The organism is Enterobacter cancerogenus (assembly GCF_019047785.1).
In the GTDB taxonomy this organism is placed as follows: domain Bacteria; phylum Pseudomonadota; class Gammaproteobacteria; order Enterobacterales; family Enterobacteriaceae; genus Enterobacter; species Enterobacter cancerogenus.
The window spans coordinates 1,944,915-2,001,700 of the sequence record NZ_CP077290.1 but is presented as its reverse complement, the minus strand read 5'-3'; the positions used below and the strand labels follow the sequence as shown (position 1 = coordinate 2,001,700).

The 56,786-nt window shown below is 56.4% G+C and carries 55 protein-coding genes, 3 tRNA genes and 1 other annotated feature (2 of these 59 cut by a window edge); of the genes, 34 read left to right on the top strand and 24 right to left on the bottom strand.

Features of this window, described 5'->3' with window-relative positions; all coding sequences use genetic code 11:
- Both fhuF and I6L58_RS09375 read right to left on the bottom strand, forming a co-directional pair.
- A protein-coding gene (gene fhuF / locus I6L58_RS09380; protein WP_006174076.1) for a siderophore-iron reductase FhuF crosses the window boundary here: on the bottom strand, positions 1-585 show its 5' portion. Its footprint begins 204 nt before the window's first position; 585 of the gene's 789 nt are visible here — the first part of the coding sequence; it begins with the start codon at positions 583-585; the stop codon falls past the left edge of the window.
- Between the two features lie 93 nt (positions 586-678).
- Positions 679-1,743, bottom strand: a complete 1,065-nt coding sequence (locus I6L58_RS09375; RefSeq protein ID WP_042319329.1) for a GGDEF domain-containing protein — start codon at positions 1,741-1,743, stop codon at positions 679-681.
- Between the two features lie 214 nt (positions 1,744-1,957).
- Between I6L58_RS09375 and I6L58_RS09370 the strand changes: the two genes are divergently transcribed.
- On the top strand, positions 1,958-2,227 hold the full coding sequence (locus I6L58_RS09370; protein WP_088208911.1) for a DUF1435 domain-containing protein: 270 nt from the start codon (positions 1,958-1,960) through the stop codon (positions 2,225-2,227).
- Between the two features lie 43 nt (positions 2,228-2,270).
- Here I6L58_RS09370 and I6L58_RS09365 read toward each other — a convergent pair.
- The 4 genes from I6L58_RS09365 to rsmC form a co-directional block, all read right to left on the bottom strand.
- Positions 2,271-2,357, bottom strand: a tRNA-Leu gene (locus tag I6L58_RS09365).
- A gap of 32 nt (positions 2,358-2,389) precedes the next feature.
- A tRNA-Leu gene (locus I6L58_RS09360) sits at positions 2,390-2,475 on the bottom strand.
- Positions 2,476-2,503: 28 nt separating this feature from the next.
- Positions 2,504-2,590: transfer RNA gene (locus I6L58_RS09355), tRNA-Leu, on the bottom strand.
- 183 nt (positions 2,591-2,773) lie between these two features.
- Entirely contained in the window at positions 2,774-3,802 is a 1,029-nt protein-coding gene (gene rsmC, locus I6L58_RS09350) for a 16S rRNA (guanine(1207)-N(2))-methyltransferase RsmC (RefSeq protein ID WP_006174071.1), read from the bottom strand.
- A gap of 102 nt (positions 3,803-3,904) precedes the next feature.
- Between rsmC and I6L58_RS09345 the strand changes: the two genes are divergently transcribed.
- From I6L58_RS09345 to I6L58_RS09310, 8 genes are all read left to right on the top strand, one after another.
- Entirely contained in the window at positions 3,905-4,342 is a 438-nt protein-coding gene (locus tag I6L58_RS09345) for a DNA polymerase III subunit psi (RefSeq protein WP_006174069.1), read from the top strand.
- Complete coding sequence (rimI, locus tag I6L58_RS09340) at positions 4,287-4,730, top strand: ribosomal protein S18-alanine N-acetyltransferase (protein WP_006174067.1); 444 nt, start codon at positions 4,287-4,289, stop codon at positions 4,728-4,730. Before I6L58_RS09345 ends, rimI begins: the two co-directional genes overlap by 56 nt.
- Positions 4,731-4,749: 19 nt before the next feature.
- A complete protein-coding gene (yjjG, locus tag I6L58_RS09335) occupies positions 4,750-5,427 on the top strand; it encodes a pyrimidine 5'-nucleotidase (protein WP_006174066.1) in 678 nt (225 codons plus the stop codon).
- Between the two features lie 92 nt (positions 5,428-5,519).
- On the top strand, positions 5,520-7,109 hold the full coding sequence (prfC, locus tag I6L58_RS09330; protein ID WP_006174064.1) for a peptide chain release factor 3: 1,590 nt from the start codon (positions 5,520-5,522) through the stop codon (positions 7,107-7,109).
- A 304-nt stretch (positions 7,110-7,413) separates the two neighbouring features.
- Positions 7,414-8,031 carry a molecular chaperone OsmY gene (osmY, locus tag I6L58_RS09325; RefSeq protein ID WP_006174062.1) on the top strand — a complete coding sequence of 206 codons (618 nt, stop codon included), beginning with the start codon at positions 7,414-7,416 and terminating at the stop codon, positions 8,029-8,031.
- A gap of 126 nt (positions 8,032-8,157) precedes the next feature.
- Positions 8,158-8,319 (top strand): DUF1328 domain-containing protein, encoded by a 162-nt coding sequence (locus tag I6L58_RS09320; protein ID WP_003856556.1) that lies wholly within the window; start codon positions 8,158-8,160, stop codon positions 8,317-8,319.
- A 123-nt stretch (positions 8,320-8,442) separates the two neighbouring features.
- Positions 8,443-9,495, top strand: coding sequence for a patatin-like phospholipase family protein (locus tag I6L58_RS09315; RefSeq protein ID WP_088208816.1), 1,053 nt, complete (start codon positions 8,443-8,445; stop codon positions 9,493-9,495).
- Complete coding sequence (locus tag I6L58_RS09310) at positions 9,492-10,274, top strand: metal-dependent hydrolase (protein WP_006174058.1); 783 nt, start codon at positions 9,492-9,494, stop codon at positions 10,272-10,274. Before I6L58_RS09315 ends, I6L58_RS09310 begins: the two co-directional genes overlap by 4 nt.
- Here I6L58_RS09310 and I6L58_RS09305 read toward each other — a convergent pair.
- Both I6L58_RS09305 and I6L58_RS09300 read right to left on the bottom strand, forming a co-directional pair.
- Positions 10,269-11,129, bottom strand: a complete 861-nt coding sequence (locus I6L58_RS09305) for a YjjW family glycine radical enzyme activase (protein WP_042319321.1) — start codon at positions 11,127-11,129, stop codon at positions 10,269-10,271. The two genes, I6L58_RS09310 and I6L58_RS09305, sit on opposite strands and share 6 nt — an antisense overlap.
- Entirely contained in the window at positions 11,104-12,651 is a 1,548-nt protein-coding gene (locus I6L58_RS09300) for a YjjI family glycine radical enzyme (protein ID WP_088208817.1), read from the bottom strand. The genes I6L58_RS09305 and I6L58_RS09300 overlap by 26 nt, the downstream gene beginning before the upstream one ends.
- 262 nt (positions 12,652-12,913) lie before the next feature.
- Between I6L58_RS09300 and deoC the strand changes: the two genes are divergently transcribed.
- The 4 genes from deoC (at position 12,914) to deoD (ending at position 17,251) form a co-directional block, all read left to right on the top strand.
- Entirely contained in the window at positions 12,914-13,693 is a 780-nt protein-coding gene (gene deoC, locus I6L58_RS09295) for a deoxyribose-phosphate aldolase (protein ID WP_199559827.1), read from the top strand.
- A 109-nt stretch (positions 13,694-13,802) separates the two neighbouring features.
- A complete protein-coding gene (gene deoA / locus I6L58_RS09290; RefSeq protein ID WP_042319315.1) occupies positions 13,803-15,125 on the top strand; it encodes a thymidine phosphorylase in 1,323 nt (440 codons plus the stop codon).
- Between the two features lie 52 nt (positions 15,126-15,177).
- A complete protein-coding gene (deoB, locus tag I6L58_RS09285; protein ID WP_088208819.1) occupies positions 15,178-16,401 on the top strand; it encodes a phosphopentomutase in 1,224 nt (407 codons plus the stop codon).
- A gap of 130 nt (positions 16,402-16,531) precedes the next feature.
- Entirely contained in the window at positions 16,532-17,251 is a 720-nt protein-coding gene (deoD, locus tag I6L58_RS09280) for a purine-nucleoside phosphorylase (protein WP_006174049.1), read from the top strand.
- 41 nt (positions 17,252-17,292) lie between these two features.
- Here the strand turns inward: deoD and I6L58_RS09275 are convergent, their stop codons facing one another.
- The 9 genes from I6L58_RS09275 to I6L58_RS09235 all read right to left on the bottom strand — a co-directional run bounded on the left by I6L58_RS09275 (position 17,293) and on the right by I6L58_RS09235 (position 27,087).
- Positions 17,293-17,997 carry a DUF1120 domain-containing protein gene (locus I6L58_RS09275; protein ID WP_088208820.1) on the bottom strand — a complete coding sequence of 235 codons (705 nt, stop codon included), beginning with the start codon at positions 17,995-17,997 and terminating at the stop codon, positions 17,293-17,295.
- A 130-nt stretch (positions 17,998-18,127) separates the two neighbouring features.
- On the bottom strand, positions 18,128-20,551 hold the full coding sequence (locus I6L58_RS09270) for a fimbrial biogenesis usher protein (protein ID WP_088208821.1): 2,424 nt from the start codon (positions 20,549-20,551) through the stop codon (positions 18,128-18,130).
- A 17-nt stretch (positions 20,552-20,568) separates the two neighbouring features.
- Complete coding sequence (locus tag I6L58_RS09265) at positions 20,569-21,258, bottom strand: fimbria/pilus chaperone family protein (protein WP_088208822.1); 690 nt, start codon at positions 21,256-21,258, stop codon at positions 20,569-20,571.
- A gap of 71 nt (positions 21,259-21,329) precedes the next feature.
- On the bottom strand, positions 21,330-22,046 hold the full coding sequence (locus I6L58_RS09260) for a DUF1120 domain-containing protein (protein ID WP_006174041.1): 717 nt from the start codon (positions 22,044-22,046) through the stop codon (positions 21,330-21,332).
- A 238-nt stretch (positions 22,047-22,284) separates the two neighbouring features.
- The gene (locus I6L58_RS09255; RefSeq protein ID WP_058609633.1) at positions 22,285-22,995 is read right to left on the bottom strand and encodes a DUF1120 domain-containing protein; all 711 of its coding nucleotides are present in this window, start codon (positions 22,993-22,995) and stop codon (positions 22,285-22,287) included.
- A gap of 262 nt (positions 22,996-23,257) precedes the next feature.
- The gene (locus I6L58_RS09250) at positions 23,258-23,944 is read right to left on the bottom strand and encodes a DUF1120 domain-containing protein (protein WP_176399437.1); all 687 of its coding nucleotides are present in this window, start codon (positions 23,942-23,944) and stop codon (positions 23,258-23,260) included.
- A gap of 398 nt (positions 23,945-24,342) precedes the next feature.
- A complete protein-coding gene (locus tag I6L58_RS09245; RefSeq protein ID WP_088208823.1) occupies positions 24,343-25,029 on the bottom strand; it encodes a DUF1120 domain-containing protein in 687 nt (228 codons plus the stop codon).
- Positions 25,030-25,386: 357 nt separating this feature from the next.
- Entirely contained in the window at positions 25,387-26,403 is a 1,017-nt protein-coding gene (lplA, locus tag I6L58_RS09240; RefSeq protein ID WP_088208824.1) for a lipoate--protein ligase LplA, read from the bottom strand.
- Between the two features lie 39 nt (positions 26,404-26,442).
- On the bottom strand, positions 26,443-27,087 hold the full coding sequence (locus tag I6L58_RS09235; RefSeq protein WP_006174028.1) for a YtjB family periplasmic protein: 645 nt from the start codon (positions 27,085-27,087) through the stop codon (positions 26,443-26,445).
- A 117-nt stretch (positions 27,088-27,204) separates the two neighbouring features.
- Between I6L58_RS09235 and serB the strand changes: the two genes are divergently transcribed.
- The 4 genes from serB to I6L58_RS09215 all read left to right on the top strand — a co-directional run bounded on the left by serB (position 27,205) and on the right by I6L58_RS09215 (position 32,055).
- On the top strand, positions 27,205-28,173 hold the full coding sequence (serB, locus tag I6L58_RS09230) for a phosphoserine phosphatase (protein WP_088208825.1): 969 nt from the start codon (positions 27,205-27,207) through the stop codon (positions 28,171-28,173).
- Positions 28,174-28,248: 75 nt separating this feature from the next.
- The gene (gene radA / locus I6L58_RS09225; protein ID WP_088208826.1) at positions 28,249-29,634 is read left to right on the top strand and encodes a DNA repair protein RadA; all 1,386 of its coding nucleotides are present in this window, start codon (positions 28,249-28,251) and stop codon (positions 29,632-29,634) included.
- A 35-nt stretch (positions 29,635-29,669) separates the two neighbouring features.
- The gene (gene nadR / locus I6L58_RS09220; RefSeq protein WP_006174022.1) at positions 29,670-30,902 is read left to right on the top strand and encodes a multifunctional transcriptional regulator/nicotinamide-nucleotide adenylyltransferase/ribosylnicotinamide kinase NadR; all 1,233 of its coding nucleotides are present in this window, start codon (positions 29,670-29,672) and stop codon (positions 30,900-30,902) included.
- A gap of 253 nt (positions 30,903-31,155) precedes the next feature.
- On the top strand, positions 31,156-32,055 hold the full coding sequence (locus I6L58_RS09215; protein ID WP_088208827.1) for a LysR family transcriptional regulator: 900 nt from the start codon (positions 31,156-31,158) through the stop codon (positions 32,053-32,055).
- A 90-nt stretch (positions 32,056-32,145) separates the two neighbouring features.
- On the opposite strand, the gene ettA is transcribed toward I6L58_RS09215, so the two are convergent.
- Positions 32,146-33,813, bottom strand: a complete 1,668-nt coding sequence (gene ettA / locus I6L58_RS09210) for an energy-dependent translational throttle protein EttA (RefSeq protein WP_042319299.1) — start codon at positions 33,811-33,813, stop codon at positions 32,146-32,148.
- 227 nt (positions 33,814-34,040) lie between these two features.
- Between ettA and sltY the strand changes: the two genes are divergently transcribed.
- Positions 34,041-35,978: a murein transglycosylase gene (sltY, locus tag I6L58_RS09205; protein ID WP_042319297.1), complete on the top strand. Its 1,938-nt coding sequence runs from the start codon at positions 34,041-34,043 to the stop codon at positions 35,976-35,978.
- Positions 35,979-36,033: 55 nt separating this feature from the next.
- On the top strand, positions 36,034-36,360 hold the full coding sequence (gene trpR, locus I6L58_RS09200; RefSeq protein WP_088208828.1) for a trp operon repressor: 327 nt from the start codon (positions 36,034-36,036) through the stop codon (positions 36,358-36,360).
- Positions 36,361-36,438: 78 nt separating this feature from the next.
- On the opposite strand, the gene yjjX is transcribed toward trpR, so the two are convergent.
- Positions 36,439-36,963 carry an inosine/xanthosine triphosphatase gene (yjjX, locus tag I6L58_RS09195; protein WP_088208913.1) on the bottom strand — a complete coding sequence of 175 codons (525 nt, stop codon included), beginning with the start codon at positions 36,961-36,963 and terminating at the stop codon, positions 36,439-36,441.
- A 49-nt stretch (positions 36,964-37,012) separates the two neighbouring features.
- Here yjjX and gpmB point away from each other — a divergent pair, with 49 nt between their 5' ends.
- On the top strand, positions 37,013-37,660 hold the full coding sequence (gene gpmB, locus I6L58_RS09190; RefSeq protein ID WP_006174012.1) for a 2,3-diphosphoglycerate-dependent phosphoglycerate mutase GpmB: 648 nt from the start codon (positions 37,013-37,015) through the stop codon (positions 37,658-37,660).
- Here gpmB and robA read toward each other — a convergent pair.
- Positions 37,657-38,526, bottom strand: a complete 870-nt coding sequence (gene robA / locus I6L58_RS09185) for an MDR efflux pump AcrAB transcriptional activator RobA (protein ID WP_006174011.1) — start codon at positions 38,524-38,526, stop codon at positions 37,657-37,659. The two genes, gpmB and robA, sit on opposite strands and share 4 nt — an antisense overlap.
- A gap of 211 nt (positions 38,527-38,737) precedes the next feature.
- Between robA and creA the strand changes: the two genes are divergently transcribed.
- Genes creA through creD form a run of 4 tightly spaced genes read left to right on the top strand, consistent with a single transcriptional unit; the run spans position 38,738 to position 42,745 of the window.
- A complete protein-coding gene (gene creA / locus I6L58_RS09180; protein ID WP_006174009.1) occupies positions 38,738-39,208 on the top strand; it encodes a protein CreA in 471 nt (156 codons plus the stop codon).
- Between the two features lie 14 nt (positions 39,209-39,222).
- Complete coding sequence (gene creB / locus I6L58_RS09175) at positions 39,223-39,912, top strand: two-component system response regulator CreB (protein WP_006174007.1); 690 nt, start codon at positions 39,223-39,225, stop codon at positions 39,910-39,912.
- Positions 39,912-41,336 (top strand): two-component system sensor histidine kinase CreC, encoded by a 1,425-nt coding sequence (gene creC / locus I6L58_RS09170; RefSeq protein WP_088208829.1) that lies wholly within the window; start codon positions 39,912-39,914, stop codon positions 41,334-41,336. The genes creB and creC overlap by 1 nt, the downstream gene beginning before the upstream one ends.
- A 56-nt stretch (positions 41,337-41,392) precedes the next feature.
- A complete protein-coding gene (gene creD, locus I6L58_RS09165) occupies positions 41,393-42,745 on the top strand; it encodes a cell envelope integrity protein CreD (RefSeq protein ID WP_088208830.1) in 1,353 nt (450 codons plus the stop codon).
- Positions 42,746-42,792: 47 nt separating this feature from the next.
- Here creD and arcA read toward each other — a convergent pair whose 3' ends face one another.
- The gene (gene arcA, locus I6L58_RS09160) at positions 42,793-43,509 is read right to left on the bottom strand and encodes a two-component system response regulator ArcA (protein ID WP_006174002.1); all 717 of its coding nucleotides are present in this window, start codon (positions 43,507-43,509) and stop codon (positions 42,793-42,795) included.
- A 95-nt stretch (positions 43,510-43,604) separates the two neighbouring features.
- Here arcA and yjjY point away from each other — a divergent pair, with 95 nt between their 5' ends.
- The 7 genes from yjjY (at position 43,605) to I6L58_RS09125 (ending at position 50,413) form a co-directional block, all read left to right on the top strand.
- The gene (gene yjjY, locus I6L58_RS09155; protein WP_001541509.1) at positions 43,605-43,745 is read left to right on the top strand and encodes a YjjY family protein; all 141 of its coding nucleotides are present in this window, start codon (positions 43,605-43,607) and stop codon (positions 43,743-43,745) included.
- A gap of 399 nt (positions 43,746-44,144) precedes the next feature.
- On the top strand, positions 44,145-44,831 hold the full coding sequence (locus I6L58_RS09150) for a tRNA/rRNA methyltransferase (RefSeq protein ID WP_058609641.1): 687 nt from the start codon (positions 44,145-44,147) through the stop codon (positions 44,829-44,831).
- Positions 44,832-45,042: 211 nt separating this feature from the next.
- A complete protein-coding gene (gene thrL / locus I6L58_RS09145) occupies positions 45,043-45,111 on the top strand; it encodes a thr operon leader peptide (RefSeq protein WP_015572623.1) in 69 nt (22 codons plus the stop codon).
- Positions 45,050-45,167, top strand: a sequence feature (Thr leader region). (Overlaps the previous gene by 62 nt.)
- A 24-nt stretch (positions 45,168-45,191) precedes the next feature.
- Positions 45,192-47,654 carry a bifunctional aspartate kinase/homoserine dehydrogenase I gene (gene thrA, locus I6L58_RS09140; protein ID WP_006173999.1) on the top strand — a complete coding sequence of 821 codons (2,463 nt, stop codon included), beginning with the start codon at positions 45,192-45,194 and terminating at the stop codon, positions 47,652-47,654.
- A 1-nt stretch (position 47,655) separates the two neighbouring features.
- Positions 47,656-48,585, top strand: coding sequence for a homoserine kinase (gene thrB, locus I6L58_RS09135; protein ID WP_006173997.1), 930 nt, complete (start codon positions 47,656-47,658; stop codon positions 48,583-48,585).
- A gap of 3 nt (positions 48,586-48,588) precedes the next feature.
- Positions 48,589-49,875, top strand: a complete 1,287-nt coding sequence (gene thrC, locus I6L58_RS09130) for a threonine synthase (RefSeq protein WP_088208832.1) — start codon at positions 48,589-48,591, stop codon at positions 49,873-49,875.
- 244 nt (positions 49,876-50,119) lie between these two features.
- Entirely contained in the window at positions 50,120-50,413 is a 294-nt protein-coding gene (locus I6L58_RS09125; protein ID WP_058609644.1) for a DUF2502 domain-containing protein, read from the top strand.
- A 33-nt stretch (positions 50,414-50,446) separates the two neighbouring features.
- Here I6L58_RS09125 and yaaA read toward each other — a convergent pair whose 3' ends face one another.
- On the bottom strand, positions 50,447-51,220 hold the full coding sequence (yaaA, locus tag I6L58_RS09120; protein ID WP_006173987.1) for a peroxide stress protein YaaA: 774 nt from the start codon (positions 51,218-51,220) through the stop codon (positions 50,447-50,449).
- A gap of 66 nt (positions 51,221-51,286) precedes the next feature.
- On the bottom strand, positions 51,287-52,717 hold the full coding sequence (locus I6L58_RS09115) for an alanine/glycine:cation symporter family protein (protein WP_088208833.1): 1,431 nt from the start codon (positions 52,715-52,717) through the stop codon (positions 51,287-51,289).
- 262 nt (positions 52,718-52,979) lie between these two features.
- On the opposite strand from I6L58_RS09115, the gene tal reads away from it, so the two are divergent.
- From tal to I6L58_RS09100, 3 genes are all read left to right on the top strand, one after another.
- A complete protein-coding gene (gene tal, locus I6L58_RS09110; protein WP_006173984.1) occupies positions 52,980-53,933 on the top strand; it encodes a transaldolase in 954 nt (317 codons plus the stop codon).
- A 111-nt stretch (positions 53,934-54,044) separates the two neighbouring features.
- Positions 54,045-54,632: a molybdopterin adenylyltransferase gene (mog, locus tag I6L58_RS09105; protein ID WP_088208834.1), complete on the top strand. Its 588-nt coding sequence runs from the start codon at positions 54,045-54,047 to the stop codon at positions 54,630-54,632.
- Positions 54,633-54,754: 122 nt separating this feature from the next.
- Positions 54,755-56,044 carry an MFS transporter gene (locus tag I6L58_RS09100; RefSeq protein ID WP_088208835.1) on the top strand — a complete coding sequence of 430 codons (1,290 nt, stop codon included), beginning with the start codon at positions 54,755-54,757 and terminating at the stop codon, positions 56,042-56,044.
- 44 nt (positions 56,045-56,088) lie between these two features.
- Here I6L58_RS09100 and I6L58_RS09095 read toward each other — a convergent pair whose 3' ends face one another.
- On the bottom strand, positions 56,089-56,786 hold the 3' portion of the coding sequence (locus I6L58_RS09095; RefSeq protein ID WP_088208836.1) for an ABC transporter substrate-binding protein. It continues 439 nt past the right edge of the window; 698 of the gene's 1,137 nt are visible here — the last part of the coding sequence; its start codon lies beyond the right edge, outside the window; the stop codon is at positions 56,089-56,091.

Below are 56,786 nucleotides of genomic sequence, written 5' to 3'. Positions count from 1 at the left end.
CAGATACCAGTGGATAAGATACCCGGTATTACTCCAGATCAGTTTCCCGTTGATCTCGCCCGTCTCTTCCAGCGCATCGATAACCGGGATCAGCGCCTGAGTGACCAACTTTTCCATGCGTTCCTGTGCGGACAGATGTGCTGAGTGACGGTCCTCGTGAAGATCGATCCAGAAGCAGGCCGCACGTCCCGTCTCATGAAACTCGACGTGGAAATACTCCGGGGAGAGATCCAGCATCGAATCCTGAGTCAACAGCGCCAGCATGAGTGGGGGCACCATCAGCCCGATATACCACTGCGCCCACAGGGAGAGCAGCGGCTTATTTTCCCGCGCAAGCGTAGGCTGGTTACGATAGATATGATCGGAATAGGCCGCCAGCAAAGACTGGCGTTCGGCAGGGCGTCGCCACTGCGCCAGCGTCATCGCATGATGGGGCGGAACCTCATCCAGCTTGATGAAATCCAGCAGATGCGCGCGTGTTTCAGCAATCTTATCCCGAATGGCATCCGCAAGCGTAGCGCTACCCGAGGAGAGGGGGGCTCGCCAGATGAGAGGCTCTACGGTATGTGCGGTACGAGTGGCCATAGGATTGACGTGAATCTAAATGATAATGATTGCCAATCCTAACTATTGATCATACCGATCGCAAGCCTTTTGTCCTGGATGTGCGAAGCCGCGTCAGGCCGACGGCAGCTCGTCGCTCAACAGGATGTTATTCCGGCCCATATGTTTGGCTTCATAAAGCGCTTTATCCGCCTTTTCCAGCGCGCGCTCAGCGTCTTCATTCTGATAGATAGAAATACCGATGCTGATGGTCACGTTGGTGGCGACGCTTTCATTGAACATATGTGGAATTTTAAGATCGTACACCTTCTGGCGAATATGTTCCGCCGTCTGCCGGGCATGCTCCAGCGAGATATTGCTCAGCAGAACCATAAACTCTTCGCCACCAAAGCGGGCAACGATATCGCGGGAGCGCACCGCGTCGCGGATGGCCGCAGAGACGCGCATCAGTGCTTTGTCACCCATCATATGGCCGTAATGGTCGTTGTAGGCCTTAAAGTGATCGATATCCAGCAGCAACACAAAGTGTTCACCGTTGTCTGGCGTGGGCAGGTTATCCAGACGGCTTTGCAGACCCCGGCGGTTATACAGTCCGGTGAGAGGGTCCATCATGCTGAGATCGGTCAGGGTTTCTCGTTCCTCAAGCAAACGCGAAAGCAGCGCCTGGGCGAATTTGTCGTTACGTCTTTGCAGCACATGATGAATGCCGATCGCTACCACGGGCAGCGCGAAAAAGAACATCATTCTTATCCAGCTGTCGTGATCGCTTAACCACAGGCAGACAATAAAGGCGGGCAAAGAGTGCAGCGTGAACGCTTTGATATTGCTGGCGAAGGCCAGCGATCCGATAAAAAGCACCGTTAATAACGCCATTATTAAATAGGTCGAATGATCGTGCGTAATTAACGAAAATTTAGAGGCGATCTGCCAGGCCCATAAGACGCCAAAAAGCGCAGACACCGCCGGAATATTTACCTTTAAGGTTTTGTTTACCCCGTGCCAGACGAGTAAGCCCGTGCTGATCGTTAACACGGCAAGCAGAGGGAACGATAACGCGCGTATGGAATAGAGCGGGTTTGTCACCGAGAAAAGCGCTGATGTTGCATTCAATAATAAAAACAAACGTAACGATAACTGATATTTACTATTGACTAAAGACCGCCAGGATTGTGATGTCATATTCGTGCGTTTTATTAAAATTTAATTAAAACAGATATATAGGTGTTGGTTTTAAAGAATGGATGCAAAAAACGTTATTTATAATTATCAGAAAAACTTTATAGGTAGTTAACAGGTGTGCAATTTATCACCTTACACATTTGCTGTCATTACAGGAAAGGTAAAGGGTGATCAATTATCCTGCTGCATGCTGACAAGTGATAATTACTATCATATGATATTGGTTATCATTATCGATATGAGAGGGCGTACCATGTTGAGCAGAGCGCTGGGAAGTGGTTGGGGGGTCTTGCTGCCTGGGACGATCATCAGCGGACTGATGTTTGCCGACCTTTCCATCGACGTCTGGAAAATAATCATTGTGTCGGGACTGCTGGTGACATCCGCGATGATCTGGCATAAGCAGCTACGGCATTTCGTGCTGTTGCCATCCTGCGTTGCGTTAATCGGCGCAATGCTGGTGATAATGATGAGTTTGAGATAACACGGGAAAACAGAGAGAGACTACAGAAGGGTTGTAAGATAATTGGTGCGAGGGGGGGGACTCGAACCCCCACATCCGTAAGGACACTAACACCTGAAGCTAGCGCGTCTACCAATTCCGCCACCTTCGCACAGTCATCTTACTTTTTTGATATCGCCTCGTTGGTGCGAGGGGGGGGACTCGAACCCCCACATCCTAAGGACACTAACACCTGAAGCTAGCGCGTCTACCAATTCCGCCACCTTCGCCCAGTGCGAGCAATATCAACGTGATTTATGGTGCGAGGGGGGGGACTCGAACCCCCACATCCGTAAGGACACTAACACCTGAAGCTAGCGCGTCTACCAATTCCGCCACCTTCGCATACCATCGATACTGTAAAAGTATCGTAACCACGGAGGCGCATTCTAGATGTTTTCAGCTTTACGTCAACAGAAAAGTGCGGGGGATGCCTCGATTGATGCAAAAATGGTCGACGGATGGGCCAGGTAGAGAGGGCGTAAGGCCGGAGAGCGCTTGCGCGTATCCGGCCTGGAGGATTAACGATTACTTTTTAGCCTGACGCGTCATCACGGTGCGATACACCTTGAAGCGGCCGGTCTGGGCAATCACTTCGTGGAAACCAAAGGTTTCGTCCAGCACTTTCGGGTAGGCCAGGAAGGCGTTCGCCACGATACGAAGCTCGCCACCGCTGTTAAGATGACGGACGGCACCGCGGATAAGCGCTTGCGCGGCCTCCAGGCTGGTTTCCATCCCGTCGTGGAACGGCGGATTCGAGATAATCATGTCAAAACGGCCGGTCACGTCAGAGAAGACGTTGCTGGCGATGACCTCACCTTCAAACCCGTTTGCCGCAAGCGTTGCGCGGCTGGCTTCTACCGCCGGGGCGCTCACGTCACACAGCGTTAAACGCACTTTCGGCGAGTGGCTGGCGAGCACGGTTGCCAGCACGCCTGCGCCACAGCCGACATCCAGCACTTTGCCCTTGGTGTGCGGCGTCAGGGTGGATAACAGCAGCTTACTGCCGACATCCAGATAATCGCGGCTGAACACGCCCGGCAGGGTTTTGATGGTCAGATCGTCTAACTGATATTCGTCCCAGAATTGCTCTGCATCGAAGGCAGGCTGTTTTTCAAGACGCCCGTGATACAGGCCACAGCGACGTGCGCTGTCGACTTTGTTCAATGGCGCGAACTCTTCAAGCATCTGCTCCGCGCTGCGCACGCCGCTGCGGTTCTCGCCGACCACGAAAATATCGCAGCCGACCGGCAGCAGGGAGAGCAGGTTCATCAGCTGGAACTGGGCTTCCGGCTTGTTCTTCGGCCAGTAGTAAATCAGCGTGTCGCAGTCGGCAACATCGCCTGGCTCCGCCACCAGGCTAAAACGCGCGCGCTCGCCCATCTGGCGGCTCAGCACCTGCCAGTGGTGGTAATACTGGGTGTGGGCACGGCTTTCAGCACAGTCGAAACGCGCAGGCAGGTCATCCTGCATATCTCCGGCAAACAGAATACGGCTTTGTTCGAAATCATCACTGTGACGCAGCAAGACTTCACTTGCCGGGGTAAATGCAGACATGAATTGTTCCTCAATAAACTCAGGCGGGGATTATAGTCGGTAGATGGCGTAGTTTCGACACATTTGCTATATTTGCGCGCCTGAGAGACAGGAGTTTTCGCTATGACATCCCGACGAGACTGGCAGTTGCAGCAGCTGGGTATTACCCAGTGGGCTTTGCGTCGCCCGACGGCGTTGCAGGGTGAAATCGCTATCTCCATCCCCGCGCACGTTCGCCTGGTGATGGTGGGGGAGGAGTTGCCTGCCCTGAATGAAATCCTGATTGGCGATGTCCTTCGTAGCCTGAAGCTGACGCCGGATCAGGTATTACAGCTGACACCAGAACGGGTCGCGATGCTTCCACCGGACAGCCGCTGCAATAGCTGGCGGATGGGCGACGTCGACGAAATATCCCTTGAGGGAGGCCAGATTTGCTCACCTGCGCTGGAAGAACTCAAAGCCAACCCAAAAGCGCGCAGCGCGCTATGGCAACAAATCTGTGAATATGAACACAATTTCTTCCCTCACGACGGCCGATCTGACGACGGCGTTCGCGATTGAAACCCGCGCCCATGCTTTTCCGTGGAGCGAAAAAACGTTCGCCAGCAATCAGGGCGAACGGTACCTGAATCTGCGCCTGGACGTTGATGGCACCCTCGCCGCGTTTGCCATCACGCAGGTGGTTCTCGATGAGGCCACGCTGTTTAACATTGCGGTTGACCCTGCCTATCAGCGCCGCGGGCTGGGAAGAGAACTGCTGGAGCACCTCATTCGCGAGCTTGAAACCCGCGACGTGTTCACCCTGTGGCTGGAAGTGCGTGCCTCGAACGTCGCCGCCATCGCGCTCTATGAAAGCTTAGGCTTTAACGAGGCGACAATCCGCCGTAACTACTACCCCACCGCAGAGGGACGTGAAGACGCCATTATTATGGCTCTGCCGCTTGGATAACTAAAATAAGGTTGTAACGATGAAATGGGACTGGATTTTCTTTGATGCCGACGAAACGCTGTTTACGTTTGACTCGTTCGGTGGCCTACAGCGGATGTTTATGGACTATAGCGTCACCTTCACCGCTGAAGATTTTCAGGACTATCAGGCGGTGAACAAACCGCTGTGGGTGGATTACCAGAACGGTGCCATCACGGCGTTACAGCTTCAGCATCAGCGCTTTGACGCCTGGGCCGAACGGTTAAAGGTCAGCCCTGGGCTACTCAATGAGGCTTTCCTGAATGCCATGGCGGAGATCTGCGCGCCTCTGCCGGGCGCGGTGTCCCTGCTGGATTCCCTGAAAGGCAAAGCGAAGCTCGGGATCATCACCAACGGTTTTACCGCGTTGCAGCAGATCCGCCTGGAACGCACCGGCCTGCGCGATCATTTCGACGCGCTGGTGATCTCAGAAGAGGTCGGCTACCCGAAACCCGACCCGCGTATTTTTGACTATGCGCTGGCCCAGGCCGGCAACCCTGACCGCGATCGCGTGCTGATGGTGGGGGATACCGCCGAATCGGATATCTTAGGCGGCATGAACGCCGGGATCGCTACCGTCTGGCTGAACGCGCATGGCCGCACAACCCCGGAAGGCATTACGCCAACCTGGACCGTCACGTCATTGAACGAACTGGAGCAGCTCCTGTGTAAACAATGATTGCCTGCCCCCTATTGATGGGTAAAATAGCCGCATTTCCCGTATTCCATGATGCGCGGCGTCGTGCCGCGCCTACATAAGAAGAATTGACTATGACGTTGTCTCCTTATCTGCAGGAGGTGGCCAAGCGCCGCACTTTTGCCATTATCTCTCACCCGGATGCCGGTAAAACGACCATCACCGAAAAGGTGCTGCTGTTCGGACAGGCGATCCAGACCGCCGGTACCGTTAAAGGCCGTGGTTCCAGCCAGCATGCGAAATCTGACTGGATGGAGATGGAAAAACAGCGTGGTATCTCCATTACCACCTCTGTGATGCAGTTCCCGTATCACGACTGCCTGGTGAACCTGCTGGACACCCCAGGGCACGAAGACTTCTCCGAAGATACTTACCGTACCCTGACGGCGGTGGACTGCTGCCTGATGGTTATCGATGCCGCAAAAGGGGTTGAAGATCGTACCCGTAAGCTGATGGAAGTTACGCGTCTGCGTGACACGCCGATCCTCACCTTCATGAACAAACTCGACCGCGACATCCGTGATCCGATGGAAGTAATGGATGAAGTCGAGAGCGAGCTGAAGATCGCCTGTGCGCCGATCACCTGGCCGATTGGCTGCGGCAAGCTGTTCAAGGGCGTTTACCATCTTTATAAAGATGAAACCTACCTCTATCAGACCGGTAAAGGCCACACCATTCAGGAAGTGCGCGTGGTGAAAGGCCTGGATAACCCGGAGCTGGACGCTGCCGTCGGCGAAGAGCTGGCCGCACAGCTGCGTGACGAGCTGGAACTGGTGAAAGGCGCATCCCACGAGTTTGACAAAGATCTGTTCCTCGCAGGTGAAATCACGCCGGTATTCTTCGGCACCGCGCTGGGTAACTTCGGCGTTGACCACATGCTCGACGGTCTGGTGGAGTGGGCGCCACGCCCGATGCCGCGTAAAACCGACACCCGCGAAGTGGTCGCTCAGGAAGAGAAATTCACCGGCTTCGTCTTTAAGATCCAGGCCAACATGGATCCGAAACACCGTGACCGCGTGGCCTTTATGCGCGTGGTTTCCGGTAAATACGAGAAAGGCATGAAGCTGCGCCAGGTGCGTATCGGTAAAGACGTGGTGATCTCCGATGCGCTGACCTTTATGGCGGGCGACCGTTCTCACGTTGAAGAAGCCTACCCTGGCGACATCATCGGGCTGCACAACCACGGTACGATTCAGATCGGCGACACCTTTACCCAGGGCGAGATGATGAAGTTCACCGGTATTCCGAACTTCGCCCCTGAGCTGTTCCGCCGTATTCGCCTGCGCGATCCGCTGAAGCAAAAACAGCTGCTGAAAGGCCTGGTCCAGCTTTCCGAAGAGGGCGCAGTGCAGGTGTTCCGCCCGATCGCCAACAACGATCTGATCGTGGGCGCGGTCGGCGTGCTGCAGTTCGACGTGGTTGTTGCGCGTCTGAAAAGCGAGTACAACGTCGAAGCGATTTACGAATCGGTGAACGTTGCCACGGCGCGCTGGGTTGAGTGTTCTGACGTGAAAAAATTCGAAGAATTTAAGCGTAAGAACGAGGTCCAGCTGGCGCTGGATGGTGGCGATAACCTGACCTATATCGCCCCAACCATGGTTAACCTCAACCTGACGCAGGAACGTTATCCTGACGTGCAGTTCCGTAAAACCCGCGAGCATTAATCCTCTCTCAGAGCACGGCATCCGCCGTGCTCTTCGCTTTTTCCTGCCTTATTTCTCCCGTGCGGAATGTTCTTAATTCATTGCATTTTCTCGCTATTCGCTCGTTTTTTATTCATTTCTGAAAGCGCACCTGAAATTGTGATCTATATTTAATTCAGTGTTTAGCACCGGGCGTGGATGAATTAACTGTTCAATGCATGACGATGGGTTCTCCACTTAGCCCGTGTGTTTTTACGCAAAATTTAAAACGAGTAATAAAGGACGTTTGACGCCCAAATAATGGGCAAAACACAGGAATACATCGATGAATATGACAAGACTGAAGATTTCTAAAACTCTGCTGGCTGTGACATTGGGTAGCGTCCTGGTAAGTGGTTCTGCACTGGCAGAAAACACCACCATGGATAAAGCGCAGTCCACTGCTGATACCGCAGGGGATAAAATCGATAGCTCTATGAATAAAGTCGGTAATTTCATGGACGACAGCTCGATCACAGCAAAAGTGAAAGCCGCGCTGGTGGACGATGAAGCCATCAAGAGCACCGACATCTCTGTAAAAACTGATAAGAAAGTTGTCACCCTGAGTGGCTTTGTAGAAAGCCAGGCCCAGGCCGAACAGGCTGTAAAAGTGGCGAAGGGTGTTGAAGGCGTGACCTCCGTTAGCGATAAGCTGCACGTCCGTGACAGCAAAAACGCGTCGGTAAAAGGTTATGCCGGTGACGCAGCAACCACCAGTGAAATCAAAGCTAAACTGTTAGCGGATGACATCGTGCCATCCCGTAAGGTGAAAGTTGAAACGACCGATGGCGTCGTCCAGCTCTCCGGTACGGTTGATTCACAGGCACAGAGTGACCGTGCCGAAAGCATCGCGAAAGCGATCGATGGTGTGAAAAGCGTTAAAAACGATCTGAAAACCAAGTAATCGACATAATTCGCCCTAACGGCTGAGGCCTGCGGGCGAAATAAGAACGACACTGGAAGAACGCCGGTGAGACGCCTGAGCGCTCACATATCGCGGCAGACATTAACTATGGTAAAGGAGAGGCTTATGTTTCGTTGGGGCATTATATTTCTGGTTATCGCGTTAATTGCCGCCGCATTGGGCTTTGGTGGACTGGCGGGTACAGCGGCATGGGCAGCTAAAATTGTCTTCGTCGTCGGTATCATCCTGTTTCTGGTCAGCCTGTTTACGGGTCGACGCCGTCCTTAGCAGACTGCTTACTGAGAACAACCCTGCAAAGCCAGTCCCTGTGACTGGCTTTTTCTCGTTTGAGTATCAGAGGGAATGTGCGCTACTGTGTCTGAACTGAATAATGAAAACAGGAAAGCAGAGGTGGGACAGCGAATTCCCGTTACGCTCGGTAATATTGCGCCGCTGGCGTTAAAACCGTTTCGTGCAGGCCAGCTTGCGCTGGTTTGTGAAGGAGGTGGACAGCGCGGCATTTTTACGGCCGGTGTGCTGGACGAGTTTATGCGCGCGCAATTCAACCCCTTTGACCTCTACTTTGGCACCTCGGCCGGGGCGCAGAACCTTTCTGCGTATGTCTGTAACCAGCCGGGCTATGCGCGCAAAGTGATCATGCGCTACACCACCTCGAAAGAATTTTTCAACCCGGTGCGCTTCGTGCGCGGCGGAAACCTGATCGATCTCGACTGGCTGCTGGAGTCTACCGCCAGCCAGATGCCGCTGGCGATGGATAACGCCGCGCGCCTGTTTGATAGCGGAAAAGCATTCTGGATGTGTGCCAGCCGCGGCGATGACTACTCCCCGGGGTACTTCTCCCCGCAGAAAGAGAACTGGCTGGACATCATTCGCGCCTCGAGCGCCATTCCCGGCTTCTACCGCACCGGTGCGCTGCTGGACGGCGTGAACTACCTTGACGGCGGCATCAGCGATGCGGTGCCGGTTCAGGAGGCCGCGCGGCGTGGCGCGAAAACCATCGTGGTGATCCGCACGGTTCCCTCACAAATGTATTACACCCCGCAGTGGTTTAAGCGCATGGAGCGCTGGCTGGGCGACAGTAGCCTGCAGCCGCTGGTGAATATCGCGAAGCTTCATGAATCAACCTATGGTGCCATGCAGCGTTTTATCGAAAAGCCGCCGGGCAAGCTGCGGATCTTTGAAATTTATCCCCCCCGGCCGCTGGTGAGCATGGCGCTGGGCAGCCGCCTGCCGGCCCTGCGCATGGATTACAAAACCGGGCGGCTGTGCGGGCGCTATTTCCTGGCGACGGTCGGGAAAATGCTGATGGAGCAACCCCCGATTCTGCGGCATAAGCCGATTATTACCCCGCCTGCCGTTGTCGCCAATGATGCGCTGGTGACGCCGCAGGTCGATGCGCCGCAGGCCAATGACGCCCTGTTAGATAACGAGGATCTGGCGTGACGCACCGCTTTATCGACACCCACTGTCACTTTGATTTTCCGCCGTTTACCGGCGACGAGACGCACAGTATTGCCCGCGCGGCTCAGGCTGGCGTCGGGGCGATTATCGTGCCGGCGATCGAAGCGGCTTATTTTGACCGGGTGCTTGAACTTGCCCGGCAACATGACGCGCTGTATGCCGCGCTGGGCCTGCATCCTATCGTCATCGAGCATCATCTTGATGAGCACATTGACCAGCTCGATACCGTTTTGGGCAGGGGAAATGACCGGCTGGTGGCCATTGGCGAGATCGGCCTCGATCTCTATCGCGAAGATCCGCACTTTGCGCGCCAGCAAGCGATCCTCGACGCGCAGCTTCGGCTCGCGAAGCGCCACGATCTGCCGGTGATCCTCCACTCGCGACGCACCCACGATAAGCTGGCGATGCACCTGAAACGCATGGATCTTCCGCGCACCGGGGTGGTTCATGGATTTTCCGGCAGCCTGCAGCAGGCGCAGCGTTTTATCGCGCTGGGCTACAAAATCGGCGTTGGCGGGACCATTACCTATCCGCGCGCCAGCAAAACCCGTGACGTTATGGCCCGGTTGCCGCTCGACTCGCTGCTGCTGGAAACGGATGCGCCCGATATGCCGCTCAATGGATTTCAGGGGCAGCCTAACCGCCCGGAGCAGGCGGCGCGCGTTTTCGCTACGCTCTGTGAACTGCGCGATGAGCCTGAAGAGGTTATCGCTCAGGCGTTGCTCGATAATACCCGCGCCGTTTTTGGCATCACGCTATAGATAGCGCGCCGGGCGGATAACGGTAATCTGCCGTTTTTCCAGGGCCACGGCCAGCGGCTCGACGTCCTCCGGCGTGGCGCTGCGCCATGACGCCGCCTCTCCATACACGCCGTGCGCATGAAACGCGTTGATGCGTACCGGAATATTCCCCAGCTGGCGAATAAATGCCGACAGCGGGGTGAGATGCGCCAGATAATCACAGCGATCCGGGATCAACAGCAGCCGCAGTTCGGCCAGACGGTGATGATCCGCCAGCCAGCGAATGCTCTGTTTGATCTGCGGATTGTCGCGCCCGGTCAAAAAGCGGTGATGCTCGTTGCCCCAGGCTTTTAAATCCACCATAGCGCCATCGAAAACCGGCAGCAGCTTTTGCCAGCCGGTTTCGCTTAGCAGGCCGTTGCTGTCCACCAGGCAGGTTAAGTGGCGCAGCGCGGGATCGGCCTTGATCGCTGAGAACAGAGCGATCAAAAACGGCAGTTGGGTTGTCGCTTCACCCCCGCTCACGGTGATCCCCTCAATAAACGGTGCGGCTTTGCGGATCTGCGCGAGGATCTCCTCCACGCTGTAGCGCTGCGCCATCGGTGTGGCCTGCTGCTGGCACAGGTGCAGGCAGGTATCGCACTGCTGACAGTGGCTTTCCTGCCACCAGACGCGGCCCGCCTGAATATTCAGCGCATCGTGCGGACAGTGGGGAACGCAGTCGCCGCAGTCGTTGCAGCGCCCGATAGTCCACGGGTTGTGGCAGGTTTTGCAGCGCAGGTTACAGCCCTGCAGGAACAGTGCCAGGCGGCTGCCCGGCCCGTCCACGCAGGAGAAGGGGATAATCTGACTAACTAAAGCGCATCTGCTGTTCATGGCTAATTACGCGTGGCTGACGTTCAAGGATTCGGGTGTTGCGCGCGGCCTCCTCACCCAGCCACGTGGTGTTGCTGCGCGATCCGGCTTCGCGGTACTTCTCCAGATCAGACAGCCGCACCATATAGCCGGTGACGCGCACCAGATCGTTTCCCGCCACGTTAGCGGTGAACTCACGCATACCGGCCCTGAATGCCCCGAGACAAAGTTGCACCACCGCCTGTGGATTGGCTTTTACGGTCTCGTCCAGGGTGAGGATGTCGCTGATACCGGAGTGGTAATAACGGTGGTGCGGGGCGACGGCCAGCAGATGGCCGATCGGATCGGGCTCGTCGCCGTAAGGCAGACGTGCCCCCGGCGTAGTGCCCGTATCGGAGCTGATCCCCGACTGCGCGTGGAGCATCGCCCGCTGCTTCCAGCCGTGCTTCACCGGCGTGTTTTCAACGAACGTCGCCAGCTGTTCGCTGATGCGATACCCCAGCGCGTTGGCCTCATCGTCCTTACCGTAGCGACCTGTCATCCCTTCTTTCTCGCAGAGCGCGTTAACGGCTTCTGCCAGGCCGTACATGCCAAACATCGGCACAAAACGCCCGGCATCAATCAGCCCCTCCTGGACGAGGAAGCTATTCTCAAAGAAGCCGGACTGTTCATACAGGAAATCGCAGCGTGCATCGATGATGGCAATCTGCTGCTGGCAGTAGTGCGGCAGCTGGCGGGTGAAGAAATCGTCCAGCGAGGCGCTACGTTCGGCAATGGCTTTCAGATTGAGGCGCACCAGCGTGCTGCCGCCGCCCGCCAGCGGCAGAGAGTTGTAACAGCTCACCACGCCATAGCGGCCTTTTGTGAAAATTTTATCATTCAGCGGGCCATTGGAAATATGCGGCTTACTGCATTCACAGATATTTTTCGCCACGCTCAGCAGCAGATCGTCAGGGGTGACGTCGGGGTCGTAGATAAAGGTCAGGTTTGGTGCAACCTGCTTCAACTCCGCATCGGCACGCAGAATGGCGCGGGTGATGGGGCTATCTGCCGGGCCAATGTTTGCATGCATAAAGGCATCGGGCAGGGTTCTGTCGAGGTAGCGCCAGAAACGTTTTATTCGGCTATCGATTTCATCCTGTGTTAGAATTTTAACATAGGGATCGAGTAGGGCATCAAGCTGGCCCAGATAGACCGGCATCGATGTCACGGACGGAACATGGTGATAGAGAATGGTAAGCAGCGAGAGGGCATCATCCAGATCGTTTGCCCCTTCCAGCTCCAGCCAGTCTGAACCGTTCGCCAGGAATTTTGCGTAGTCCGGCAGCACGTAGCGCGGTTTGTAAGGGGCGTGTCCCTCGAACATATCGCAGATAACGCCTTCGTCCAGCGCGGCGCGGGCCGCCGAAGGAAGCGCCGGGTAGGGCAGATTGTTCTCCGCTTCCAGCGCCAGAAAATGCCGTTTTTGCTCCGGTGTTAACGTCGGGCTGGTCACAATGTGCTGGCAACGCTGTTGCAGGGCGTCGGGGCGAGAGGAGGACATAGGCGCTTCCTTGAGTCATCGGTGAATGATGACGAAATTGTAGAAAGGCGTCCCGCCGGGGCTTTTGATCCCACAGGGGTGATCGCTGATTTAACCCGCGGTTGGCCTGCTAAAATTTGATGTTGATCTCATTACAGTAATGCAAATTTGTACGCAGTTTTCATTAACTGTGATGAATGTCGAAGTGTGAATGCGGGTGAATGTTAGAATACTCACAGACCCGCAAGGTAAAATTGATACGGCGATGCCGTTGGAGAATGTTATGACCGATTTAACTGCAAGCAGCCTGCGCGCGTTGAAACTGATGGACCTGACCACCCTGAACGATGACGACACCAATGAAAAAGTCATCGCCCTGTGCCATCAGGCGAAAACGCCCGTCGGTAACACCGCTGCCATCTGTATCTACCCGCGCTTTATCCCGATTGCCCGCAAAACGCTGAAAGAGCAGGGCACGCCGGACGTGCGTATTGCAACCGTGACTAACTTCCCGCACGGCAACGACGATATCGAGATTGCGCTGGCAGAAACCCGCGCGGCGATTGCTTACGGTGCGGATGAAGTGGACGTGGTCTTCCCGTATCGCGCGCTGATTGCCGGCAACGAGCAGGTGGGTTTTGACCTGGTGAAAGCCTGTAAAGACGCCTGTGCCGCGGCAAATGTGTTGCTTAAAGTGATCATCGAAACCGGCGAACTGAAAGAAGAAACCCTGATCCGCAAAGCGTCTGAAATCGCGATCAACGCGGGTGCGGATTTCATCAAAACCTCTACCGGTAAAGTGCCGGTAAACGCCACGCCGGAAAGCGCGCGCATCATGATGGAAGTCATTCGTGATATGGGCGTCTCCAAAACCGTGGGCTTTAAACCGGCCGGCGGCGTGCGTACCGCGGAAGACGCGCAGCAGTTTCTGGCGATTGCCGACGAACTGTTTGGCGCAGAGTGGGCGGATTCCCGTCACTACCGTTTCGGCGCATCCAGCCTGCTGGCAAGCCTGCTGAAAGCGCTGGGTCACGGCGACGGTAAGAGCGCAAGCAGCTACTGATTGCCCGCTAATGCCGGATGACGCTTCGCTTATCCGGCCTACAGGATCGTAGGGCGGGTCAGCGTAGCGCCACCCGCCACAACTCCCCCGATTCCGCATGGAGGTTACCGTGTTTCTCGCACAAGAAATTATTCGTAAAAAACGTGATGGTCATGCATTAAGCGACGAAGAGATCCGCTTTTTCATCAATGGCATTCGTGATAACACCGTCTCAGAAGGGCAGATTGCTGCGCTGGCGATGACCATCTTCTTCCACGATATGTCGATGCCTGAGCGCGTGTCGCTGACCATGGCGATGCGAGATTCAGGAACCGTCCTTGACTGGAAAAGCCTTAACCTTAACGGCCCGATCGTCGATAAACACTCCACCGGCGGCGTGGGTGACGTTACCTCGCTGATGCTTGGCCCGATGGTGGCGGCCTGCGGCGGTTACATCCCGATGATCTCCGGGCGCGGCCTGGGCCATACCGGCGGCACGCTCGACAAACTGGAAGCCATTCCGGGCTTCGATATCTTCCCGGATGACGCCCGCTTCCGCGACATTATTAAAGACGTTGGTGTGGCGATTATCGGCCAGACCAGCTCCCTGGCACCGGCAGACAAGCGTTTCTACGCGACCCGCGACATCACCGCTACCGTGGACTCCATTCCGTTGATCACCGCCTCTATTCTGGCGAAAAAGCTGGCGGAAGGGCTGGATGCGCTGGTGATGGACGTGAAGGTGGGCAGCGGCGCGTTTATGCCGACCTATGAACTTTCTGAAGCGCTTGCTGAAGCGATCGTTGGCGTCTCCAACGGCGCAGGCGTGCGCACCACCGCACTGCTGACCGACATGAACCAGGTGCTGGCTTCCAGCGCCGGTAACGCAGTAGAAGTGCGTGAAGCCGTACAGTTCCTGACAGGTGAATATCGCAACCCGCGTCTGCTCGACGTGACCATGGCGCTGTGCGTTGAGATGCTGATCTCAGGCAAGCTTGCCAAAGACGATGCAGAGGCGCGAGCGAAGCTGCAGGCGGTGCTGGACAACGGCAAAGCGGCGGAGATCTTTGGCCGCATGGTTGCCGCGCAAAAAGGCCCGACCGACTTCGTGGAAAACTACGCGAAATACCTGCCTACCGCGACCTTAACCAAAGCGGTGTATGCCGATACCGAAGGGTTTGTTTCGGCGATGGACACCCGCGCGCTTGGCATGGCGGTGGTGTCGATGGGCGGCGGACGTCGCCAGGCATCGGACACCATTGATTACAGCGTCGGTTTCACCGACATGGCCCGCCTGGGCGACAGCGTGGACGGACAGCGTCCGCTGGCGGTGATCCACGCGAAAGACGAAGCCAGCTGGCAGGATGCGGCGAAGGCGGTGAAAGCGGCAATTAAGCTTGACGATAAAGCACCGGAAAGCACACCGACGGTCTATCGTCGTATCACCGAATAGCGGTATACTGATCTGATCAATCATTTTTAAGCACTACGTACGGAGAACAATTATGAAACGTGCATTTATTATGGTGCTGGACTCATTCGGCATCGGCGCAACCGAAGATGCAGAACGATTTGGTGACGTGGGTTCCGATACCATGGGTCACATCGCGGAAGCCTGCGCCAAAGGCGAAGCGGACAACGGTCGTAAAGGCCCTCTGACTCTGCCAAACCTGACCCGTCTGGGTCTGGTAAAAGCGCATGAAGGTTCTACCGGTAAGATCGCAGCCGGTATGGACGGTAATGCGGAAGTGGTGGGCGCTTATGCCTGGGCGCACGAGCTCTCTTCCGGTAAAGATACCCCGTCAGGCCACTGGGAAATTGCCGGTGTGCCGGTTCTGTTCGACTGGGGCTATTTCTCCGATCACGAAAACAGCTTCCCGCAGGAGCTGCTGGACACGTTGGTTAAGCGTGCCAACCTGCCGGGCTATCTCGGCAACTGCCACTCTTCCGGTACCGTGATCCTGGACCAGCTTGGCGAAGAGCACATGAAAACCGGCAAACCGATTTTCTATACCTCCGCTGACTCCGTGTTCCAGATTGCCTGCCACGAAGAGACGTTTGGCCTGGATAAACTTTACGAGCTGTGCGAAATCGCGCGTGAAGAGCTGACCGAAGGCGGCTACAACATTGGCCGCGTGATCGCGCGTCCGTTTATCGGCGACAAAGCGGGTAACTTCCAGCGTACCGGCAACCGTCACGATCTGGCCGTTGAGCCACCGGCACCCACCGTGCTGCAAAAACTGGTCGACGAGAAAGACGGCAAGGTGGTTTCCGTTGGTAAAATCGCAGATATCTACGCGAACTGCGGTATCACTAAAAAAGTGAAAGCCACCGGTCTGGACGCGCTGTTTGACGCCACCATCAAAGAGATGAAAGAGGCGGGCGATAAGACGATCGTCTTTACCAACTTCGTGGACTTCGACTCCTCCTGGGGCCACCGCCGCGACGTGGCGGGCTACGCTGCCGGCCTGGAGCTGTTCGACCGCCGTCTGCCGGAGCTGATGGAGCTGGTGGGTGAAGATGACATTCTGATCCTGACCGCGGACCACGGCTGCGACCCAACCTGGACCGGTACCGACCACACCCGCGAGCACATTCCGGTGCTGGTGTACGGCCCGAAAGTGAAACCAGGCTCGCTGGGTCACCGTGAAACCTTTGCGGATATCGGCCAGACCATCGCGAAATACTTTGGTACGTCCGACATGGAATATGGCAAGGCCATGTTCTGATGTGACTGGGGTGCGGCCTGATGCCCTCACCCCGGCCCTCTCCCATCGGGAGAGGGAGAACACCAGAATGTAGGCCGGGTAAGGCGCAGCCGCCACCCGGCCAAAACAACAATGTAAAAGGAACTGAAAGATGGCAACTCCTCACATTAATGCAGAAATGGGTGATTTCGCTGACGTCGTGTTGATGCCGGGCGACCCGCTGCGCGCTAAGCACATTGCAGAAACCTTCCTCGAAGACGTGCGTGAAGTGAACAACGTTCGCGGCATGCTGGGCTTCACCGGTACCTACAAGGGCCGCAAAATTTCCGTGATGGGTCACGGCATGGGTATCCCATCCTGCTCCATCTACACCAAAGAGCTGATCACCGATTTCGGCGTGAAGAAAATCATCCGCGTGGGGTCCTGCGGCGCGGTGCGCATGGACGTTAAACTGCGCGATATCGTGATTGGTATGGGGGCCTGCACCGATTCTAAAGTGAACCGTATTCGCTTTAAGGATCACGACTTTGCCGCCATCGCTGACTTCGACATGGTGCGCAACGCGGTAGACGCGGCGAAAAACCTGGGCGTGGATGCGCGCGTGGGCAACATCTTCTCTGCTGACCTGTTCTACTCTCCGGACGGCGAAATGTTCGACGTGATGGAGAAGTACGGCATTCTGGGCGTGGAAATGGAAGCAGCGGGCATTTACGGCGTCGCGGCTGAGTTTGGTGCGAAAGCGCTGACCATCTGCACCGTGTCCGACCACATCCGCACCCACGAGCAGACCACTGCCGCGGAGCGTCAGACCACCTTCAACGACATGATCAAAATCGCGCTGGAATCCGTTCTGCTGGGCGATAAAGAGTAATGTTGTCTGCCGGGCGGCCTTCGCTGCCCGGCATCGTTTTCTTACAGATACACCACGCTAATGGTCGCCTGACCATCAAACTCCGTCGCTTCCGTCAGCGCCAGCTTCTTCAGACTTTCTACCGCAAGCGAGACGTTCAGCGGGAAAGAGACGCGCGTCACGGCCATCGGATCGGTTTTACCGGCGGGTGCCACGCTCATCAGGCTCATGTCTTTATTCGCCAGCGTGCCGCCCGTGGCTTTCTGCCAGCGGGTCACGCCGTTGCCCGCCGCCAGCGCGGTGCGAATCGGCTCAACGTTTCCGCCGTTCGCCGTGACCTCGCCAGTGCTGGCATAGATGGAGTACGCGCCAATATTCTTGCCGTCGTGCGTTTTACCCAGCCCGAAGGTTGACGCGGAGCCGCGCAGTGCCGCGCCGTTATCGGTGGCATTCATCACTTTAAGGTTTGAATTGCTGCCGGTGCTGGCGTTGGAATCCGTACGGTTATCTGCAATGCTCCAGCCCACTTTGGTTGGCGTAGGGCAGGTGATGGTCAGCGTCAGACCCTTCTCACCCAGCTGCGTGCTTTCGGATTGCGAAAGATCGCCCACCTGCACCGCGCCAAAATCAACGATGCCGTTATTGCTCAGCTCCGGCGTGCAGGAGTTGCTTGAAAGAGAGGCTTTCACTTTCAGCACCGCGGTATCGCCCGCAAAGGCGCTGGCCGATGCCAGCGCCAGTGCGACGACAAGTACGCTTTTTTTCATGGTTTTTCCTTAACATAGAGATAAAGTGGTGACATTGTCCGGAGTACGCCCCTTGAATGTTCACGGTCGTTTTTTTTCTGATTATTCACGCCAGCGTTAAGCTGACGCGTGAATGCGCGTTGCGGCAGGTTCACTTGCACACTCCCTGCGCTTTTTCGTAATAGGCTTCTTTGTTTTTTTCTTCACTCAGCGCGTAGTGGATCTGGCAGATCCTCACCCTGCTGTCGTCCACCACGAATAACTCTGGTGAATCTGTCGCATCGGGAATAAATACGCTGCCGTTATCCATTACGCTGACAATATAGTTACTGTCTTTATCCACCACGCTGAGCCCCCGGGTCAGCCATTCGCCGTTCGGCTTTTTCACGTCAAGCATGACGCGACGGGTTTGCAGAACGCGGAAGTCGACCTGCGAAAACGAGCCGTAGGCGGCGGAGAGGGTCTGTATGCCGTTGGATAAATCCATCCCCTGAGGGAGGGAGTTGGCGTTGATGACGATCTGGGATTTTTGCCACTCGCGCAGGCCCGGCACCACGGCCTGGCCCCAGCGATCGGTCCAGACGGTGCCGTCCGGCGTGCTCAGCTCAATGCCGCTTTCCGGTTCGCTCAGACGGGCAATGCCAAAGGTTTCCTTAACGGGATAAGGCGAGAAGGTGACCCCGTGGCGGTGCAGCGCAATGCCGCCCATCAGCGAGGCGCTGTAGTTGCGCCGATCCCCGTCGTCCATCCCTGCCGCCAGGCCAAGCTGGGTATAGTGCAGGTTGGCGTTCAGGTTGCCGTCAAAGGCGTTGCTCTTATCCTGATTGTCGCGATCGGCAGAGAGGTTGTAGTTGAGGTTTTGCCCGAATGAACCGCTGTCCTGCAGGCCAAAATTCTGTTTATTACCCTGGCTGCGCATGTAGGTGCTGATACGCTCCGTGCCGAACGGCACCGCCAGGTTGACGTAAAACAGATCGTCATCATTTTGGCCGCTGCCCTCGGAACTGTTGCTGCCGCTGCTCATGGCGTGCTGCCAGTTAACGGAGACGGAAGCATGGCCGAGCGTTTTTCCCCAGGCGGCCATCAGATAGCGGGAGTCGCCGCTTTCTTTATCCCCGGCGTTTTCGCTGTACTGCAGTGAGAACGTCCCGAGCAGCGCATTGTTCCAGTTGAGGCTGGCGTTCCACGCGTTCTGGTAGCCCTCGGATTCGTCGTCCATCGCTTCGGTCATTTCCCGAAAACCGGCGCTGTAGCCCGAGGCGGTAAGGCCCAGCGTGAGCTGACCCGGCAGCATCAGCGTATTTTGCAGCTCGGCTTTGGTGCCATTTTGTTCCGCGTGAAAGCGCGCGGCGCTGACCATAACGCTCGGGGTGATCATCCACTTTTCGTTAACCGCCCACTCAAGCTGCGCGCCGGCTGCCTGATATTTTTCGGCAAGTACGCCCGCCGTCACGCCCGTTAAGTCTTCTGCCAGGCGCGTGCCGTTGGAGATATTCATCACCCACGGCGAACCGTTATCGTCGCCCCCGTCACGTACTTGCCCGACGGAGAAGCTCAGCCCCTCGGCGCGCGTCGTGCCGCTGATATTGAGCGACGAGGAGGGCACCGTGAAGCGGGTGGTGGAGCCATCGGTTTCCACCACGCTGATGTCGAGGTCGACGTTGCCGCGCACCACCGGCACGTCGGGCAAGGTGAACGGCCCGGCGTTGACCAGCGTGGAGTAGATTACCTGCCCGGCCTGCCTCACCTCCACGCGCGCCTGGTTGCTGTGGGCGATGCCCGTGATGGTGGTCGCCGGAATATTGGGCTGCAAACCCGTTTCCGGCAGGAGCTGGATGCCGTTAATTTGTGCGCCGCTGAACAGTGACGAGGTGGCGTTGATCTGACCCACCTGTGCGCGAAGCTTACGTTCTTCAAAAACGTGCTCGGCGTAGGTGTAGAGATTTTCTACGCTGCGGGTGCCGTTATCGTCCGTCAGGATCGTGCTGCTGCGCACCGTCCAGTTCGCCACGTTGAGCCCGGTGCCGATATTGCCCTGGGAAAACGTGCTGCTGCCGCTGCCGCCAAACTCGTTGTAGTTGCTGAACGCGTTGTAGTTGATGAGCCCCGCCACGCCGCCGTGTTCGTAATATTTTGCGGCGTAGAACCCGTTATCCATCGCCTCGGCAGGGACGAAAATCTCTAACGACTCTTTGTTAGGCAACGGGGTGACGGTCGCCGTGGGGTAGTCCTGCACCAGTTCGTGGCAGGTCTCTTTTTCTAAGATATTCAGGGGAAGTAATCCCGCGGCGCGCGTGAAATCATCATCCACGCAAAGCTGGCCCTCTTCGCCAATACGTACGGCGAGCGTGCCTTTGTCCACGCCGTTGATCCTGACCTGTACCGCATGTTGACCGGGCAGATAACGCTGTGCCCCGGAAAAATAGTGCGCGAGGTTGGTGCTGATCCCTCGCGTCGCCAGAATATCGGTATTGAAATCCAGGTCGGCTGCGCCCGCGGTGCAGGGAGGCAGCAACACGGCCGCCGCAATGGCGGCGGGGCCAAAGGCATACTTACGCAAAGGGAGATCACTCACCAGACGGTCTCCACCCTTTAGCGCGTTACAGGGGCAGTATAGCTTTCGACTTCAATACCGTAGCGGCTGGCAGGCTCGATCTGCACTGCGTTATCGCTACCGTTCAGCGGCGCGTTGGTCTCCACCTTCATGGTTTCGCCCGGCAAAATAAAGGTCTTATTCAGCGTGCAGGCGGTGTTAGACGGCAGCAGCGTCACGGCCGTGGAGAAACGCACCACGTAAGGCGAGCTGTTCTGCACCTGAAGCACGTTCGACTTAACGGACCAGGTCAGCAGCTTCCAGGCGTCGGTGACAACCGGGAGATTTTTAGGGTGGATCAAGACCGGCAGATCCTGGCGCAGGTTGATCCCGACGGTGATGTTCTTGTCGCTGCTTTTCGGCGGAATACCTTCAAATACCACGCGTTTGTAGTGTTCGACGGTAAGCGGTTTATCCGATTCGAGAATAAAACGCACCTGCTGTTCCTGGCCGGGTTCAAGGCGGACAACGGGCTGGGTGACGTTAAGCTTCACCCCGTCATTGCCTCCAATGTCCCGAATTGAGGTGTAGAGCAGGGTAGGGATTTTGTCGGTGTTTTTGACGTTCATCACGCCGCCGTGGTTGGCTTCGTCAATCATCAGGAGCGTGGTTTCCGGCACCATGCCGGCTGCAAACAGGGTGGAGGGCAAAGCGAGTAATAACGGCGCGTATTTCAGGAGTGTGTACATGGTGTTTCGGCTTCGTGAGAGGGAGACAAAACACTCCCCATCAGCATGGGGAGTGTTAAACGCGTTAAGGCTTACAGATAAACCAGGGTGATGGTGGACTGGCCGTCCAGCTCGGTTTTATCGGTCAGGGTCAGGTTTTTGCTTGGCGCAATGGCGAGGGCGATCTTCAGCGGGAAGGTCGCCGTAGTGAACGCCAGCGGCGCACGCTGGCCGGTTTTGGACACGGTCATCACGTCGGTGCCGTCATTCATGATGTAACCGGTGTTCCACATGTTGATCCAGCTTCTGCTGCTGATGGTGCCGCCGTTGTACATGGTGCTGGCAATAGGCTGAACGGCTGCGCCGTCTGCGGTGACCGCGCTCAGGTTGGTGGAAACAGCGTAGCCGCCGATGTTCTGGCCGGCGCTGGTTTTACCCACGCCGTTCAGCTGATAGGCGCCGGACGCTCTGGTGCCGTCATTGCCCGCATTGTCAACGTAAAACTCGGTGGAGGAGAGTGTTTTACCCGCGTTGGTGTCAGCGCGGTCATCGTGGAAGGTCCAGCCCACACGGGTGGCAGACTGGCATTTGATGGACAGCGTCACGTCCTTATGGCCCGCCTGGTAAGGCACGGCGGAGGTCAGTGAGTCCAGACCAATTTCACCAAAGTTAGCCAGGCCGCCGTTGCTTAATTCCGGCACGCAGCCTGCGGTGGTCAGCGAGCCCTGAATTTTCAGGGTAGCGGTAGGTTCAGCGCAAACAGCCGTTGCTGCCATGGTTAATACCGTGGCGAGAAGCACTTTTTTCATTGTTTTTCCTTAACCTTAGAAATGTACACATTCAATAAGAATAATTTTGGGTGCTAAATGACTTGCTTATTACATCGCGTTTGTCTAAAAGCTCGCCGATTCTATTAATGATTCGACTCATTCAATACTTAGAATTTCTAACGTCACTATTGAGTAAGATTCAATATTAATCCGACGTCAGGAAGCGTTATTTGAGGAAATAGCGGCGAGGTAATTCGCCGCTGAATAAGTAAAGCTATTACAGATAAACCAGAGTAATTGTTGTTTCACCGCTGAGCTGTGTTTCTTCCGTGGTGGTCAGGCGATCGGTATTCACAACGGCCAGAGAAACCTTGAACGGGAAGACGACGTTAGTAATGGCCAGCGGCGTGGTTTTGCCCGGTGAGGTTGCGGTCATAATTTCCGCGTTACCGTTGGCGATAAGACCTGTCGTCAGGTTACGCCACATGTATTCCCCTTTGCTGTTGGTAAATGCCGGGGCATAGATCGCCTGAGCCGGTACGCCGTTGGCGGTAATATCGTTAACGCGGGTCGCAATCGCATATGCACCAATTTTTTCACCCACTGACGTAAAGCCCACGCCGTAGGTGGTGCCCGCGCCCCAGACGTCGTTGCCGTTGTCTGCGCCATCGCGGATATAGAACTGGCTGGAGGTCAGATCGTTCGCGGCGTTTGAATCTTCTTTGTTATCCGCAATACTCCACGCCACGCGGGTCGCAGCCGGGCAGTTGATGGTCAGCGACATGTCTTTCTGGCCCATCTGGTTCACCACGTTAGGTGACAGCTGGTCCAGCGCAATGGTGCCGAAGTCGATTGAGCCACCGTTGCTCAGTTCTGGCGTGCAGGAGGCGTGATTCATTTTGCCCTTCACCTTCATGACAACGGAGGCGTCTGCCAGCGCAGCCGTGGAGGTAGCAGCAATCAAGGCGGCGAGAAGAAGCTTTTTCATTGTTTTTCCTTAACCAAAAAAAGAAGAAGTGTTTTAAATTGTATGAATATTTAACGACTTGCTTAACAAGCGGGAAGATTTTATTAACGGTTACAGTAATATAGATATTTAAGAATTCTAACCTGTTGTTTGAGTATTTTTAATGACTGTAAATACAATCTTGAATGTATTTACATTGATTGCGTGGTGGAGAGGAAATAAAAAACCGGCGATACAGAGATCGCCGGTGAAATTAGAACAGTGATGCTAAGTCTGAAATGACTTACAGGTATTTCAGGGTAATGGTCGCCTGGCCGTCAAGCTGGGTGTCATCGGTAATCGCCAGTCGGGTGGTGTTATCGATAGCTAATGACGTTTTAAGAGGATAAACAGCCTGAGTAAAGGCCATAGGGTTCGGGGTAGACGCATCATCCGAAATAACAGACATCACCGTATGCTGCTTGCCATTTAAGATAGGAAGCAGTGTTGCATTTTGCCAGGATGGCTGCTGGTCCGACCACTTAACGGGAATAGCGTGCTCGCCATCCGCTGTCACGTTTGCCGCCACAACATAAAGCGCCCAGTTACCAATAGCTACGCCACCTGCTGTCTTGCCCAGACCCATCGCCGTACCGTCGGTCGGATAGCTCCAGTCGCCGAGCACTTTAACGTTAACTTCTGACGACACGGAGTCGATGCGATCGTCCGTGATTCCCCAACCTATTTTGGTTGGCGAGGAGCAGGTGATGGTCAGGGAGGCATCGCGCTCACCCAGCTGGTTGGTCGAGGTAGCGCTCAGTTCACCAAGACGGATCGTGCCATAGTCAACGATCCCGCCATTGCTCAGGGTTGGTGTGCAGGAGGCGTTGGTCAGCTTGCCCTGGACCTTAAGCACCGCGGTGTCAGCTGCGTGCGCAGCGGTAACGGACATTGCCATGGAAATGGCCGTCGCCACGAGAAGCTTTTTCATTGTTGTTCCTTAACGAAGAAGAAAAGTAAAAAGAGTCCTGTAATCAATATGTCCAGCAAAATCATCCCGATTACTGATAATATTTTATTATGGATAATTTATTTAGGTATTTAGATTTTTTTAGGGGCGGGTTAATTGAATCTTAATGAATTTTAGGAATCAATACTTTTCGATTTTTCTGGGATAAATGCCGGTGGTGTAAGATTTATGTATTCGTCAAGGTTATTAATGTCGCCATATTCTCCTGCGTAAAATATCAATGCTTATAATTTGTCATATCTGTTTATATTTGCCCTGAATAAAAACACCCTCACTTAGCGGGAATGGCAGCCCTGCAATCGGGCTGCCAGCACTTCCAGTGGGCTGGGTTACGTCAGAACAGCGATGTCAGAAATGACTTACAGGTAGGTCAGGGTAATGGTTGCCTGGCCGTCAAGCTGGGTATCATCGGTAATACCCAGTCGGGCGGTTTTATCGATGGCTACTGACGTTTTAAGAGGGTAGACGACCTGAGTGAAGGCCATAGGGTTCGGGTTAGTCGCATCATCTGATATAACAGACATCATCGTATGCTTAGCTGCATTTAACACGGGAAGGGATGTTGCATTTGTCCAGGCAGGCTGTTGGTCCGACTTCTTAACGGGAATAGCGTGCTCACTATCCGCTGTCACGTTTGCCGCCACAACGTAAAGCGCCCAGTTACCAATGGCGACGCCACCTGCTGTTTTGCCCAGGCCCATCGCTGAACCGTCGGTCGGATAGCTATAATCGCCGAGCACTTTAACGTTGACGTTTGGCGACACGGAGTCGGTGCGATCGTCCGTGATGCTCCAGCCTACTTTGGTTGGCGAGGAGCAGGTGATGGTCAGAGAAGAATCGCGCTCACCCAACTGGTTGGTTGCGGTAGCGTTCAGTTCACCAAGACGGATCGTGCCATAGTCAACGATCCCGCCATTGCTCAGGGTTGGGGTGCAGGAAGCGTTAGTCAGCTTGCCCTGGACCTTGAGCACAGCGGTATCAACCGCGTGCGCAGCGGTAACGGACATGGCCAGTGAAATGGCCGTCGCCACGAGAAGCTTTTTCATTGTTGTTCCTTAACGAAGAAAATTAAAAAGAGTCCTGTAATCAATATGTTCAGCAATATCATCCTGATTACTGATAACATTTTATGATGGATATTTTATTGAGGTATTTAGATTTTTTTAGGGACGGGTTAATTGAATCTTAATGAATTTTAGGGATGAATGCTTTTCGATTTTTCTGGGATAAATGCCGGTGGTGTAAGATTTACGTATTCGTCAAGGTTATTAATGTCGCCATTTTCTCCTGCATAAAATACCTATGCTTATAATTTGTCATATCTGTTTATATTTATCCTGAATAAAAACACCGTCGTTCAACGGGAAAGCCAGCCCTGAAGCGCGTGCTTCAGGGCGAGAGGATTAACGTACCGCGTGCGCCAGCCAGGCAGAAAGCTCGCGAAGCTCGGTCTCCTGCTGCGGAAAGTCCGCAAGCAGGGCATCGCACGCCTGCTGGAGCATATCGGCGCGGTACAGGCAGCCCTGCAATCGCGCTGCCAGCGCTTCCAGCGGGGCAGGATTCAGGCTATCGGTGAAGACCTGGGTACGGGTGATATGCCCCTTTTCCACGTCAAAGTGCAGCTCCACGCCGCCCCACGTAAAGCGCTCGTCCAGCAGGTGTGAAAACGCCGGTGCCTGGCCGAAGTTCCACTCCCAGCTGCTCTGGCGGGCAAAGGTTTCGGCGAAGTTCGGCAGGTCGGGCGTTTTGTCCGGTGAAATGACTTCTGCCTCCACGCGCTCGCCGTAATGCGTAAAGAAGGCCTCGCGGATGGCGTCGCAGATCTGTTCATGGGTGATGCCCGGCAGCAGTTCCACGAGGTTCGCCACGCGGCCACGCACGGAGGTAATGCCCTTCGCCTGCAGTTTTTTCTTGTCGGGGTTGAGGTAGTTGGCCAGACGGCTCAGGTCGGCGTTGAGCAGCAGCGTGCCGTGATGGAACCCGCGATCCATGGTTTCACGATAGGCGGATCCGGAGACTTTGCGATCGCCCTCGGGGGTCTTCACCACCAGATCGTTACGGCCGGAGGCTTCCGCCGTCACGCCGAGCGCGTTTAGGGCGTTAAGGACAATGGATGTGGAGATGCTTTTATCATATTCCGGCTTGCCCGCCATAAAGGTGAAGCAGGTGTTGCCGAGATCGTGGAACACCGCACCACCGCCCGAGCTGCGCCTTGCGAGACGAACGTTATCGTCTTCCATCCGCCGCGTGTTGCACTCTTTCCATGGGTTCTGCGCGCGGCCAATGACCACCGTATCGGCGTTACGCCAGAGAAACAGCACGCGCTGGGTGGCGGGCATCTGGCGGAAGATGCACTCTTCCACCGCGAGATTAAACCAGGGATCGTACGAATCAGAGATGAGCAGGCGAAGCGTCGTCATAGCAGAGTTCCTTTTCCGAATCATCCGCCTACTTTATCACTAATCCTTCTTCTCGCTCTCTTCCTCTTCGGGAATGGACTTGCTGGCGGTCAGCAGGAAAGGCGACTGTTGCCAGCGGGTGCGTTTGCCCTGCAGCAGGGTACGTGCCAGCACAACGCCGATGGCGAGGGAAAGCAGCAGCATCAGGCGCAGAATATTGGTGGTGTTATCCACCTGTTTGGCTTCTGTTGGCAGGGTGTGGGTATCCAGCGTCAGGCGCAAATACCCCAGCGGACCATTCTTCCCCTGAATGGGTTCAACGATCTGCTGGTTGAAATAGCCCCCGGCTTTTTTGCCGTCCAGCGCCAGCCTGTCGCGCACGTCGACGTGCTCTCCGGCGCGGGCGATCAGGTCGCCTTGTTCGTCATACACACCGGCATCAAGAATGCGGCTGTTCTCCGTCAACTGGCGTAACACCTGACCTATCCGCTTCTCGTCAGGCGTTTCGGTCCGCATGGCCGGCGCGACGTTCAGCGTGACCTGGCGGGCTAAGGTGCGCGCCAGTTCTTCAAACTGCGGGTTACGTTGCCGCTGGTGATTCTGGCTGAACCACGATGCCCCTTGCATCAGCGCGACTAATAATGCGAGACAGGACAGGACAATCACGGCACGATGAAGCCGGAATTTCAGTTTTGCGCGAGCCATATTCCACCTGCTGAAAATTTACGGCTTAATGTTGCCAGAAGTGATGGTTACAAGGTAGCCTCATGCGTTATTTTCCCTCGGGAACCTTCCGGCGAGAACGAATTTACAGGAGCTTTAATGCCGAATATTACCTGGTGCGACCTGCCGATGGATGTCTCTTTATGGCCAGGATTGCCGCTCTCTTTAAGTGGCGATGAGGTAATGCCTCTCGATTATCACGCCGGTCGTAGCGGCTGGCTGCTGTACGGACGCGGCCTGGATAAGCAACGCCTTACCCAATATCAATCGACCCTGGGCGCAGCGATGGTGATCGTGGCGGCCTGGTGCGTGGAAGATTATCAGGTCATTCGCCTGGCAGGCTCCCTGACGCAGCGCGCAACGCGCCTGGCACACGATGCCGGGCTGGACGTCGCCCCGCTGGGCAAAATTCCGCATCTGAAAACGCCAGGCCTGCTGGTGATGGATATGGACTCCACGGCGATCCAGATCGAGTGCATCGACGAAATCGCGAAGCTGGCGGGCAGCGGCGAGCTGGTGGCGGAAGTCACCGAGCGGGCGATGCGCGGCGAGCTGGACTTTACCGCCAGCCTGAGACAGCGCGTCGCTACCCTGAAAGGGGCCGATGCGACCATTCTGCGCCAGGTACGCGACGAGCTGCCTTTGATGCCAGGATTAACACAGCTGGTGCTGAAGCTGGAGACGCTGGGCTGGAAAGTGGCTATCGCCTCGGGAGGGTTCACCTTCTTCGCGGATTACCTGCGCGATAAGCTGCGTTTGACCACCGTGGTGGCGAACGAGCTGGAGATCGTCGACGGTAAGCTGACGGGGCAGGTGACGGGCGACATCGTGGATGCGCAGTACAAAGCCAATACGTTAACGCGTCTGGCGGAAAAATATGAAATCCCTGTGGCGCAAACCGTGGCTATTGGCGACGGTGCCAACGACCTGCCGATGATCAAAGCGGCGGGCCTCGGCATTGCCTACCACGCGAAGCCCAAAGTGAATGAAAAGACGGAAGTGACCATCCGTCACGCTGACCTGATGGGGGTGTTCTGCATCCTCTCCGGCAGCATTAATCAGAAATAACGGTCTGCTTTTCCAGGCCGGGTATGCGTCAGCGCCACCCGGCACGCAGCCCGCACAGAAATAAAGAGGTAAACCGTGGCGAAAGCTCCTAAACGCGCATTTGTCTGTAATGAATGTGGTGCGGACTATCCGCGCTGGCAGGGGCAGTGCAGCGCCTGTCATGCCTGGAACACCATCACCGAAGTGCGTGGTGTGGCGGCTTCGCCGAGCGTGGCCCGCAACGAACGCCTGAGCGGCTATGCGGGGAATGCCGGTGTCGCGAAAGTGCAAAAGCTTTCGGACATCAGCCTTGCAGAGCTGCCGCGCTTCTCCACCGGATTCAAAGAGTTCGACCGCGTGCTCGGCGGCGGCGTGGTTCCCGGCAGCGCCATCCTCATCGGCGGTAACCCGGGAGCGGGGAAATCAACCCTGCTGCTGCAAACGCTCTGCCGGCTCGCCGAGCAGATGAAAACCCTGTACGTCACGGGGGAAGAGTCCCTGCAGCAGGTCGCGATGCGCGCCCACCGTCTCGGCCTGCCGACCGGTAACCTGAATATGCTCTCGGAAACCAGCATCGAGCAGATCTGCATGATCGCTGAAGAAGAGCAGCCGAAGCTGATGGTCATCGACTCCATCCAGGTGATGCACATGGCGGACATCCAGTCTTCGCCGGGCAGCGTGGCGCAGGTCCGCGAAACGGCGGCCTACCTGACGCGCTTTGCCAAAACGCGCGGCGTGGCGATTGTGATGGTCGGCCACGTCACTAAAGACGGCTCGCTGGCCGGGCCGAAAGTGCTTGAACACTGTATCGACTGCTCCGTGATGCTCGATGGCGATGCGGACTCACGCTTTCGCACCCTGCGCAGCCACAAAAACCGTTTCGGCGCGGTGAACGAGCTGGGCGTGTTTGCCATGACCGAGCAGGGGCTGCGCGAAGTGAGCAACCCCTCCGCCATTTTCCTGAGCCGGGGAGATGAAATCACCTCCGGCAGCTCGGTGATGGTGCTGTGGGAAGGAACGCGTCCGCTGCTCGTCGAAATTCAGGCGCTGGTCGATGTCTCGATGATGGGCAACCCAAGGCGCGTGGCAGTTGGTCTGGAGCAGAACCGCCTGGCGATCCTGCTGGCGGTATTGCACCGTCACGGCGGCCTGCAGATGGCGGACCAGGACGTGTTCGTCAATGTGGTGGGCGGCGTCAAGGTGACGGAAACCAGTGCTGACCTGGCGCTGCTGCTGGCGATGGTCTCCAGCCTGCGCGACAGACCGCTTCCGCAGGATCTGGTGGTGTTTGGCGAAGTGGGGCTGGCCGGTGAAATCCGCCCGGTACCGAGCGGCCAGGAGCGTATCTCCGAGGCGGCGAAACACGGCTTCCGCCGGGCGATTGTTCCGGCTGCCAACGTGCCGAAAAAGATCCCGGAAGGGATGCAGGTCTTTGGCGTGAAAAAACTCGCGGATGCGTTAAACGTCTTTGACGACTTATAATTACGTATTCGATTTTGCAGGAGGCACCGTAATTTATGTCGTCGTTTGACTATATCAAGACCGCCATTCGTCAGAAGGGCTGTACGCTGCAGCAGGTGGCGGACGCCAGCGGCATGACCAAAGGCTATCTGAGCCAACTGCTTAATGCCAAAATCAAAAGCCCCAGCGCGCAAAAGCTCGAAGCGCTGCACCGCTTTCTGGGGCTGGAATTCCCGCGTATGCAAAAGAACATCGGCGTGGTGTTCGGTAAGTTTTATCCGTTGCATACCGGGCATATCTATTTGATCCAGCGCGCCTGTAGCCAGGTTGATGAGCTGCACATCATCATGGGCTACGACGAAACCCGCGACCGTCAGCTGTTTGAAGACAGCGCCATGTCGCAGCAGCCGACGGTATCAGACCGCCTGCGCTGGCTGCTTCAGACGTTTAAATATCAAAAAAACATTCGTATTCATGCCTTTAACGAAGAGGGCATGGAGCCGTACCCGCACGGCTGGGACGTGTGGAGCAACGGTGTAAAGACGTTTATGGACGAGAAGGGGATTACCCCCAACTGGATCTACACCTCTGAAGAGTCCGATGCGCCGCAGTTCCGCCAGCATCTGGGTATCGAGACGGTGCTGATCGACCCTAAGCGTACCTTTATGAACATCAGCGGGGCGCAGATCCGCGAAAACCCGTCCCGCTACTGGGATTACATCCCGACCGAAGTGAAGCCCTTCTTTGTGCGCACGGTGGCGATCCTCGGCGGTGAGTCGAGCGGTAAATCGACGCTGGTCAACAAGCTGGCGAACATCTTTAACACTACCAGCGCGTGGGAGTACGGGCGCGACTACGTCTTCTCGCATCTGGGCGGCGATGAGATGGCGCTACAGTATTCCGACTACGATAAAATCGCGCTCGGCCATGCGCAGTACATCGATTTTGCGGTGAAATACGCTAACAAAGTGGCGTTTATCGATACCGATTTTGTTACCACCCAGGCGTTTTGTAAGAAGTACGAAGGGCGCGAGCACCCGTTCGTGCAGGCGCTGATTGACGAATACCGTTTCGACCTGGTGATCCTGCTGGAAAACAACACCCCGTGGGTGGCCGACGGGATGCGCAGCCTCGGCAGCTCCGTGGACAGAAAAGAGTTCCAGTCCATGCTGGTGGAGATGCTCAACGAGAATAATGTGGAGTATGTTCACGTTGAAGAGGCGGACTACGACTCGCGTTTCCTGCGCTGCGTGGAGCTGGTAAAGGCGATGATGGGGGAGCAGGGGTAGATTGCTTTCCCCTCACCCCATCCCTCTCCCAAAGGGAGAGGGAACTTAAAATCCCCTCTCCCCGTGGGAGAGGGTTAGGGTGAGGGCACCAGAGTGCTCAAAACGCCACCACTACTCTCCTCCGCATATGTCCCTCAAGCACTTTCCTGTGCGCCTCGGTGGAATGCGTTGTGTTGAGGCCAGCCTATTAAGCCCGCGTCTGCGTGATAAGATGGACAATCAAGAACGAAGCGTTCGAACAGGATGAACAATCATGTTTAAACAGCTGCAGGATATGGCCCTGTTTGCGCTGGTGGCGGAGATGGGGAGCTTCACCGCGGCGGCGCGCAAAGCCGACCTGCCGAAATCCAGCGTCAGCCAGCGTATCAGCCAGCTTGAGCAGCAGGTGGGGATCCGCCTGCTGAACCGTACTACCCGCAGGCTGAGCCTGACCTTCGCGGGCGAGCATTATCTGGTGCACTGCCGCGAGATGCTGGCCGCGCGCGAACGGGCGGAATACGCCATTCAGCGCCTGCGGGATAACCCCAGCGGGCGACTGCGGATCACCTGTCCCGCCGGGATCGGCGCGACGCTGCTGGCGCACATGAATGCCGAGTTTCAGCTTCGCTATCCCGACGTGTCGCTCGATGTGTCGATTTCCGATGACGTGCTCGACCTGGTTGAGTCCGGCTATGACGTGGCGCTACGCACCGGCAAACCGCAGGACTCCTCGTTGATAGGCCGCATGATTGGACACTGTCCGCGCTATATGCTGGCATCTCCTGGCTATCTGGCGCGCCGGGAACCGCTCACGCATCCCAGCCAGCTGGTGGGCCATCGCTGCATTACCCACCGGGCCTGGTCAGAATGGGTGCTGCAACGCGCGGGTGAAGATTACCGCTATCTGCCGGATAACGCCCATATGACGGATAACCTGGTCTACGCCCGCGAGTGCGCGGTCGCCGGGGCCGGGATCACCATGCTCCCCGCATTCCTGCTTGAAGATAAGATTGAGACAGGGGCGCTGGTAAAGGTGTTGCCGGAGTGGAACGTCGAGGGGAACGATCTGTGGCTGGCCTATCCGAGCCGCAAATTGAACTCGCCTGCGCTGATGAGCTATATCGACTTTGCAATGCAGTTTGATGAGGTGAAGCGGTTTTACGTGGGGAATTAAAAAAGCCGGGTGCGCTGACGCTTACCCGGCCTTCGGTATCGTGCCGTTTGGAGGCCGGGTAAGGCGAAGCCGCCACCCGGCTGTCGGCACTTATTTCGCTATACGCTTGTACTTGATACGCTTCGGCTCCAGCGCGTCTGCGCCCAGCGTGCGTTTCTTGTACTCTTCGTACTCGGTGAAGTTACCTTCAAAGAACTCCACTTTACCCTCGTCCTGGTAATCCAGAATGTGGGTCGCGATACGGTCCAGGAACCAGCGGTCGTGCGAGATAACCATTGCACAGCCCGGGAACTCCAGCAGGGCGTTTTCCAGTGCGCGCAGGGTTTCAATATCCAGGTCGTTGGTTGGTTCATCGAGCAGCAGCACGTTACCGCCCACCTGCAGCAGCTTCGCCAGATGCAGACGACCGCGCTCACCGCCGGACAGTTCGCCCACGCGTTTGCCCTGGTCGGTGCCTTTGAAGTTAAAGCGGCCAACGTAGGCGCGGCTTGGCATCTCGGTGTTGCCGATACGCATGATATCCAGGCCGCCGGAGACTTCTTCCCACACGGTTTTGCTGTTGTCCATGGCGTCACGGAACTGGTCAACGGAGGCCAGCTTCACGGTTTCACCCAGGGTGATGGAGCCGCTGTCAGGCTGTTCCTGACCGGACATCATGCGGAACAGGGTGGATTTACCCGCGCCGTTCGGACCGATGATGCCGACGATCGCGCCTTTCGGTACGGAGAAGCTCAGGTCGTCAATCAACACGCGGTCGCCGTAGGATTTACGCAGGTTGCTGACTTCAACCACTTTATCCCCCAGACGTGCTCCAGGCGGAATAAACAGTTCGTTGGTTTCGTTACGTTTCTGATATTCGGTATTGTTCAGCTCTTCAAAGCGTGCCAGACGGGCTTTACCCTTAGACTGACGGCCTTTCGCGCCCTGACGAACCCACTCCAGCTCTTTCTCGATAGACTTACGGCGCGCCGCTTCCTGAGACGCTTCCTGCGCCAGACGCTGATCTTTCTGCTCCAGCCAGGAGGAGTAGTTACCTTCCCACGGAATACCTTCACCACGGTCCAGCTCAAGGATCCAGCCCGCAACGTTGTCGAGGAAGTAACGGTCGTGGGTAATCGCCACAACGGTGCCTTCGAAATCGTGCAGGAAGCGTTCCAGCCACGCTACGGATTCGGCATCCAGGTGGTTAGTTGGTTCGTCGAGCAGCAGCATGTCTGGTTTTTCCAGCAGCAGGCGGCACAGCGCCACGCGGCGGCGTTCACCACCGGAGAGCTTCTCCACTTTTGCATCCCAGTCTGGCAGACGCAGGGCGTCGGCCGCGCGCTCCAGCTGCACGTTCAGGTTGTGACCGTCGTGCGCCTGAATGATCTCTTCGTACTTGCCCTGCTGAGCAGCCAGCTTGTCAAAGTCCGCATCCGGCTCGGCATATTTGGCATACACTTCATCCAGGCCTTTCAGCGCGTTAACCACTTCGGAAACCGCTTCTTCAACGGATTCACGGACGGTGTGTTCCGGGTTGAGCTGAGGTTCCTGCGGCAGATAGCCGATTTTGATGCCAGGCTGCGGACGGGCTTCACCTTCGATGTCTGTATCGATGCCGGCCATGATGCGCAGCAGGGTGGACTTACCGGCACCGTTGAGACCCAGAACACCGATTTTTGCGCCCGGGAAGAAGCTCAGCGAGATATTTTTAAGAATATGACGTTTCGGCGGAACCACTTTGCCGACACGATGCATGGTATAAACGAATTGAGCCACGTTGGACTTCGCCTCTTTTATCGTGATGTGAATAGGTTTCAGCCCCGAAGTGTAGCCTTTTTCACGACCTAATCCCAGCCAGGAACGTCGGGAGTGTTAAAACGCGCAAGAAAGGTAAAAAAGTGTCCATAACGTGGCGCGCTGCCGGATGCCTGGTTAGCATAAGTTGATAAGTCGTTGAGATGGCATGACGCCGCAACGGAAGTAAAAACAATGAGGAAGAGCTTGTGGAAAAAGCCAAACAGGTGGTCTGGCGACTGCTGGCTGCCAGCGTATGCGTAATGGCAGCGAGCCAGGCGGTGCGAGCCGATTCACTGGATGAACAGCGCAGCCGCTACGCGCAAATCAAGCAGGCGTGGGACAATAAACAGATGGATACCGTGCAGGCGCTGATGCCGACGCTAAAAGAGTATCCGCTGTACCCGTATCTCGAATATCGCCAGATTACTGACGATCTCATGAATCAACCGACCGTCACCGTCAACAATTTTATCCAGGCGAATCCGACCCTGCCGCCCGCGCGCAACCTTAAATCCCGGTTTGTGAACGAGCTGGCCCGTCGTGAAGACTGGCGCGGGCTGCTGGCCTTTAGCCCTGAAAAGCCGGGCACGACCGAGGCGCAGTGTAATTATTACTACGCGAAATGGGCTACCGGCCAGCAGGAAGAGGCCTGGGCAGGGGCGAAGGATCTGTGGTTGACCGGCAAAAGCCAGCCAAACGCCTGTGATTCGCTGTTTGGCGCCTGGCGCGCCTCCGGCAAGCAGGATCCGCTGGCCTATCTTGAGCGTATCCGCCTGGCGATGAAGGCCGGGAACACGCGTCTGGTCACCGCCCTGGCGGGGCAGATGCCGCCGGACTATCAGACCATTTCGACAGCCGTCATCGCGCTTGCGAACGATCCCAATTCGGTGCTGACCTTTGCACGCACCACGGGGGCCACCGATTTTACCCGTCAGATGGCGGCGGTAGCCTTTACCAGCGTGGCGCGTGACGATGTGGAAAACGCGCGGCTGATGATCCCGCAACTGGTGCAGGCGCAGCAGCTTAACGACGAGCAAACGCAGGAGTTGCGCGACACCGTGGCGTGGCGACTGATGGGCACGGATGTGACCGACGAGCAGGCCCGCTGGCGTGACGACGCGATTATGCGGTCAAACTCCACCTCTCTGGTTGAGCGCCGCGTGCGCATGGCGCTGGGCACGGGCGATCGCCGTGGGCTGAATACCTGGCTGGCTCGCCTGCCGATGGATGCCAAAGAGAAAGATGAATGGCGCTACTGGCAGGCAGACCTGCTGCTGGAGCGCGGCCGTGAAGACGAAGCGAAAACGATCCTCCACGCTCTGATGCAGCAGCGTGGGTTCTACCCGATGGTGGCGGCGCAGCGTCTGGGTGAAGAGTACACCCTGAAAATCGACAAAGCCCCGGCCAACGCCAACCCGACGCTGACGCAGGGGCCGGAGATGGCCCGCGTGCGCGAGCTGATGTACTGGAACCTCGACAACACCGCGCGCAGCGAGTGGGCTAACCTGGTCACCAGCCGCACCACCGACGAAAAAGCGCAGCTTGCCCGCTACGCCTTTAATAACCACTGGTGGGATCTGAGCGTGCAGGCGACGATCGCCGGTAAGCTGTGGGATCATCTTGAAGAGCGATTCCCGCTGGCCTACAACGATCTGTTTGAGCGCTATACCAGCGGGAAAGACATTCCGCAGAGCTATGCAATGGCGATCGCGCGTCAGGAGAGCGCCTGGAACCCGAAAGTCCGCTCACCGGTCGGGGCCAGCGGCCTGATGCAGATCATGCCGGGTACCGCCACGCACACGGTGAAGATGTTCAACATTCCAGGCTACAGCAGCCCGTCACAGTTGCTGGACCCGGAGACCAATATCAATATCGGTACCAGCTACCTGCAGTACGTTTATCAGCAGTTTGGCAATAACCGTATCTTCTCTTCGGCGGCCTATAACGCCGGTCCGGGGCGGGTGCGCACCTGGCTCGGGAACAGCGCCGGTCGGATCGATGCCGTGGCGTTTGTCGAAAGTATTCCGTTCTCGGAAACGCGTGGATATGTGAAGAACGTGCTGGCCTATGACGCATACTACCGCTACTTCATGGGGCAGAAAGATACCCTGATGAGCGATGCTGAGTGGCAGAGACGTTACTGATCGGCGTGGGTTGTGTTATGCTGTACTCGCTAATGAGTACAAGAGGCGGCATAACATGACCCAGCATTCCCCGTATTCCTCGGCGATGGCCGAACAACGCAATCAGGAGTGGCTTCGTTTTGTGGAGTTGCTCCGCCAGTCTTATGAAAAAGACCTGCACCTGCCGCTGATGCAGCTGATGCTGACGCCCGACGAGCGCGAGGCGCTGGGCACGCGCGTGCGGATTATCGAAGAGTTGCTGCGCGGTGAAATGAGCCAGCGCGAGCTGAAAAACGAGCTGGGCGCGGGCATTGCGACCATCACTCGCGGGTCGAACAGCCTGAAGTCTGCGCCGGTTGAACTGCGTCAGTGGCTGGAAGCGGTCTTGCTGAAAAACGCCTGACGCTTCCACAGGCCGCGCCGTCATCCGGCAATGGTGCGGCTGTTTGCCTGATGGCGCTACGCTTATCAGGCCTGGTCATTACACTGCGTCACCGTAAATCGCGTTGTGGAACGGGCTTAACGCCAGAATCACCGCCTGATGATAAACGCTTGAGCGCGTCAGCTTGCCTGCGGTAAAGACGCCAATTGCCCCTTCTTTACGACCAATCTCATCGATGCCGGTGTACTGCGACATCACCGGCCCGAGCGCTTCACCTTCGCGAACCTTATTCAGAATGACGTCCGGCAGCGGCAGGGTGGCCGAGCGCGCTTCACCGCGCTGCGCACGGCTTTCGATGACCACCCAGCTAAAGGTTGCGCCTTCGTCGATACCCGCTTCAATGGCGACCCAAAAGTCTGCATTGGGCGCGGCGGCTTTGGCATTGGCGACGCGATTTCGTGCGCCAGCCCGCGTTTCCTCGCTGCCGAACGGCTGTTCAGGGACGCCGCTCTCGACGCCGACGGCGTCAATGTGGCAGGATCCTTCGCCGAAAATCTCTTCAAATGCCTTTAGAATTGCCTGAATTTTGGCAGGATTGGTGGTAGCAGAGACAACATGGTGCATAATTAAGCTCGATTCAAAAAAACTCATCGCAGTATAACGGAAAAAAAGCATGTTACAGGTATACCTTGTTCGCCACGGTGAGACGCAGTGGAACGCCGAGCGACGTATTCAAGGCCAGTCAGACAGTCCCCTCACTGAAAAGGGTGTGCAGCAAGCATGGCAGGTAGCGGAACGCGCCAGAACGCTGGGCATCACTCACGTTATCTCCAGTGATTTAGGTCGTACACAGCAGACGGCGCGAATTATCGCGGATGCCTGCGGCTGCGATGTTACCCTCGAGCCACGCATTCGCGAGCTGGATATGGGGGTGCTGGAGCAACGCCATATCGATACGCTGACAGAGCAGGAAGAGGGCTGGCGGCGCGCGCTGGTGAACGGTACCGAAGATGGCCGTATTCCGGAAGGCGAATCCATGCAGGAGCTGAGCGTGCGCATGCATGCGGCGCTGGCAGAGTGCCTGAAGCTGCCGGCGGGAAGCCGTCCGCTGCTGGTGAGCCACGGTATCGCGCTGGGTTGCCTGGTGAGCACCATTCTGGGATTACCGGCCTACGCCGAGCGCCGTTTGCGCCTGCGTAACTGCTCAATCTCCCGCATTGATTATCAGGAGAGCCAGTGGCTGGCTTCCGGGTGGGTCGTGGAGATGGCAGGGGACATTTCGCATCTCGATGCCCCTGCGCTGGACGAACTGCAGCGTTAACGGCGGATCGGAATTAAGAATTCCATGCGCAGATTGATTGGGCCTTCTTCCGGCTTAGCATCGCTGGCCGGATAGTAGCGTTCAATGTCCTGACCTTTGCGGCGGTTCAGGTTCAGCATCGGCATGCAGGTGCCGTACACGGTCAGGATAAACTCCTGAACGCCGGTGCCCAGCCCTTCATACGAGAACATGACGTATTCGCCACCCTCCACGACGACCGGCTTCGAGCCCTGAATGTAGCCATTAGCCAACTCCGGCGTCAGCGCGGTGGTGTAAAACACCTCCTGCTCGTCGTCTTTTTCCTGGCTTGGGTGCGTCTGGTTCAGGCCATACAGGATAGGCGGGATCGCGGGCGCATGGCTCAGGAAATCACGCCAGAACTGCACGCGCATTTGATGACGGAATTCGGAGATCTGCTCCAGCGAACAGGAGTAGCTTTGCGTCGTTCCGATCAAATGGGTTTCAGGCAGCGTAATGAACTGGTATTTCGGCATGGCGAACTCGCCCAGACGCAGCGGCGGACGCATCCCGAACGAGCTCCAGTCAGGCGAACGGCGATAGAGCGCAGGCGTCAGCGAGAACTGTTTTTTGAAGGCGCGGGTGAAGGTTTGCTGTGAATCAAACCGATACTGCAGCGCAATATCCAGAATAGGGCGCGCGGTCAGACGCAGCGCCACAGCAGACTTCGAAAGTCGGCGTGCGCGGATATAAGCCCCGATAGCATGACCGGTGACATCCTTAAACATCCTTTGCAGATGCCACTTGGAATAGCCTGCTTTTGCCGCCACATTATCCAGTGACAAAGGCTGGTCCAGATGACCTTCCAGCCAGGTAAGCAGGTCGCGAATAATTCCAGCCTGATCCATATACTATCCTCATCCTTAAAACAGCAGGTGCCTGATAACAGGTTAGCGGATAATAGCATTTTTTGATGTTTTAGCATTCAGTGTTTTTTTTGCGCATTAATGCTTTTTGCGAGGCATTATGGGCAGATATATTCTAATCCTGTGATCTTGCTACATTTTTGGCTAAAGTGTTGAATAATCGCTCAATGTAATTTTAAAGAATGGTAACAATATGAAATACAAGACATTGCTCTTCACCGCGTTATTATTGATGGCTGGCCGTGCGGCACAGGCGGAACAGGTAGGTTCCGTCGATACCGTATTTAAAATGTTCGGCCCCGACCACAAAATCGTGGTGGAAGCCTTCGACGATCCCGATGTGAAAAACGTGACCTGCTATATCAGCCGGGCGAAAACCGGCGGTATCAAAGGCGGGCTGGGGCTGGCAGAAGACACCTCCGACGCGGCGATCTCCTGTCAGCAGGTGGGGCCGGTTGAACTGAGCGACAAAATCAAAAACGGCAAAGCACAGGGCGACGTGGTATTCCAGAAACGAACCTCGCTGGTGTTCAAAAAGCTGCAGGTGGTGCGTTTTTACGACGCCAAACGTAACGCCCTGGCCTATCTTGCCTATTCCGACAAAGTGGTGGAAGGATCACCGAAAAACGCGATCAGCGCCGTGCCGATTATGCCGTGGCACTGATTCAGGGATGACCTATGCAACAACCTGTTGTCTGGCTGGTTGAAGACGAAATCAGTATCGCCGATACGCTTATCTATATGCTCCAGCAGGAGGGATTTGAGGTAAAGGCGTTTGAACGAGGGTTACCGGTGCTGGAGGCGGCGCGGCGACAGGTTCCCGCGCTCGCGATTCTGGACGTCGGGTTGCCGGATATCAGCGGGTTTGAGCTGTGCCGCCAGCTTCTTGCCCGGCATCCGTCTCTGCCGGTGCTGTTTCTGACGGCGCGTAGCGATGAGGTGGATAAACTCCTCGGGCTGGAAATGGGGGCGGATGACTACGTGGCTAAGCCTTTCTCCCCGCGTGAAGTGTGCGCGCGAGTGCGCACCATTTTACGCCGGATGCAAAAATCAGCGGCACCCTCTGACATCCTCCGTATCGGCCAGTTTGAGCTTAATGAGCCTGCCGCCCGGATCCACTGGTGTGGTGAACCTCTGCTGCTGACGCGCTACGAGTTTCTGCTGCTTAAAACCCTACTGCACGCGCCGGGACGTGTTTTCTCCCGCCAGCAACTTATGGATCTGGTGTGGGGTGAAGACGGTGACAGCTTTGATCGCACCGTGGACACCCATATCAAAACGCTGCGTGCCAAGCTGCGAGCGGTAAACGCGGAGATTTCACCCATCAGTACCCACCGTGGCATGGGTTACAGTCTGGGACTGTATTAATGCGTATCGGCATGCGCCTGCTGCTGGGGTATTTCCTGATCGTCGCTATCGCGGCATGGTTCGTGCTGTCGATCTTCGTTCAGGAGGTGAAACCCGGCGTACGACGGGCGACCGAGGGCACGTTGATAGACACCGCCACGCTGCTGGCGGAAGTCGGGCGTGACGACCTGCTATCAGGCCATGCCCGGCAGGGCAAACTGGCGCAGGCGTTTTTACAACTCCACCAGCGGCCCTTCCGGGCCAATATCGGCGGCATCCACAAAGTCCGTAACGAGTATCACGTCTACATGACCGATGCGCAGGGCACGGTGGTGTTTGATTCTGCCGGGCAGGCGCTGGGAAAAGATTATTCCCGCTGGAACGACGTCTGGCTGACGCTTCGCGGCAAATACGGGGCCAGGAGTACCCAACGCAATCCGGACGATCCGGAGAGCACGGTGATGTACGTTGCCGCACCGGTTGTCGATCGGGACAAGATCATCGGCGTGCTGTCGGTTGGAAAACCCAACAGCGCGATGGCGCCTGTCATTAACCGCAGCGAGCGGCGGATACTCTGGGCGGGTGGCGCGCTGCTCGGGATTGCCTTGCTGATTGGTCTGCTGGTTGTGGTATGGATTAACCGCTCCATCAGCATGTTGTCACGCTACGCCGACTCGGTGACTACCCAGACGCCGCTGCCGCTGCCCAATCCCGGCAGCAGCGAACTGCGAAAGCTGGCGCAGGCGCTGGAGAATATGCGTCTTCGGCTGGAAGGAAAAAATTATATCGAGCGCTACGTTCATGCGCTGACCCATGAGCTGAAAAGCCCCCTTGCGGCGATACGCGGCGCGGCTGAAATTTTGTCAGAACGTCCGCCTCCGGAGGTGACCGCACGATTTATCGATAACATCCTGGTACAAAACGCCCGTATGCAGTCGCTGGTGGAGAAGCTCCTTGCGCAGGCGCGGCTGGAAAACCGGGTGGACATTGTCCCGGTGAACGTGAGCGTTGAAACGCTGTTTACGCGGCTTGCAGGCTCGCGCCCGGCGCTGCTGGCGGCAAAACAGCTTACGCTGGTCTGCCAGAGCGGGTCGCTGGCGGTGCAGGGCGATCCCGACCTGCTCGAACAGGCGCTGGGTAATCTGCTGGATAACGCCATCGATTTCACGCCTGAGGGCGGGGCAATCCAGCTTGCTGCCCGTGAAACGCAAGATCGGGTACAACTCACCGTGACCGACAGCGGAAGCGGGATCCCCGATTACGCGCTGGACCGTATTTTTGAACGTTTTTATTCGCTGCCGCGTGAGAATGGCGTGAAGAGCAGCGGGTTAGGGCTGGCGTTTGTGCAGGAGGTTGCCCGACTGCACCAGGGGGAGATTACGCTGCGTAACCGGGAGGAGGGCGGCGTCATTGCCACGCTGACGCTTCACCGTCACTTCACATAGCTTCAAACTGGCCCCACACAGGCCCGGTACGCTCTCCTCATCACAAAGGAGACGTAATGATGAAATCCCCCCTGTTCTGGAAAGTAAGCACCCTGCTCGGGTGCATCCTGCTGTTATTAATCCCCCTCTTTATGGTCAGCAACCTGGTTTCGGAGCGCGAAAGCTATCGCAACGATGTCGAAAACACGCTGCGCCAGAGCACCAGCGGGCCACAGAAACTGGTCGGTCCGTTGATTGCCATTCCGGTGACGGAAGTCTTTTACAAGCTGGAAGATGAGGAAAAGGTGGAATACAAGAAAAGCTATATGCATTTCATTCTGCCGGAGTCACTGCTCGTTGAAGGGAATCAGCATGTTGAATCCCGGAGTATCGGTATCTATGACGGACAAATCTGGAACACCGACCTGAAGATAAAAGCGCAGTTTTCGACGGAGAAAATGTCACAGCTGAAGGGGGAAACGCTGACGCTGGGGCAGCCGTTTATCGTGGTCGGCGTTGGAGACGCGCGCGGGATTGGCACGGTGAACGTCTCTAAAATCAACGGTGAAACGTTGAGCGTCGAACCGGGCGCGGGCGTCAGTGGCGCGCTTTCCGGCATTCATATTCCGCTCACCGATAAAGCGCTGGAGAACAAAACCTTCGCGTTTGAGATCTCGTTAAATCTGGCGGGAACGGGAAGTTTTGCCGTCGCACCGGTAGGGCGTAACAGCGAAATGACGCTCAACAGCAACTGGCCGCACCCGGGGTTTATGGGGGATTATCTGCCTGTTAAGCATCAGATCGGTAAGTCCGGGTTCCAGGCAAACTGGCAGAGCAGTTGGTTTGCAAACAATATGCAAAGCTGGCTGAGCGATGATGAGACACCGGAGTGGAGCACTATCCCGGCCTTTAGCGTCACGGTGGCGACACCGGCTGACCAGTATCAGCTAACCGACCGGGCGATCAAGTACGCTATTTTGCTGATTGCCCTGACGTTTATGGCCTTCTTTGTTTTCGAAACCTTAACGGGGCTGCGCCTGCACCCGATGCAGTATCTGTTGGTAGGGTTGTCGCTGGTGCTGTTCTATCTGGTGCTGCTGGCGCTGTCCGAGCATGCCGGGTTTACCCCCGCCTGGATTGTCGCGAGCCTTGTGGGGGCGTTGATGAACGGTATGTACCTGCAGGCCGTGCTGAAAAGCTGGAAGCGCAGCGGACTGTTTGTGCTGGCGCTGCTGGGGCTGGACGTGGTGATGTGGTTCCTGCTGCGCTCGGAGGACAGCGCGTTGCTGCTGGGTTCTGCGGTGCTTGCGTTGGCGCTATTTGCGGTGATGTATCTGACGCGTCATTTAGACTGGTATGCGCTCTCTCAGCCGAAACGCCCAACGCCTCCCGCTGAGCCGGACAACGACACCATGAGGATCTGGAAATAAAAAAAACGGCGCAAATGCGCCGTTTTTTTAATGCATTATCTGCGGGGTTACTCCTGCAGATCACCACAGAAACGATAACCTTCGCCATGAATGGTGGCGATGATTTCAGGCGTGTCTGGCGTGGATTCGAAATGCTTACGAATACGACGGATGGTCACGTCAACGGTACGGTCGTGAGGTTTAAGCTCGCGACCGGTCATTTTCTTCAGCAGTTCTGCACGAGACTGGATCTTGCCCGGATTTTCGCAGAAGTGCAGCATCGCGCGAAATTCGCTGCGCGGCAGTTTATACTGCTCACCGTTCGGGCTAACCAGCGAACGGCTATTGATATCAAGTTCCCAGCCGTTGAATTTGTAGCTGTCTACGCTACGACGCTCTTCACTGACCGTACCCAGGTTCATGGTGCGGGACAGCAGGTTGCGTGCACGAATGGTTAACTCGCGAGGATTAAACGGTTTGGTGATGTAGTCATCCGCACCGATTTCCAGGCCAAGGATTTTATCGACTTCGTTGTCGCGGCCCGTCAGGAACATTAACGCCACGTTCGCCTGTTCACGCAGCTCGCGCGCCAGAAGAAGGCCGTTTTTGCCTGGCAGGTTGATGTCCATAATGACCAGGTTGATATCATTTTCAGAAAGGATCTGATGCATCTCTGCGCCATCGGTCGCTTCAAAGACATCGTAGCCTTCTGCTTCGAAAATGCTCTTTAACGTGTTGCGTGTTACCAACTCGTCTTCAACGATAAGAATGTGCGGGGTCTGCATGTTTGCTACCTAAATTGCCAACTAAATCGAAACAGGAAGTACAAAAGTCCCTGACCTGCCTGATGCATGTCGCAAATTAACATGATCGGCCTAACGTGACTAAAGTACGTAATTGCGTTCTTGATGCACTTTCCATCAACGTCAACAACATCATTAGCTTGGTCGTGGGTACTTTCCCTTTGGACCCGACAGTGTCAAAAACGGCTGTCATCCTAACCATTTTAACAGCAACATAACAGGCTAAGTGACACCGGACACCCAATAAAACTACGCTTCGTTGACATATATCAAGTTCAATTGTAGCACGTTAACAGTTTGATGAAATCATCGTAGCCGAATGCTAGCCTTTGTCACAATTTTTCAATAAACCAACCAGTTGCGGGCATTGATTGATAAACGTTACGAATCCAATCACCAGAGGGTATTCATACGACTATTATCATTATAAAACATAAGGATAATAAGCGTCTGTTAACATTCTAACTGATTGTTCAGTCACAAAATAGTTTAGCGTCTTTAATTCGTTAAGAAATGCTATTTCGGTGATTTGTGTTGCAATTTTGTAAATTCGTGCTGCGTAATATGTCGAAGCGCATCACCTTTTTACCCGCTAACTGATTAAAAAGAGAGCAAAAATGCATCTGTCGATTGTGCTGGTTCAGCCAGCAAGAGCAGAAAATATCGGCGCTGCGGCGCGTGCCATGAAGACCATGGGGTTTACCGATTTACGCATTGTCGGAAGCGTTGCGCATCTGGAGCCAGCAACCCGCTGGGTGGCGCACGGTTCGGGAGATATTGTCGATAATATAACGACTTACGATACGCTCGCCGATGCGCTGCACGATATTTCATTCACCGTTGCCACCACGGCGCGCAGCCGGGCGAAGTTCCATTATTACGCCACGCCTGAAGAACTCGTGCCGCTACTGCGTGAAAAAAGTCAGTGGCTCACCCACGCCGCGCTGGTGTTTGGCCGTGAAGATTCCGGGCTGACGAATGACGAGCTGGCGCTGGCGGATGTGCTTACCGGCGTGCCAATGGTGGCGGATTATCCCTCGCTGAATCTGGGCCAGGCGGTAATGGTTTACTGCTATCAATTAGCATCCTTAATGCAAATTACTCCGCCGCCCGTTTCCGCGACCGATGAAAATCAACTAACCGCGTTACGCGCTCGGGTAGAAAGTCTGATCTCACACCTGGGCGTGGCGGACGACCAAAAAATGACGGACTGGCTGCAGCAGCGTCTGGGACGACTTGAACAGCGCGACACGGCAATGTTGCACCGTTTGCTGCACGATATTGAAAAAAAACTGGCCGAGTAAAATGCTGCCATACGTTTTTAGTATGGCTGAACTGTCTGATATCTGGGGTTGCTTTTGGGGGAATCGGATGAAAATAAATCCGCAAACAGCGGGTCGTCAGAGTGAGCGAATCTGTGATCAAATTAAAAATTCGTTGACTTAGCAGGGCCAATCCTTTAACCCTAAAAGAATAGAGCACAGACAGATAATAATGACAGAGCACACAACATCCATGAAACGCATCAGCATTACCACCATTACAACAACCATCATCATTACCACAGGTAACGATGCGGGCTGACGCGTACAGGAAAAACAAAAAGAAGCCCGCACCTGAACAGTGCGGGCTTTTTTTTCGGCTAAAGGAAACGAGGTAGAACCATGCGAGTGTTGAAGTTCGGCGGTACATCAGTGGCAAATGCAGAACGTTTTCTGCGTGTTGCCGATATCCTGGAGAGTAACGCCAGGCAGGGGCAGGTTGCTACCGTGCTCTCTGCCCCGGCAAAAATCACTAACCATCTGGTGGCGATGATTGAGAAGACCATCGGTGGCCAGGATGCGCTTGTGAACATCAGCGATGCCGAGCGTATTTTCGCCGAGCTGCTGCAGGGGCTGGCTGAGGCTCAGCCCGGCTTCCCACTCGCGAAGCTGAAAACCGTTGTTGAGCAAGAGTTCGCGCAAATCAAACACGTGCTGCACGGCATTAGCCTGCTCGGCCAGTGCCCGGACAGCATCAATGCGGCGCTGATCTGCCGTGGTGAAAAACTTTCTATCGCCATCATGGCGGGCCTGCTGAGCGCACGCGGCCACAACGTGACGGTGATTGACCCGGTTGAAAAACTGCTGGCTGTGGGCCACTACCTCGAATCCACCGTCGATATTGCCGAATCGACCCGCCGCATTGCCGCGAGCAAAATTCCTGCCGACCACATGATCCTGATGGCGGGCTTCACCGCCGGCAACGAGAAAGGCGAACTGGTGGTGCTGGGCCGTAACGGCTCGGACTACTCTGCGGCCGTGCTGGCGGCGTGCTTACGCGCAGACTGCTGCGAAATCTGGACCGACGTTGACGGGGTTTACACCTGCGACCCGCGCCAGGTGCCGGACGCCAGGCTGCTGAAATCGATGTCGTATCAGGAAGCGATGGAGCTTTCCTACTTCGGCGCCAAAGTGCTGCACCCGCGTACCATCTCCCCAATTGCCCAGTTCCAGATCCCTTGCCTGATCAAAAACACCGGTAACCCGCAGGCACCGGGCACCCTGATAGGTGCCAGCACCGATGAAGATGGCCTGCCAGTGAAGGGCATTTCTAACCTCAACAACATGGCGATGTTCAGCGTCTCCGGCCCCGGCATGAAGGGGATGGTCGGCATGGCGGCGCGCGTATTTGCCGCGATGTCGCGCAACGGGATCTCCGTGGTGCTGATCACCCAGTCCTCATCCGAGTACAGCATCAGCTTCTGCGTACCGCAGATAGACTGCCTGCGCGCGCGCCGTGCGCTGGAAGAGGAGTTTTATCTGGAGCTGAAAGAGGAGCTGCTGGAGCCGCTTTCTATTCAGGAGCGTCTGGCGATCATCTCCGTGGTCGGCGACGGAATGCGCACCCTGCGCGGTATCTCCGCCAAATTCTTCGCCGCGCTGGCCCGCGCCAATATCAACATTGTGGCGATTGCTCAGGGGTCGTCCGAGCGTTCAATTTCTGTGGTCGTGGATAACGACGACGCTACCACCGGTGTGCGCGTGGTCCACCAGATGCTGTTCAACACCGATCAGGTCATTGAGCTGTTCCTGATTGGCGTCGGCGGCGTCGGCGGGGCGCTGCTGGAGCAGGTGAAGCGCCAGCAGGAGTGGCTGAAGAAGAAGCATATCGATCTGCGCGTGTGCGGCATCGCGAACTCGAAAGCGCTGCTAACCAACGTCCACGGGCTGAATCTGGAAAACTGGCAGGCCGAGCTGAGCGGCGCCAACGAGCCGTTCAATCTGGGCCGCCTGATCCGCCTGGTGAAAGAGTATCACCTGCTTAACCCGGTGATTGTCGACTGTACTTCCACTCAGGCGGTGGCCGACCAGTACGCCGATTTCCTGCGCGAAGGCTTCCACGTGGTGACGCCAAATAAAAAGGCCAACACCTCGTCGATGGATTACTACCATCAGCTGCGTCTGGCGGCGAGCAAGTCGCGCCGCAAGTTCCTGTATGACACCAACGTCGGTGCCGGCCTGCCGGTCATCGAAAACCTGCAAAACCTGCTCAACGCGGGCGATGAACTGCAGCGTTTCTCCGGCATCCTCTCCGGCTCGTTATCCTTCATCTTCGGCAAGCTGGAAGAGGGGATGAGCCTGTCGGAGGCGACCCGCGCCGCGCGCGAACTGGGCTATACCGAGCCGGACCCGCGCGATGACCTTTCCGGCATGGACGTGGCGCGCAAACTGCTGATCCTGGTCCGTGAAACCGGCCGCGAGCTGGAACTGTCGGATATTGTTATTGAACCGGTGCTGCCCGCCGGGTTTGACGACAGCGGCGATGTCAGCACCTTTATGACCCATTTACCGCAGCTCGACGACGCTTTTGCCGCGCGCGTGGCGAAAGCCCGTGATGAAGGTAAGGTATTGCGCTATGTTGGCAACATTGAAGAAGATGGCGTTTGCCGCGTGAAGATTGCCGAAGTGGATGGCAACGATCCGCTGTATAAAGTGAAAAACGGCGAGAACGCCCTGGCGTTTTACAGCCACTATTATCAACCATTGCCGCTGGTGCTTCGCGGCTATGGTGCAGGGAACGACGTCACGGCGGCGGGTGTGTTTGCCGATCTGCTGCGTACCCTGTCATGGAAGTTAGGAGTTTAACATGGTTAAAGTTTATGCCCCGGCTTCCAGCGCCAATATGAGCGTCGGGTTTGATGTGCTGGGCGCGGCGGTGACGCCGGTGGACGGTTCGCTGTTGGGCGATACGGTGACGGTTGAGGCGGCAGAGAGCTTCAGCCTGCACAACGTGGGCCGCTTCGCCAGCAAGCTGCCGTCGGACCCGCGCGAGAATATTGTTTATCAGTGCTGGGAAAGGTTCTGTCAGGAGATCGGCAAAAACGTGCCGGTCACCATGACCCTGGAAAAAAGCATGCCGATTGGCTCGGGTCTCGGCTCCAGCGCCTGCTCCGTGGTTGCTGCACTGGTGGCGATGAACGAACACTGCGGAAAGCCGCTGAACAACAACCGCCTGCTGGGATTAATGGGCGAGCTGGAAGGGCGCATCTCCGGCAGTATTCATTATGATAACGTGGCACCGTGCTTCCTCGGCGGTATGCAACTGATGATTGAAGAAAATGGCATCATCAGCCAGCAGGTGCCAGGGTTTGACGAGTGGCTGTGGGTGCTGGCCTATCCGGGCATTAAGGTCTCCACCGCCGAAGCGCGCGCGATCCTGCCCGCGCAGTATCGTCGTCAGGACTGTATCGCCCACGGGCGTCATCTGGCAGGCTTTATTCACGCCTGCTATACCCGACAGCCGCAGCTGGCGGCGAAACTGATGAAAGATGTCATTGCCGAGCCGTATCGCACTAAGCTGCTGCCCGGCTTCAACGAGGCGCGAGAGGCGTCACTGGATATTGGCGCGCAGGCGTGCGGCATCTCCGGCTCCGGCCCGACGCTGTTCGCCCTGTGCGATAAGCCTGACACCGCGCAGCGCGTGGCGGACTGGCTCGCGAAACACTACCTGCAAAATCAGGAAGGCTTTGTTCATATTTGCCGTCTGGACACGGCTGGCGCACGAGTACTGGGATAAATAATGAAACTCTACAACCTTAAAGATCATAACGAGCAGGTCAGCTTCGCGCAGGCGGTGACTCAGGGGCTGGGCAAAAATCAGGGGCTGTTCTTCCCGCACGACCTGCCGGAATTTCAGCTCACCGACATCGACGAACTGTTGAAGCAGGACTTTGTCACCCGCAGCACCAAAATCCTCTCGGCGTTCATCGGCGATGAGATCCCGCCAGAGCAGCTTGAAGCGCGCGTGCGTGCGGCCTTTGCCTTCCCGGCACCGGTTAAGCAGGTCGAGCCGGACGTCGGCTGTCTGGAGCTGTTCCACGGCCCGACGCTGGCGTTTAAAGACTTCGGCGGCCGTTTTATGGCGCAGATGCTGACCCACATCAGCGGCGACAAGCCGGTGACCATTCTGACCGCCACCTCCGGCGACACAGGTGCCGCGGTCGCGCATGCGTTCTACGGCCTGAAAAACGTCCGCGTGGTGATCCTCTACCCGAAAGGCAAAATCAGCCCGCTGCAGGAAAAACTGTTCTGTACCCTTGGCGGCAACATTGAAACCGTGGCGATCGACGGCGATTTCGATGCCTGTCAGGCGCTGGTTAAACAGGCCTTCGACGACGAAGAGCTGAAAGTGGCGCTGGGGCTGAACTCGGCTAACTCCATCAACATCAGCCGTCTGCTGGCGCAGATTTGCTACTACTTCGAAGCAGTGGCACAACTGCCGCAGGAGGCGCGCAATCAGCTGGTTGTTTCCGTGCCGAGCGGCAACTTTGGCGACCTGACGGCGGGCCTGCTGGCGAAATCGCTGGGTCTGCCGGTGAAACGCTTTATCGCGGCGACCAACGCCAACGACACCGTACCGCGCTTCCTGAAAGACGGGAAATGGGCACCGAACGCTACGCAGGCGACGCTTTCAAATGCGATGGACGTGAGCCAGCCGAACAACTGGCCGCGCGTTGAGGAGCTGTTCCGCCGCAAGGTCTGGCGTCTTGGCGACCTGGGTTACGCTGCCGTGACGGACGAGGCCACCAAAGCGACGATGCGCGAGTTAAAAGCGGTGGGATATACCTCTGAACCGCACGCGGCGATTGCCTACCGCGCTCTGCGCGACCAGCTTCAGCCGGGAGAGTATGGCCTGTTCCTCGGCACCGCGCATCCGGCGAAGTTCAAGGAGAGCGTTGAAGCGATCCTCGGTGAAACGCTGCCGCTGCCGAAAGAGCTGGCCGACCGCGCCGACCTGCCGCTGCTGTCTCATGAACTGCCAGCGGATTTTGCCGCGCTGCGTAAGTTAATGATGACGCGCGGGTGATGCTTTGCCGGGTGGCGCAGCGCTACCCGGCAACAGCAGCACCGATCTGTAGGCCGGGTAAGGCGCAGCCGCCACCCGGCTTTTTTGTGAAGAAATTAAGGAGAAAAAACGCAGTAAATAAGCAGAAATTCCCAATAAATGCGGTCACTTAGCGTTTAGGATTGCAGAGAATAACATCCTCCATCCCCCTCACGTATTCTCCTTACATCGGCCCACGACGGGCAAGAATAATAAGGAGTCACCCATGTCGAAACTGAAACCTGCACTTATCGCGCTTTCACTGATGCTGGTCGCTCCCATGGCGGTACAGGCAGCTGAGATCACCCTCGTGCCTGCGGTAAAACTGCAGATTGGCGATCGGGACAATAACGGACACTACTGGGATGGCGGCCGCTGGCGCGACCATGACTGGTGGAAATCTCACTACGACTGGCGCGATAACCACTGGCGTCCGCACGATGAGCACCATGGGCACGATAACCACCACCACGATCGCCACGACGATCGCGGTCATGGCCCGGACTGGAAGCACCATTAACCAAAAACCCCGCCTGAAGGCGGGGTTTTGTTTTTACTGCGCGTGACGCTTAAACACCAGTTCACCTTTCCCCGACGCGTCTTCGTCAAAGAAATAGCCTTCGCTGTTAAACCCGGTCAGCTGCTCCGGACGGGTCAGGCGGTTTTGAATGATGTAGCGGCTCATCAGCCCGCGCGCTTTTTTGGCGTAGAAGCTGATCACCTTAAACGTGCCGTTCTTCTCATCCAGGAATACCGGCTTGATGACCTCTGCGTCCAGCTTTTTCGGCTTCACCGATTTGTAATATTCGTCGGAGGCGAGGTTAATCACCACGTTATCGCCCTGGGCTTTTAACGCCTGATTAAGCGTATCGGTGATGATATCGCCCCAGAAGTGGTAAAGATCTTTGCCTTTGGCATTTTCGAAACGGATGCCCATCTCCAGGCGATACGGCTGCATCAGATCCAGCGGGCGCAGTACGCCATACAGGCCGGAGAGCATGCGCAGATGCTGCTGGGCAAAATCGAAATCGGCTTCACTGAACGTTTCTGCCTGCAGGCCAGTATACACATCGCCTTTGAAAGCGAGCAGCGCCTGGCGGGCATTGTCTGGCGTAAAATCCGGGTGCCAGTCGTGGAAGCGGGTCGCGTTCAGATCGGCAAGTTTGTCGCTAATGCTCATCAGCTTGCCGATTTGCGGAGCGGAAAGTTTGCGCGCCTCGTGGATGAGTTGTTGCGAGTAGTCCAGCAGTTCAGGCTGGGTATACCGCTCGGTGGCGAGTGGGCTCTGGTAATCGAGCGTTTTAGCAGGTGAAATCAGAATCAGCATATCCAGTCCTTGCAGGAAATTTAGGGCGACTTTACCAAAAAATCGCCCTGAATTGATCGATAGCTGTTATTGCCGCGGCAAATCATCCCAGGTGCCCGGCGCGATTTGCGCCTCGATTTCAGGATAGCGCGCAGCATCAAACACCGGTGGCACCCCAAGCTTACGCTGGCGCAGGTAGTCCCGGGCGATCAGCGTCACCACCGGTGAGAGCAGTAAGATCGCCGTCAGGTTGGTGATGGCCATCAGCGCCATAATGACGTCTGCCAGCTGCCAGATCAGCGGCATGTGGAGCAGGGAACCCGTCATTACCATCGCGATAACGCACGCGCGAAGCCCGTTGCGGGTAGAACGTGAATCCAGCTTCAGGAAGATGAGGTTATTTTCGGCGTAGATATAGTTCACCACAATCGAGCTGAAGGCGAACAGCAACACAATGAGTGAGACAAACCCTGCGCCCCAGCTGCCGACCATGTTGGCCAGCGCCAGTTGGATAAGCTGGATCCCGGCAATCTCTGACGAATGGGAATCGGGGCCAGCCAGCAGCACAATCATCGCGGTGGCGGAGCAGAGAATGATGGTGTCTGTGAACACGCCAATCATCTGGACGATCCCCTGGGCTGCAGGATGAGGAGGCCATGAGGCCGCCGCCGCCGCCGCGTTGGGCGTCGACCCCATGCCCGCTTCATTCGAGAACATGCCCCGCTGAAAGCCTGCCGTGAGTGCCTGACTGATGGTGTAGCCCAGCGCCCCGGAGGCCGCTTCGCGCCAGCCAAACGCGCTTTTAAAGATGCCCGCTACGATCTCCGGCAGCTGATCAATGTGCATCACCGTGACAATCAGGCTGGCTGACACCCACAGGAGTGCCATAACGGGCACCAGGAACTGCATCAGGCGGGCAACGCCTTTCAGGCCCGCGGTGATGGTCAGCAGCGTAAGGGCGGCCAGCATGACGCCGGTGACCCACTCCGGGCAGGCAAAGGCATAACGCAGGGCGTGGGCCACGGAGTTAGCCTGTACGGAATTGAAAATCAGGCCGTAGGCGAGGAGCAAAATGAGGGAAAACAGGACGCCCATCCAGCGCATACCCAGCCCGCGGGCCATATACCAGGCGGGGCCGCCGCGGAACTGACCGTTTTTGTCCTTCTCTTTGTAAAGCTGGGCGAGCGAACATTCGGCAAACGAGGTCGCCATGCCGATAACCGCCGTCATCCACATCCAGAAGACCGCGCCGGGGCCGCCGGCGGTGATGGCCAGCGCGACGCCCGCCATATTGCCGCTGCCGACACGCGCGGCGAGGCTGGTACACAGCGCCTGGAACGAGGTTAATCCGCCGGGCTGAGGGCTTACGCTGTTTTTCAGACTTCTGCCAAACTTGCGGATATAGCGAAACTGGATAAAACCGCTGCGCAGCGTGAACCATACACCTGCTCCCAGCAGCAGGTATATCATTATCGAACCCCAGAGAATTTCATTAATAAAGAAAAAGAAATCAGGCACTAACGTCCCTCTTGTTGATGCCAAAATGCATATGTAAGCGCTACCAGTGAGTGAGCATGCCGTTACTTAGCAGCCTGTTAATATTGCGAGTTTATCATACTCTGCCTAAGCGCACTGTCTGCGGTTGCGCTACCCCTCCGTCGTGTTATCATCAGGGCAGACCGGTTACATCCCCCTAACAAGTAAACCTGTCATTTTTCCGTTGCTGGCTCGCTGTCGGTAGCGTGAATTATCCAGGGCACGTTAAAAGAGAAACACTATCATGACGGATAAATTGACCTCCCTTCGTCAGTTCACCACTGTCGTAGCTGACACCGGAGATATCGCGGCAATGAAGCTGTACCAGCCGCAGGATGCCACAACCAACCCTTCTCTGATCCTTAACGCCGCGCAGATCCCTGAGTATCGCAAACTGATTGACGACGCTGTGACCTGGGCGAAAGGCCAGAGCAACGACCGCGCGCAGCAGGTTGTGGATGCAACTGACAAACTGGCAGTGAACATCGGTCTGGAAATTCTGAAACTGGTGCCGGGCCGTATCTCTACCGAAGTGGATGCACGCCTGTCCTACGACACCGACGCGTCCATCGCCAAAGCCAAGCGCCTGATCAAGCTGTACAACGACGCGGGCATCAGCAACGACCGTATCCTGATCAAACTGGCCTCTACCTGGCAGGGCATACGCGCGGCAGAGCAGCTGGAAAAAGAGGGTATCAATTGTAACCTGACCCTGCTGTTCTCCTTCGCGCAGGCGCGTGCATGTGCAGAAGCGGGTGTTTACCTGATTTCTCCGTTCGTTGGCCGTATTCTGGACTGGTACAAAGCTAACACTGACAAAAAAGAGTACGCGGCGTCTGAAGATCCGGGCGTAGTGTCAGTGACGGAAATCTACGAATACTACAAACAGCACGGCTATGAGACCGTTGTGATGGGCGCAAGCTTCCGTAACGTCGGTGAAATCATTGAGCTGGCTGGCTGTGACCGCCTGACTATCGCCCCTGCGCTGCTGAAAGAGCTGGCAGAGAGCGAAGGCGCAATCGAGCGCAAACTGTCTTACACCGGTGAAGTGAAAGCGCGTCCTGAGCGTATCACCGAATCCGAGTTCCTGTGGCAGCACAACCAGGATCCTATGGCGGTAGACAAACTGGCGGACGGTATCCGTAAGTTTGCCATCGACCAGGAAAAACTGGAAAAAATGATCGGCGACCTGCTGTAATCATTTCGCGTGGCCGGGCTCCCGGTCACGCTACTTCTTTCGTACTCTGTCTGAATTTCCCCTCTGCGTGTATCATTCCCCTTAGTCAGTACTTTTTTGAATGGAATGAACATGAATACCTTACGCATCGGCTTAGTGTCGATTTCAGACCGCGCCTCCAGCGGTGTTTATCAGGATAAAGGCATCCCCGCACTTGAAGAGTGGCTGAGCAGCGCCTTGACCACCCCGTTTGAGATCCAGACCCGCCTGATCCCGGACGAGCAGCCGATTATTGAGCAGACGCTGTGTGAGCTGGTGGATGAGATGAGCTGCCACCTTGTTCTGACCACCGGCGGAACCGGGCCGGCGCGTCGCGACGTGACCCCTGATGCCACCCTTGCCGTGGCCGATCGTGAAATGCCGGGCTTTGGCGAGCAGATGCGCCAGATCAGCCTGCACTTTGTCCCGACCGCCATTTTGTCGCGCCAGGTTGGCGTGATCCGCAAACAGGCGTTAATACTTAATCTGCCGGGCCAGCCGAAATCGATTAAAGAGACGCTGGAAGGGCTGAAAGGCGAGGATGGCAAGGTCATTGTCCACGGTATTTTCGCAAGTGTACCGTATTGTATACAGTTGCTGGACGGCCCTTACGTGGAAACGCACGACAATGTCGTAGCAGCATTTCGCCCGAAAAGCGCGCGTCGCGAAACAATCTCCTGAAATTAATCAATATGTGACATTAGCTGAAGTCGCGATAGCGTGGTAACCGTTTTACGGTATAGTCATCTTTTCTTTACGATTACTGTAAAAATTAATCCACATTACACGACGAATGGTTCGCTATGTCACATAACGCCCGATCTCTCAATCGACAGGACTATAAAACGCTGACCCTCGCGGCACTGGGTGGCGCGCTGGAGTTTTACGACTTCATCATTTTTGTCTTCTTCGCCGCCGTGGTGGGAGAACTGTTCTTCCCGGCGGATATCCCGGAATGGCTGCGTCAGGTGCAGACCTTCGGGATTTTCGCCGCGGGCTATCTGGCGCGACCGCTGGGCGGCATTGTGATGGCGCACTTCGGCGATCTGGTCGGGCGTAAAAAGATGTTTACCCTCAGTATCTTGCTGATGGCCGTGCCCACTCTGGCGATCGGCCTTCTGCCTACCTACGCCACGATGGGCATTGTTGCTCCGCTACTGCTGTTGCTGATGCGTATTTTGCAGGGCGCTGCAATCGGTGGCGAGGTGCCTGGTGCCTGGGTGTTTGTCGCCGAGCATGTGCCGGCGCGCCGCATTGGTATCGCCTGCGGCACCTTAACGGCAGGGCTGACGATCGGCATTCTTCTTGGTTCGGTGGTGGCGACCATCGTCAACACCAGCATGACGCAGCAGGCCGTCCATGAGTGGGGATGGCGACTCCCCTTCCTGTTAGGCGGTGCGTTCGGGCTGGTGGCGATGTACCTGCGCCGCTGGCTGCAGGAAACGCCCATTTTCCTCGAGATGCAGCAGCGTAAGGCGCTGGCGCAGGAGCTGCCGGTCAAAGCGGTGGTGGTACGCCATCGCCAGGCCGTGGTGGTGTCGATGCTACTCACCTGGCTGCTGTCGGCGGGCATTGTGGTGGTGATTTTAATGTCGCCGGTCTGGCTGCAAAAGCAGTACGGTTTTGCTCCGGCGGTGACGCTTCAGGCCAACAGTATTGCGACGATTATGCTGTGCTTCGGCTGCCTGGCAGCCGGGCTCGCGGCCGATCGTTTCGGCCCCAGCCTGACCTTTATCGTGGGGAGCCTGCTGCTCGCGGCATCCAGCTGGGCGTTCTACCATCTTGCGGGAAGCCATCCTGAACAACTGTTCCTGCTGTACGGCATTGTGGGGCTGTGCGTGGGCGTCGTGGGGGCCGTGCCTTATGTGATGGTGCGCGCCTTCCCGCCGGAAGTTCGCTTCACCGGCATCTCGTTCTCCTACAACGTTTCGTACGCCATCTTTGGCGGGCTGACGCCGATTGCCGTCACCGTACTGATGGGTGTGTCGCCGATGGCTCCCGCCTGGTATGTACTGGCGCTGTCGCTGATGGGGCTGGTGCTGGGCATCTGGCTGCGTCAGAAACCGGTGAATGCACCAGTTCTGGCCGGATAGCAGGGCAGGCCGGGTGTTGGCGAAGCCGCCACCCGGCTGATGGATTAGTGCGAAGGGGTATAGCTCAGGATAATGTTGTCATCCGGAATGTGGGTGAAGCGGGTGATAATGGCGTGGTAATCCGCCAGCGGGTCGACATCCTTAAATTGCGTTGGATAGAAGATTTTGCTCAGCGCCTCAATGGCGATGATGTTGTACGGGTTGTTGTAGAAGTGGTGATAGAGCGCGCCAGTGTGGCCTTCCGCGACGGCCGGAATGCTCGACACGCCCTGACGCGATAACAGCGCAGTGAACGCCGCGGTCACGTCGCCAGCCGGGACGTTATAGCCGAACGGGATCACCGCCGTGCCTTTACCCGGGCGTTTAGATCCGGTCATCAGGTAGTAATCCGGGTTCATCGAGATAATTTTTTCGACGGAGATATTCCCGGTTGCGCCCGGCAGCAGCTGTGAGCCAATGTTGATCCCGCCCGCTGCCTCGACCAGCCCGCCCCAGCCGTTGCGCGCATGGGTAAAGCAGCAGCCGTTATCCAGGCCACCGACACCGGCAATCGGCTCGATAAACACCAGGGGTTTTTTAGTGATGCCCGCCAGGCGCTGGTGGAGGGTGTCCAGACGCTGTTGATAGAAATCGATGTAGGCCTGCGCGCGCGCCGTCTGGCCCAGGACGTTACCCAGCAGGGCAATGCTCGGCAGGGTGTTTTCAACCGGATGTAGTTCGTAGTCAACGAAAATGACCGGTA

Coding starts and splice junctions, on each gene's coding strand:
- I6L58_RS09320 (WP_003856556.1), top strand. CDS start 8,158: ATGTTTCGTTGGGGCATTATATTTCTGGTTATCGCGTTAATTGCCGCC.
- creB (WP_006174007.1), top strand. CDS start 39,223: ATGCAACAACCTGTTGTCTGGCTGGTTGAAGACGAAATCAGTATCGCC.
- robA (WP_006174011.1), bottom strand. CDS start 38,526: ATGGATCAGGCTGGAATTATTCGCGACCTGCTTACCTGGCTGGAAGGT.
- I6L58_RS09245 (WP_088208823.1), bottom strand. CDS start 25,029: ATGAAAAAGCTTCTCGTGGCGACGGCCATTTCACTGGCCATGTCCGTT.
- deoB (WP_088208819.1), top strand. CDS start 15,178: ATGAAACGTGCATTTATTATGGTGCTGGACTCATTCGGCATCGGCGCA.
- I6L58_RS09260 (WP_006174041.1), bottom strand. CDS start 22,046: ATGAAAAAAGTGCTTCTCGCCACGGTATTAACCATGGCAGCAACGGCT.
- I6L58_RS09255 (WP_058609633.1), bottom strand. CDS start 22,995: ATGAAAAAGCTTCTTCTCGCCGCCTTGATTGCTGCTACCTCCACGGCT.
- I6L58_RS09125 (WP_058609644.1), top strand. CDS start 50,120: ATGTCGAAACTGAAACCTGCACTTATCGCGCTTTCACTGATGCTGGTC.
- yaaA (WP_006173987.1), bottom strand. CDS start 51,220: ATGCTGATTCTGATTTCACCTGCTAAAACGCTCGATTACCAGAGCCCA.
- thrA (WP_006173999.1), top strand. CDS start 45,192: ATGCGAGTGTTGAAGTTCGGCGGTACATCAGTGGCAAATGCAGAACGT.
- I6L58_RS09150 (WP_058609641.1), top strand. CDS start 44,145: ATGCATCTGTCGATTGTGCTGGTTCAGCCAGCAAGAGCAGAAAATATC.
- osmY (WP_006174062.1), top strand. CDS start 7,414: ATGAATATGACAAGACTGAAGATTTCTAAAACTCTGCTGGCTGTGACA.
- gpmB (WP_006174012.1), top strand. CDS start 37,013: ATGTTACAGGTATACCTTGTTCGCCACGGTGAGACGCAGTGGAACGCC.
- trpR (WP_088208828.1), top strand. CDS start 36,034: ATGACCCAGCATTCCCCGTATTCCTCGGCGATGGCCGAACAACGCAAT.
- I6L58_RS09345 (WP_006174069.1), top strand. CDS start 3,905: ATGACATCCCGACGAGACTGGCAGTTGCAGCAGCTGGGTATTACCCAG.
- thrB (WP_006173997.1), top strand. CDS start 47,656: ATGGTTAAAGTTTATGCCCCGGCTTCCAGCGCCAATATGAGCGTCGGG.
- creC (WP_088208829.1), top strand. CDS start 39,912: ATGCGTATCGGCATGCGCCTGCTGCTGGGGTATTTCCTGATCGTCGCT.
- I6L58_RS09370 (WP_088208911.1), top strand. CDS start 1,958: ATGATATTGGTTATCATTATCGATATGAGAGGGCGTACCATGTTGAGC.
- serB (WP_088208825.1), top strand. CDS start 27,205: ATGCCGAATATTACCTGGTGCGACCTGCCGATGGATGTCTCTTTATGG.
- deoD (WP_006174049.1), top strand. CDS start 16,532: ATGGCAACTCCTCACATTAATGCAGAAATGGGTGATTTCGCTGACGTC.
- rimI (WP_006174067.1), top strand. CDS start 4,287: ATGAACACAATTTCTTCCCTCACGACGGCCGATCTGACGACGGCGTTC.
- mog (WP_088208834.1), top strand. CDS start 54,045: ATGAATACCTTACGCATCGGCTTAGTGTCGATTTCAGACCGCGCCTCC.
- tal (WP_006173984.1), top strand. CDS start 52,980: ATGACGGATAAATTGACCTCCCTTCGTCAGTTCACCACTGTCGTAGCT.
- I6L58_RS09375 (WP_042319329.1), bottom strand. CDS start 1,743: ATGACATCACAATCCTGGCGGTCTTTAGTCAATAGTAAATATCAGTTA.
- rsmC (WP_006174071.1), bottom strand. CDS start 3,802: ATGTCTGCATTTACCCCGGCAAGTGAAGTCTTGCTGCGTCACAGTGAT.
- creA (WP_006174009.1), top strand. CDS start 38,738: ATGAAATACAAGACATTGCTCTTCACCGCGTTATTATTGATGGCTGGC.
- creD (WP_088208830.1), top strand. CDS start 41,393: ATGATGAAATCCCCCCTGTTCTGGAAAGTAAGCACCCTGCTCGGGTGC.
- arcA (WP_006174002.1), bottom strand. CDS start 43,509: ATGCAGACCCCGCACATTCTTATCGTTGAAGACGAGTTGGTAACACGC.
- I6L58_RS09215 (WP_088208827.1), top strand. CDS start 31,156: ATGTTTAAACAGCTGCAGGATATGGCCCTGTTTGCGCTGGTGGCGGAG.
- thrC (WP_088208832.1), top strand. CDS start 48,589: ATGAAACTCTACAACCTTAAAGATCATAACGAGCAGGTCAGCTTCGCG.
- deoC (WP_199559827.1), top strand. CDS start 12,914: ATGACCGATTTAACTGCAAGCAGCCTGCGCGCGTTGAAACTGATGGAC.
- prfC (WP_006174064.1), top strand. CDS start 5,520: ATGACGTTGTCTCCTTATCTGCAGGAGGTGGCCAAGCGCCGCACTTTT.
- nadR (WP_006174022.1), top strand. CDS start 29,670: ATGTCGTCGTTTGACTATATCAAGACCGCCATTCGTCAGAAGGGCTGT.
- I6L58_RS09300 (WP_088208817.1), bottom strand. CDS start 12,651: ATGTCCTCCTCTCGCCCCGACGCCCTGCAACAGCGTTGCCAGCACATT.
- lplA (WP_088208824.1), bottom strand. CDS start 26,403: ATGACGACGCTTCGCCTGCTCATCTCTGATTCGTACGATCCCTGGTTT.
- I6L58_RS09275 (WP_088208820.1), bottom strand. CDS start 17,997: ATGAAAAAAAGCGTACTTGTCGTCGCACTGGCGCTGGCATCGGCCAGC.
- yjjG (WP_006174066.1), top strand. CDS start 4,750: ATGAAATGGGACTGGATTTTCTTTGATGCCGACGAAACGCTGTTTACG.
- I6L58_RS09235 (WP_006174028.1), bottom strand. CDS start 27,087: ATGGCTCGCGCAAAACTGAAATTCCGGCTTCATCGTGCCGTGATTGTC.
- I6L58_RS09250 (WP_176399437.1), bottom strand. CDS start 23,944: ATGAAAAAGCTTCTCGTGGCGACGGCCATTTCCATGGCAATGTCCGTT.
- I6L58_RS09305 (WP_042319321.1), bottom strand. CDS start 11,129: ATGAACAGCAGATGCGCTTTAGTTAGTCAGATTATCCCCTTCTCCTGC.
- I6L58_RS09100 (WP_088208835.1), top strand. CDS start 54,755: ATGTCACATAACGCCCGATCTCTCAATCGACAGGACTATAAAACGCTG.
- yjjX (WP_088208913.1), bottom strand. CDS start 36,963: ATGCACCATGTTGTCTCTGCTACCACCAATCCTGCCAAAATTCAGGCA.
- I6L58_RS09265 (WP_088208822.1), bottom strand. CDS start 21,258: ATGTACACACTCCTGAAATACGCGCCGTTATTACTCGCTTTGCCCTCC.